A 55,680-nucleotide genomic window follows, 5' to 3' on the forward strand; every position below is an offset into this window, starting at 1 on the left:
CCGGCGCGTCGTTGACGCCGTCGCCCGTCATCGCCACGACATTCCCTCCGGCCTGCAGCGCCTTGACGACGCGGATCTTATGTTCCGGGGCGACCCGGGCAAGCACGCCATATCCGGAGACCCGGCGGGTGAGCTGTGCGTCATCGAGCCGGTCCAGATCAGTCCCGGCCGCCGCCTCGCCGCGGATGCCCAGGCCAGCGGCGATAGCCGAGGCCGTGACCAGGTGATCCCCGGTGATCATGTGGACCTCGATCCCGGCCTCCCGTGCCGTGGCGATTGCCGCGGCGGCCTCGGGACGCGGCGGGTCGACAATCCCAACCACGGCGTATACCGTCAACCGGTCCGCCGTGAGCCGGAGCTCATCGGGGTCCTGCGGCAGGTCCGAATCGAGCCGGCGCCCGGCGATTACCAGCGTGCGAAGACCTTCCCCTGCCAGTGCCTGGACCTCCTCATGGATCCGCTGGCGCTCAGCGTCGTCCAGCGGGCGGATCCCCGTGTCAGTCAGGACAGAATCGGCACGTTCCATCAGTACGCCGGGTGCTCCTTTAGCGAAGCAGCGGAAGCGGGCGGGAGTGGTGTCTCCGGCGGTGAAGTTCTGCCGGTGGAAGGTGGCCATGAACTTGTAGTCCGAATCAAACGGGATTTCCGCCACACGGGGGTGCTCCTTTCGGGCACCCTCGACGTCAATCCCGCCCTTCTCGGCGAGTACAACGAGTGCGCCTTCTGTAGGATCTCCCACGAGTTCGCCGTCCTTCACGGAGGCATCGTTGCACAACGCCATGGACAGGAAGGTATCCGTCATCGCCGGGGGCGGGGCGCCATCGCTGCTCAGGATTTTGCCGTCTGTCGAATAGCCGTTGCCGGTGATCCGGAAGCTGCGTCCGGCAACGAGCAACTGCCGAACGGTCATTTCGTTGAGCGTCAGCGTCCCAGTCTTGTCCGTTGCTATGTGGGTGGTGCTGCCGAGTGTTTCGACCGCGGACAGCTGCTTGATGATGGCGCCGCGCCGGGCGAGCCGGGAAGCGCCCATGCTCAGAGTGAAAGCGACAACGGCGGTCAGACCTTCCGGGATGGTGGCTACCGAGAGGGAGACGGCGGTGATCAGCAGATCGGACCAGGTCTGGCCCCGGGACAATCCGAGTATGAAGACGATGGCAACGACAACGAGTGCGACGATCGTCAGCATCCCGGCAAGCTGATCGATCCGCCGCTGCAGCAGGGTCTTCTCAGTTCCCGCACCACCGAGCAATGAGGCGATGCCGCCGATCTCGGTGTCCATTCCGGTAGCCGTCGCCACCATCACGGCGCGCCCACGGCTGACGTCGGTGCTCGTGAAAAGCATGTTCGTCCTGTCCGCCAGCACAAGATCCGCGTCGGTCAGCATCTGGGTGGTCTTGTCCACGGGCTGGGACTCACCGGTCAGCGCGGCTTCGGCAACCTGCAGCCTCACAGCCTCGATCAGTCGGCCGTCCGCAGGGACCGAATCCCCGGCGTCCAGCAGCACAATGTCTCCTGGCACCAGTTCGGAGTTGGAAATTTCCTGCTCGCCCCCGTCCCGGCGCACCCGAGACGTGTCCACAGTCATCTTCCGCAGCGCCGCAAGACTGCTGTCAGCCCGTCTCTCCTGAACGTAGTTCAGAACCGTGTTGAGGATGATGACAGCCAGAATCACGACGGGCGTTTCCCATTCCCGGGAGACCGAGGCGCTCACTGCGGCGGCAACGACCAGCAGGATAGTCATCTTCCCCGCCAGGAGCCGCAGTACTTTTTTCCATGCAGGTTTCTTTTGTGCCTCAGCCAGCACATTGGGCCCGTGCTCCAGCTGCCGTGATTCCGCGGCAGCTGTGGTCAGCCCAACCGAAGGGTCTGTCCGGAGGGCCGCTGCGGTGTCGACCGCCGACAGCGTATGCCACGACGGCCCGGCGGACCCGGACGCTGGGGAGGTCCCCGCTCGTGAAGTGCGGGAATCGTTGGAAACCATGGAAAAACTCCTCGCAACGAACTGGCCCGCGGGACATACATCCTGCGAGGCCCAGCGTATAGGAAAGAAACGTTGCAGCCTTTTGCCCATGGGCTGCAAACCGGGGGCCATCTCGGCCGGGCCAGGCGCACACGCCGACGCCGCGGCGAAAGCACGATTCACTTCAGACCTGCGCGTGGACAGGCGTGCTCGCCATCAATGCGTATTCCCTACTGGCGGGTTCCGGCACCGCCGCGGCGCGCACGGTTCCGTTCTCGTACTGACGCTGATCGCCCTGTGGGTGTTAGTCGTTCTCTCGCGGCCGCTGAACAGCTGGCGGGTAGCGATCATTTGGTGCCGTGTACGCCGCCCTGGTCCTCCTGCTGACCGTGCCTCCACTGCGGGATTTCTTTGATTTAACAGTGCTTCGGCAAGAACACCTGACGGTTATCTGTGCTGGTCTGCCTCATTGGCGCCCTCGCCGTCGAAGTCCTGTTCCGGTTCCACCGTCGCGGCCTCAACGCTGACCCGGCCCTCCCTCATTCAAGAACCCGCTGATGCATGGCAGCCGCAGATACAGCCGACAGTGCACCCGGCCCACTGGGGCGACCCCCTCGACCGAAGATGTTATCCAACTTCGAGTACTCCTGGCCTGGTCCTGACTACGAGCACGGGACAGGCGGCATGGTGGAGTACCTGCGTGGACACGGACCCGAGCAGCAGCCCGGTGAATCCTCCGTGGCCGCGGGAACCAACGACCAGCAGGTCGGCGTCCTTGGAAGCATTTATAAGGACGGTGACTGTAGGCCCTTGGACGACGTCACCAGTGACGTCGACACCTTCGGCAATCTCGGTTAGCGCTCTCCGGGCGGCCGGCTCGGGCGCGTGCTCTCGCCCGCGAGCGTGGAGGACCTCTTGTTGGTGCCCGGCAACCGGGCGGATGTCCTGGTAACAGCGGCCCTCGGCGAGTCCACCTTAAAGACCCTGTACTACCATCGCGGAAACATGGCCGGCATGATGGGACAGGAACAGGTTAGGAACAACGGCCAGGGCCAGGACGGAATCGCGCTGGCCACTCTTTCGGTGTCCGGTGAGCACGCAGCCCCTCCCTCGGTTGTGCCCGCCCAGCAGGCACCGGCAGATTTGAGGGCCTCTTCCGTGGCTCCCCATCGGCAGCTCACCTTCGCCACCGGCGGCATGGGTATGGGGATACGGATGATCAGTTTAACGATCAACGGACGCGAGTTCGACGAGACCCGGACGGACTCGACGGTGGCCGCCCGGACCGTCGAGGAGTGGACCCTGACAAATTCCAGCCCGTGTACCACTGCCACATCCTGGACCACGAGGACAGTGGAATGATGGGAGTCATCGACGTCCGATAGGTAGTCCCTGCCGTAGGAGCGCTGTGCACGATCAAAACCCCCCGAAAGTGGCATGGGTGACTCTTGTAGCCGTAGGTGCATTGACCGTCCTGATGGGGTCTGCCTTCGTGTTGCTGAGGCCTGTCGTCGTGCTTTTACCGGAAGACCAGCGATACACCGGGATGACGCCAGAGGAGCTGCGCAGCCTTCACCCAGCACTGTTCCATTGGATGGGACTGGTCTTCACGTCCTGGGGTGCCTTCGCCATCGGACTCGGAATTGCCATTGCCGGTCTGGCAGGCTTCTCGTACCGAAGAGGCGACATTTGGGCGGAGCGGATACTCTTCGTCACCGGAGTTTTCACCTTCGGCATATTTCTTTCCGTGAATCTCTTGCTGGGATCTGATTTTGGTCTATTCATCGCTATCCTCCTCATCGCTTATATGGCCGCATTAGCGCGCGGTCGCTTGTCAAGAGCGCGAAGGCGGGATCCGGGGCCAAGTTCGACCAGTAATACCTGACTGCCTGTTATCACCCGTTCTCTGGCGGAATTGAATTTTTCATCCAGTGATCCGTGGTGTGGTCCAGACCGGGTACCGCCCCACGGCTTAGGTCGCCTTCGGTGCCATGATCGTCGCCAGAGCCGATCACAAATGCGGACACAGAGAACATCGCCGGCGAAGACCGGCAGCCCCATCGCCGGCGCGACCCATCGTTGAGCCGGTTCGTTCCCCGGTTTCAGCGAAAGCTTGTTTTGCCATGGATGGGGCCCGGCACCACATTGCCGGCCGGCACGGCACCTGTCGCACGGTCGGTTGGCACTGCACTGTTCGGCGCGCTGGGACTACTTGCTTCCATTCCGCTGCTCCTGCCCCATCGCCGGTGCTTTGGGACATGGCGGTCCCTCGAAGATGTCATCCCTCTTCGAGGACTCCTGGCCAGGTCCTGACTACGAGCACGGCGCAGGCGGCGTGGTGGAGTACCTGCGTGGACACGGATCCGAGCAGCAGCCCGGTGAATCCTCCGTGGCCGCGGGAACCAACGACCAGCAGGTCGGCGTCCTTGGAGGCATTTATAAGGACGGTGACTGTAGGCCCTTGGACGACATCACCAGTGACGTCGACACCTTCGGTGTCCGCCCCCTTCAAGATGTCCGTCTGCATTCCCCGGGCTGTCGGCTCGAGAATGTTGCTATCCCAGATCATCGCTTCCATCCCGGCGGTCTCGGGAGGATACTCCCAGGCGGTTACTGCCCGTACCTGTCCGTGGCGGAGACGGGCCTCCGTGACGGCCCATTCGAGAGCGAACCGTGATTCCGCCGAGCCATCTACCCCGACCGCGATCCTGAATCCGTCTCCGTCGCCCATGATCTCCGCCGTCCGTTGGGGTCCTGCCTGGCTGGTTGCCATCAGTCTCCCATACAGGTTTCAGCGGCAAGGTGCCTGATGGAGATTGCAATTAAGGAGGATGCTACGCCGCAGGCCAGCCTGCCGGTGACGGGTGATGTGAGGGGTTTCCCAGTCAGGGCAGCCTCTTCCGTGCCGCGGCCTGAGGCAGGACCAGCGGTTTTCGGCGAGTGATTCGTCGTCCCTGTCATGGCTCCGTTGCCCCGGTGCTCATCGGGCCCCAAAGCATGCCTCTGAGCATGTCAAGTATCGCGCTTGTGCCGGCTCCCAGCGTCGCGGGTTGGCGTTCCGCCGAGGTTTCTTCGTCCGGTGCAGGATCCTGTCGCTGCTGCCCTGTCTTTGTCCTCTGGTACAACGGAATTGTGGTGATGTGGCTGACCTCGGCTATGTTGGCCGTGCCGGTGAAGATGGGCCCCTCAGACCATGCGATGACGGGCGTCAGAATGTAGCCACTTTCGGGAAGCGCGATTGCGGGGAGAATGCCCAGAATGTGCACGCTGCCCGGGTCCAATGCGGTTTCCTCACGGGCCTCGCGCAGCGCCGTAGCGGCCGGACCGTGGTCGCCGGCTTCTGCAGCGCCGCCGGGAAAAACCAGCTGCCCTGGGTAGTTGGTTAGATCGGATGCCCGTTCAGTGAGGAGCACGGACGGGCCCTGTGGGCTGTCCGTGAGCAGCACAAGCACCGCCGCCTGGTTAAGTGTGACCAGGGTCGGCCGGCGGTTCGGTTCTGGACGGTCAGGTCCGGTCAGCCGGGCCAACGTGTCGGCCCACGGCGGACGCACGGACGTTCCGCGGGTCAGCGTAGTCCGGCCAGCCTCGGAGTCCAGCCATTGAAGTTGGCCGGTTTGTACACGCAGCAGCCCCACTCCGGGAGCGGAATTGGCAGGCTGCACCAGCCGGGTCAACTGCCCAAAGCCAGGATGGCCGAACAACGCACGGGCAGGACGGTGGACCGTCAGGTCAGTCGCCTCTGAGAAATCAGCCGGGTTGTTTGCTACCGCCACGAAGGCCTGGCCGGATCCTACGAGGTTCGCCACCGGGCCGCCAAAGGCAACGAGGGTCTCGCTCATCGCCGGTACCAGCAGGAGGTTGACGCCAGACTCGGCCAGAGCATGCACCGCGTGGGGATTGAGCAGGTCCCGGCAGATTGCCAGTACCAGATGCCATCCGTCGTCACTGACATGGACCCGCAGCTGGGGCCAACCCTGAGGCTGGATACCTTCTTTGACCGGCCGATCGGCTGGCGAGTGCTTGTCCTGGGTCAACGGGGCAGGGGTGCCGCGCAAATACGCGACTGCCGTGTTACGCCGCCGCGGCGACCCAAGATGCTCGTCGTCGTGGTGGTAGCTTCCGGCAACGAGCATCTTGGGCCCGCCTGTCCGGCATGTCCAGCTCTGCAGGCGGGCGGCGAGGGACTCGGTGACGCAGAGCTCGGGCAGGACAACAATGCTCGCGCCGTTTGCGACCGCCGCGCTGATCAGCCGGTCGATCTCCTGGTGCTGTTTGTCTTCATCCTTCGGGCCGACAGGGAATGTCCGCCCGCTGGCGTCGGCCGGAAAGTGGAAATCAGCCAGGGTGCGGTTGGGATGGCAGGTTGCCACGACGGTGTTGCGATCTATGATCCCGGTGAGCTCGCGGGCAAGGCTGTAGTCGAAGATGACCTGGAACTGTGTGGCCCATTCCCCGGCGAGCCGGACGTGACGGGTCTCGTCGAGGCGGTTGGCCAGCCGCCACGGCGGGGAGGTCGCGGTCAGCGCGGTCACATGCCGGAGGTCTGGACTGTCCAGGGGGATAGGATCACCAACGCCTGGCTGGTAAGGGCTCCGGCGGCGAAAGGACTCGCGGAAGCTATGGCAGTACTGTTCATCCAAAAGTTCGGCCAGTAGCCGTGCGACAGCGACGGCGGGAAGGCCGTCGTCTGCGGTCAGTGCCGCCGCCAGTGCAGCGGCAACCTGAGGGCCCAGTTCGGGTCCGGTCGATGTGGTGGGCAGTAGGGACCTGATGCCGGCTGTGACCTGCTCCGCCTTAGCGCGGCAGCCGGCATCCTGGATCCGCTCCTGCAGTATGGGGTGCTCGTCCCGGCACAGCTGCAGCAGATGCGTGAGGGCGACCAGTGGTTCTCTCTCGGCGGCGATGGCTGTCTGGATGGACGCGACCCGCTGTGGCAGCGGTGATGGCCGGGCAACGCAGGGGGCACAGTCCGTCATGGATGCAGACGTGGTACCCCCTTGGACGTTGGCCGCCCCGGGATCGCCGTCCGGGGCAAAGGCGGCCCTTCCGGTGTCTTTCGAGTCCGCACCGCAGCCTGGATCCTTCACAATGCATCCTTCGCTGTTGCAATTTCATCTCGCTGAGCCTGACCGTGCCGGGTTGGCGGCGGAAACAGTCGGGCCGAGCCCGCCGGGAGTAAGGGGGTGCAGGATCCGGTTCGGCGTGCGGAATCTTGACTCCTCATCGATGTGATCCCCCTGCGCGCCGTGAAGTCCAGACCAGATAAGCGCCAAGCGCACCGCCCGCGCCCAGCCCGGCGCGCATTAATGGTTTCTCCCAACTTCCCCAGCGTTCCTTGTCCCCCGACGTCAGAGCCCCAACACCTCCGATCAGCGCCGCAGCAATCATGCCAGCTACCAGACGGTTGCCGATGCGTTCCACCCGCCCGACCAGGGGTTCGAGCTCCGCGGCCCGTAAATGGACTTCCAACCCCGTGTCGAGGGTATCCACGACTCGACGCAGTAACTCCGGCAGGTCCCCGGCCAATTCCGCTGCGTCAGCACTGACTGCGGCCATGCGGCTGGCAAGTGCCTGCGGCGCAAAGCGGCCCAACATCAGCTTCCTGGCATAGGGGGCAAGCATCACGCCCAAATTAAAGCCGGGGTCCAGTTCAACTCCGATGCCTTCAGCCATGATCATCATCTTCAAGAGCTTCGCCAGTTCCTGCGGCATCTGCAGGTGGTAAGTGCGCATCAGCGCGACCGCTTGGGTGATCAGCGGCCCGATTTCGATCTGATTTAGTGGGCGGCCTTCGTAGAGGGCAATAAACCGGGTGACGTCCGCGCGCAGCCGGCTGCTGTCCACAGGCTGCCGGGTTACGGAAAGGTCCAGCAAAGCGGAGCCGACACGGCCCGGGTCGCTGCGGGCCAATGCAGTCAGCAGGACGCCGAGTTGGCCCCGGAGCTTCTCGTTCACCTCGCCGACCATGCCGAAGTCGATGAGACCTATGCGGCCGCCGGATTCGATGAACAGGTTGCCCGGATGCGGATCGGCGTGGAAGAACCCGTCTTCAAAGACCATTTTGAGGGCTGTGCCGGCGGACCGGACAGCCAGCGCAGCCCGGTCGATCCCTGCACCGTCCAAGGCCGCGAGATCATTGACTTTCATCCCCACAATCCGCTCCAGCGTCAGCACCCGGGACGTGGTCGTCTCCCAAAAGACGCGGGGAATGTGGACGCCGGGGTCGGAGGCAAAGTTCTCGGCGAATCGCTCCGCGTTCCGCCCTTCCTGCAGATAGTCGAGTTCTGCCCGTAAAGTCTGTGCAAACTCCGCGGCTATGCCGGGGAGGTTGTAGTCGCCCGCTGCCTCCCACCGGTTGCTGATCTGGACCGCGAGGTTCTGCAGAATATCCAGGTCTGCCTCGATCGTGGGTATGACGTCGGGCCGGCGGACTTTTACCACGACGGGTGTTCCGTCGTGGAGAGTTGCTGCATGGGCCTGGCCGATAGAGGCACTCGCGAGGGGTTCGAGGGTGAAGTCCGCAAACACCTCGTCCGGTCCGGACCCGAGTTCTTCGCGGATTACCTGTCGGATCGTTGCGCCTGGCACCGGCGGGGCAGCGTCCTGGAGTTTAGCCAACTGGGTCTGGTATTGGAGCGGCAAGAGGTCAGGCCGGGTGGAGAGGAGTTGGCCGAGCTTGATGAACGTCGGTCCCAGTTCTTCGAGGGCCAACCGCAAGTGGTCCGGATTCGTGTACGGCTCGGCCCTTCGTTCGTGACCCATGAGCCCCTGGTGGAACGGGACCCAGCGCTCAAGTCCGGTGATGCCCACGAGGAAGCCCAGCCCGTGCCGGGCCAGAACCTCGCCGATTTCCTGATAGCGGTGTACACGTATGTTCGTTGTCATTGTCCGTTCTGATTTCCGTGTGATGTGGGGGTCTTCGAAGTGGAAGGGCGTGCCTCACGTTCCTGCACGTCTTGCCTTTCCATGCGGCGGGGCGCGGTCTATTGTCCATGGGAGTTTTCAGGTCTTTGCAGGGTGGGCTGTCTTCGCGGCAGCACAAGGACGACCATGGACACCAGAACCAGGCCCATGCCGGCCAAGCTCCAACTGCTCTGACGTTCGCCCAAGACAACCATGGACAACAGGATGCCGAACACCGGAACCAGGAAGGTCCATGCCGTGACCGCGTCCAGGCGGCACTGTTGGACTTCTGTGAACCAGCCGAGAAAGGCCGCAGCGGTGCCGACGAGGGAGACATACAGGAGAATGCCGATGAAGCGCACACCCCAGTTGATGGCCGGTGCCCCTTCGGTGAGCCCGGCGATGACGGCAAGAATTGCGCCACCGATCAGGAAATGCCAGGCGATCACCTGCAGGACATCGGCCTTTATCTGCCTCGAAATCAAAGTCCCGGCAGTGACCGCGAGAGCCGCGGTGATGGACAGCCACGCACCGGTGCCAGTTCCGCTGGGCAGGGCGACTGCCAATAGCCCTGCGAAGCCTGTCCCCATCGCTGCCAGCGTTCGCGCGGACACGCGCTCCTTGTATATCCACCAGGCCGGAAGCACTATGAGCAGGGGCTGGGCATTGGCCAGGACGGAGGCGGCCCCTGTTGAGAGGCCGGCCAGACCGCCGAACATGGCACTGAATGCCAGTGTGACATTGACAATTCCCATCACTGCTATCAGAGTCCAGGTCCGTGCCCCGCGCGGCGTCGGTTCCCGCCGGAATCCCGCAACTGCGAGAAGCGCCCCGCCGGCAATGAGCGCGCGCAACGCGGCAAACCACAGCAGCGGGGCATCCGCCAGACCGATACTGATCGCCAGAAAGCACGAGCCCCAGGCGAAAGTGATCCACAGCATCCGCACCGGCTTGGGCCGGCGCAGGTCTCCGACCTGTCCGGCACCAATTACTGCTTGGGGTATGCGCACAGCAGCTCCTTTGACAGCAGAATCCCGGAAAGGCTTCCGGCCGGCACTTCGCACGGCTTGGTCGGCGGTGCCCCGCAAGCCGAAGCATGGCTACTGAGGATGGTCAGTGCCGCCGTGAACGCGCGGTACCCCTTTGTTCTTGCCGAACCGGGGGATGAAGCCTGGAACGTTGCGGGCATAGGCGAGGTAGTCCTCTCCGAATTCGGCGGCCATGTTTTTCTCTTCGTGTCTGGCGAGGCGGTGGTAGACGACAACGAGGATCGGGAACATGATCAGAGTCAGGAGGGTGGGCCACTGCAGCAGGAAACCGAACATGATGGTCAAGAACCCCAGGTACTGCGGGTGGCGGAGCCGGGCGTAGATATTAGTGACCGCCAACCGGTGCTCCGTCTGTGCCGCATACAAAACGCGCCATGCCTGATAGAGCAGGATGAAGCCGGCAGCTATGAGTACGTTGCTCAGCAGGTGCAGGGGGTTCAGATGCGGATCTCCTTGCCAGCCCATGAGGTCCTGCCACAAATGCCCTGAATTATGGGTCAAGAGGTTGAGATTCGGGAACTGGCTGCCCAGCCAGCCGGAGAGGAAGTAGATGGTCAGCGGAAAACCGTACATCTCCGTGAACAACGCGACGATGAACGCGGCGAACCCGCCGAAGGCCCGCCAGTCGAGTTTCGTTTTGGGTTTGACGAAGCTGAACGCGAAAACAATGAATATGGCGGAGTTCAGAATCACCAGGAACCACAGGTTGTACCCGGAGTCATCACTTGTCATGATTTAGCACCCCCGCCTCCATGGCCTCCATGACCGAACAGATGCATGCCAAGCATCCCCACCACGAAAATGTAGGGCAGTGCGTCCAGCACGTGCAGCCAGTGGTTAGTCAGCAGGTAGAACACGGCGATGATGATCAGGACGGTCAGCCCGCCACGCAGATACAGGGCCCTGCGGTCCTGAACGGGCTGCACGGGAGGCGGCGTCCCGGGCTGGCTGCCGCCCGAATGCTGGTGGTCGTGGTTCATGGCTGGCCTCCCGGCAGGACGGGCAGATGCTCGGCGAGGAAGTCCTGCCTCATGCCCAGCGTCGAGTCGGTCATCGTCATCGATGTCACCGCGTCCGGGGCGGACCCGGTCAGGGCGCGGATGGCGTCGATGGTTTCGGGTACGACGATGGCCTCGTTGTAGACCTGATAGGTCAGGTAGGCCTCGTCTCCTTCGACGGTGACAAGTTCCTCCCAGATTGCGACTTCCCACATGTCCCCGCGGGGCCGGCCAAGATCCTTCATCAGTTCGATGGTCGAGTTCAGGGCGACGAGCCCGTCAGCCATCCGTATGAACGCTATCCGCGGTGCGGCCCGCAGGGCCGCGAGGACCTCCTCCCTGCTGGCAGTGCGGGTGAGCTGGAGGGTCCAGTAATGGTTATGGGATTGGGTGTGGGCGCCCTTGGCCGCGATCGTGACGACGTCCAGATCGGGCAGGACGGTCCGGGCATCAGGGCCCTGGTGGGACGGTATTTTCGGTTCCGGGACCATGGTGTTCATGATCCCTCCGAGGTGTGATTCCCAGGGGTCGGTGGCACGGCGGATGAGGACTCCGCGGGCCTTGGCCAGCAGGCCCGCTTCCTGCAGGGCACCGAGTACCCTGACGATGCTGGTCGTGTTGCATGAGACGACGCGCGTCATGTCCCGGCCCAGGGCGCTGTCATAGTTGGCCTGCGCCACGAATGAATGCCCTGTGGTGTCATGGGATTCACCGCCCTGCAGGACGACTTTCACACCTGCCGCCCGGTAACGGGGCAGATTGCCGGCCGCCACATGTTTGGGTGTCGCATCGACGACAACGTCCGCCTGGGCCAGCAGGTCATCCAGGCCTCCGGAGATGGTCAGGCCTGCCTGACTCATGGCGTCCCGCGCGTCGTCGGTGGATGCGAACAGCGGAAAACGTCCCGCAGCGGAGCGGATCCGCCAGTCGGTGATGATATCGGCGACGCCGACCAGTTCCATGTCCGGCTGCAACAGGACCGCGTCCGCTACCCGCTTGCCGATGACTCCGTATCCATTGACGGCCACTCTGGTCTTACTCATTGGTATGCCTTCCCACTTGCGGTTGCGTTTCGTCGATGGCGGTTCTTAGCCCCGCCGGTTTTTGCGGCCTTCGGCACCAGGGGGAAGTTCATCTCTTCCCCGCCGGCGAGCTGCTCTTAGAGTCCTTCGACACCTATCCGCACAGCGGGTGCGCTGCAGGGCTGCAGCCGGATCCGGAGGTTTTCCGCGCTCAGGGACACCTCGATGCGGTGGCCCCGGTACCGCACCTGAAAGCCGGCCTTTCCCAGCCGGGCGGGGAGCCGGGGAGCAAAGGTCAGCGCGTCGGCCTCCGTCTGCAGGCCAGCGAAAGCCCGGACGACGACATCGACCGTCCCGGACATGGCGCCCAGATGAATACCTTCCCGGGTGGTGCCGCCCTGGGTATCGTCCAGGTCGGCGACCAGGGCCTCACGGAAGACCTGCCAGGCCCGGGATTCATCAATCCGGGCTAGGACCGAGGCATGCACCACCCGGCTAAGCGTCGATCCGTTGGCGGTCCGGGCCAGGTAGTACTCCACGGTGCGCACCAGATCGGGCTCCGCGAACGGATAGCCGAGCCGGTGCAGCTGCCTGATCACCCCTGCGGGACCCAGCAGGTAGATCAGCATCAGGACGTCAGCCTGCTTCGCGAGTTTGTACCGGTTGGTGGCGTCGTTTTCGGCTTCAAGGATCAGATCGAGCCGTCCGATGTTGCCGTACGTTGCCCGGTAACGCGGCCAGTCCAGCTCTGCCAGGTCTTCGTAACCGTCGAACTGGCTGAGGACTCCGTCGGCGTGGAACGACACAGCGAGCCTGCGGCTGATCCGGGACCAGTGGCTGATCTCCTCGGCGGTGACGTGCAGCCGATCCGTGAGGTCATCGCCGGGATGGCCCGTGAGTTCTGCCAGCACATCGGCGGAGCGTTCGCACAGCCAGGAGAGAAGGACGTTGGTGTACGCGTTGTCGCGCAGGCCGGTCCCGGGCGTGTCCGGGTACCCGTCGTGGTATTCGTCGGGCCCCATCACCCCGGAAAGGTGGAACCTGTCCTCCGCAGGATCATAGTCGGCCAGCGAGGCGAACATCCTGGTTACTTCGATGATCAGTTCCCCACCGCGGGCCGTCAACCAGTCCCGGTCCCCGGTGGCCTGGAAGTGCTGCCAGGCGTTGTAGGCGACGGCGAGTCCGACGTGCCGCTGACGGCTGGAGTTGTCCGGCATCCAGCGGGCGGACCGGGCGTTGTAGAGCTGGCTGGGCGTTTCCTCCCGTCCGTCGCTGCCGCTCTGCCACGGGAACAGCGCCCCCTGGAGGCCCTGCGCGTGTGCGGCGTCACGGGCAGCATCCAGCCGGCGCCAGCGGTACTCCAGCAGGGACCGGCTGACGTCAGGGAGCCGGAGTCCGATCACGGGGAAGACGAACAGTTCGTCCCAGAAGACGTGACCCCGGTATCCTTCCCCGTGCAGGCCACGGGCCGGCACGCCGGCATCCAGGGCTGCGGTATGCACGGAGATTGTCTGCAGCAGGTGGAACACGTGCAGGTTGAGGACCAGCTGGGACTGCCGGTCGCCGTCGAGGCTGATCCCGAACCGCTCCCAGAGGCGCCGCCAGGCCGCCTCGTGGTTTTTCAGGAGTGCGGTGAAGCCGATGTCAACGCGGGAAAGTCCGGCCAGGGCCGCGGTCTCGGGCGAGGAGATGGCGCCGTCGCGGGAGGTTGCCAGCGACGCGGTCCTGGTGATGGTGACCGGTTGACCGTCGGTCAGCCGGAGGTCGAACTGCCGCTGGTACCGTCCGCCGTCGCTCTCGGCCTCGCGGGGTGTTGCCGCTGGGGCGCCGTCGAACACCGTCCGGACGGCCAGTGCGATGCGTATCCTGCTCTGGCTGGTCTGGACGGCGCACAGGAGAACGCCTGCATCCACGTCCGTGAATTCAGGATCGGTCAGGTGATGCTGCCCGGTGCCGGCATAGTCGCGGACGTTGGTGTTGGCCACCCGGGCATCGATGCCTTCCCGGATACTCACGGTCCCGTTGAAGGCGTGGGCCGTCAGGGTCGTCTCCAGCGCGGCCAGGTGCGGGTTGTGCATGGAGACCAGCCGCCGCTGCACGACTGTGAGTTGTTCCCCGTGCGGGCCGGCGAGGGTTGCGCGGCGTGTCAACAGGCCCCGGCGCAGATCGAGCTCGCTTCGTTCCCCGGCGACAGGTATGTCTCCCGTGGACCACCACGGGCCGGCGCCGATGCGCACATCCACGGGCAGCCAGTTGGGGACGTTGACCAGATGCTCTTCTTCCAGGTCGCGGCCGTGAATGGTGCTGGTTGTCCGGTTGTAGACTCCGGACAGGTAGGTGCCGGGATAGTGGACGCCGTCGTCACGGTGTTCTGGCTGGGTGCCGCGTGTTGCCATGTATCCGTTGCCCAGGGCGGTCAGGACCTCGCGGTGGCCTTCGTGTGCAGGATCGAACCCGTCGTAGACCAGCGTCCACGGATCGGTGCGTGAGACCCCCAGGTCCAGCTCAGAGACGTCGCCGAGGACAATGTCGGCGCCGGCCAGTTCCAGCTGTTCCCGATGCCCGGCGCGGTCGATGCCGACGACCAGACCGAAGCCGCCGCGGCGTCCTGCCTGCACCCCGGCGGCGGCGTCCTCGATAACCGCGGCGTGCCCGGGTGCCACGCCGAGGCGGCGGGCTGCTTCGAGGAACATGGCCGGGTCGGGCTTGCCCGGCAGGCTCTGTTCGGCGGCGGTCTGTCCGTCGATGATGACGTCGAATCCGGTGTCAAGGCCGGCGGCGGTCAGCAGGGCCCGGGCGTTTCGGCTTGCGGTGACCAGGCCCACGGGGATGCCTGCGGCATGCAGGCGGGCCAGCAGGGCGGTGGTCCCGGGGTAGGCCCGGATGCCATTGCGTGTCACGGCCTGCAGGAACAGGTCGTTTTTGCGGGCGCCGAGTCCGTGGACGGACCAGACGTCCGGCCCGTCTTCAGGGCGTCCGGCGGGAAGTCGGGCTCCGCGGGAGGCCAGGAAGGCGGTGACTCCGTCCTCGCGCTGCCGGCCGTCGACGTACCGCCGGTAGTCCGCGTCGTCGTCGAACGGATCCCTCCTTGGGCGCCCGGCGAGCCGGGGGTCCTGAAGGACCGAGTCGAAGAGTTGCTTCCAGGCTGCCGCGTGCACGGCGGCGGTCTGGGTGACAACCCCGTCCATATCGAAAAGCACCGCCTGATAAGGCAGTGTTGCGCCATGCCGGGAATCACTGGAGGGGCGGCTGCCGCCCGCATGGACGTCCGTCATGCTACTCCGGTTCCGCTACGTCATCAGCCGGGTTGTTGGCGGGGCCCGGTGCGGACGTCCACTCCCAGTTCCGGATTTCCGGCATGTCTTCGCCATGGGCGCGGATGTACCGCCGGTGCTCGATGAGCTTGTTCTTGAGCTCCTCGCGCACATGCGCCGAAACGTCCTTCAGCCTGGGTACCCGGTCGATGACGTCGATGGCCAGGTTGAACCGGTCGAGCTGGTTGAGCACGCACATATCGAACGGGGTTGTGGTGGTGCCTTCCTCCTTGTAGCCGCGGACATGGATGTTGCCGTGGTTCGTCCGGCGGTATGTGAGCCGGTGGATCAGCCACGGGTAGCCGTGGTACGCGAAGATCACCGGTTTGTCGGTTGTGAACAGGGCATCGAAGTCCCGCCCGGACAGGCCATGGGGATGTTCCGTGTCATCCTGCAGGCGCATGAGGTCAACAACGTTGACGACCCGTATCTTCAGATCCGGGAACCGCCCGCGGAGGATGTCGACGGCGGCGAGGGTCTCCATTGTCGGCACATCACCGGCGCAGCCCATGACGACGTCGGGTTCCCCGTCCGCATCTGAACTGGCCCAGTCCCAGATGCCGATGCCTTTGGTGCAGTGCACGATCGCCTGCTCCATGTCCAGGTACTGCAGTTGCGGCTGCTTGCCGGCGACGATGACGTTGACGTATTGGCGGCTGCGCAGGCAGTGGTCGGCCACGGACAGGAGCGTGTTGGCGTCCGGTGGCAGGTAGACGCGGATGACATCGGTCTTCTTGTTGATCACATGGTCGATGAACCCGGGGTCCTGGTGCGAGAACCCGTTGTTGTCCTGCCGCCACACATGGGAGGTCAACAGGTAGTTCAGAGAAGCAACCGGCCGGCGCCACGGGATGTCGTTGGTCGTGGTCAGCCACTTGGCGTGCTGGTTGAACATCGAGTCGACAATGTGGATGAACGCCTCGTAGCAGGAAAAGAAGCCATGCCGGCCCGAGAGCAGGTAGCCTTCCAGCCAGCCCTGGCAGGTGTGTTCGGAGAGGATTTCCATGACCCGCCCGTCGCGGGCGAGATGGTCATCCTCTGGAACGGTCCGGGCATTCCAGGCCCGGTCGGTCGCGTCGAATATGGCCCCCAGCCGGTTGGAGTTGTTTTCGTCCGGAGCGAAGACCCGGAAATTCTCCATGTTCGCCGCCATGATGTCCCGCAGGAACGTGCCCAGGACCCGGGTGGATTCCACGGCCCCGGTGCCGGGATCCACCACGGGCACGGCATAGCCGGCGAAGTCGGGCAGGCGCAGGTCGCGCAGCAACAGCCCTCCGTTCGCGTGAGGGTTCGCGCTCATGCGCCGCCCCCCGGCCGGATGCAACCCGCCGACCGCCGCCACCGGAGCCCCCGCGTCGTCGAAGAGTTCCTCGGGGCGGTAGCTGCGCAGCCACTGCTCCAGAACGGCGCGGTGGCTGTCGTTTTCGCGGGCCTGGGTGAAGGGCACCTGGTGTGAACGCCAGCTTCCCTCCACCTTCAGCCCGTCCACTTCGGCCGGTCCTGTCCAGCCCTTGGGAGAGCGCAGGACGATCATGGGCCAGCGGGGCCGTTCGGTTCGGCCGTCCTCGCGGGCGCCACGCTTGATTTCAAGGATCTCGTTCAGGCAGGCGTCCAGGGTCCGGGCGAAGTCCTGGTGCATCTGTTCCGGGTCGGAGCCTTCCACGTAATAGGGTGTGTGGCCGTACCCGCGCAGCAGTGAGTCCAGCTCTTCATGGCTGATCCGGTCCAGGACCGTGGGGTTGGCGATTTTGTAGCCGTTCAGGTGCAGGATCGGCAGGACGGCGCCGTCCCGGCCGGGGTCCACGAACTTGTTGGAGTGCCAGCTCGCGGCCAGCGGGCCCGTCTCCGCTTCGCCGTCACCTATGACTGCCGCCACGATGAGGTCCGGGTTATCGAACGCCGCCCCGTAAGCGTGGGAGAGCGCGTATCCGAGCTCCCCGCCCTCGTGGATGGACCCCGGTGTCTCCGGTGCCACATGGCTGGGGATGCCGCCGGGGAAGGAGAACTGGCGGAACAGCCGCTTCATCCCTGCGGTGTCCAGGGAAATATCCGGGTACGTTTCGCTGTAGGTACCTTCCAGCCAGGCCGACGCCACCGGGCCGGGCCCGCCGTGCCCGGGGCCCATGATGTAGATCATGTCCAGGTCCCGGTCCATGATGGCCCGGTTCAGGTGGGCGTAAATGAAATTCAGGCCCGGGGTGGTCCCCCAGTGCCCCAGCAGCCGGGGCTTGATGTGCTCCGGGCGCAGCGGCTCGCGCAGCAGCGGGTTGGCCATGAGGTAGATCTGTCCCACGGACAGATAGTTCGCCGCCCGCCACCAGGCATGAATGCGGTCCAGCTGGTCCGGGCTGAGAACGGGTACCCGGGTTTGCAGCTGCTGATGGTCTGTCATGGCAGGTCCTGTCTGTCTGTGGAGTAACGGGGGACGGGCTGCAGGGGCGGCGTCTATCGGACGCCGCTTGGCTCCGGGGCAGGTTCGGTCTTGATCGTGCTGCCGGTGGCCTCTCCCTGCTCCGGCAGGCGCAGGCGTTTGAGTAGCAAGGCGTTCACGGCGACAATGACGCTGGAGCCGGACATCGAGATCGCGGCGATCTCCGGGCTGAGCCTGATGCCCAGGGAGTTGAAGAAGACGCCGGCAGCGATGGGCAGGGCAATGACGTTATAGCCGATGGCCCACCCCAGGTTCTGCCGCATCTTGCGCAGCGTTCCCTTGCCGATGCGCAGGGCGATGGGAACATCCAGCGGGTCCGAGCGCATCAGGACCACGTCGGCGGTTTCGATGGCCACATCTGTTCCAGCGCCGATCGCGATGCCCAGGTCAGCCTGTGCCAGGGCCGGGGCGTCGTTGACGCCGTCCCCGACCATGGCGACGCGCTTGCCCGCGGCCTGCAGTTCTGCGATCTTTGCTGTCTTGTCCCCGGGCAGCACTTCGGCGATGACGGTGTCGATGTTCAGTTGCGAGGCGATCCTCTGGGCGGTGGCCTCATTGTCCCCGGTGAGCATGATGACTTCGATGCCGGCTTCGTGCATCGCCGCGACAGCCGCAGCTGCCGTCGCTCGGACTGCGTCAGCAAGGGCGATGACTCCTGCCGCCCGGCCGTCCACCGCGACGAGGACGGCCGTTCGCCCCGTTGACGCCAGTTCCTGGCGTTGGTCGGCCACAGGGCCGATGTCAATGCCTTGGGCGGCCATGAGCTTGCGGTTGCCCACGAATACTTGGTGTCCCCGGACCGTCGCTCCGGCGCCGTGGCCGGGAACATTGCGGAACTCCGTGGCATCAAGTGTGGGCACGCCCCTGCCCTTCGCATAGTTGACGACGGCGCCGGCGAGCGGGTGCTCGGATTCCCGCTCCACGGCGGCCACGAGAGCCAGCAGTTCATCCTCATCGATGCCGACGGCGATGAAGTCCGTGACTTCCGGCTTGCCCTGGGTCAGGGTCCCGGTCTTGTCCATGACAGCGGCTTCGATACGGGCCGCTGTTTCCAGTGCGGTGGCGTTCTTGAACAGAATGCCCCGCTTAGCCCCCAGACCGGTGCCGACCATGATCGCCGTGGGAGTGGCCAGGCCCAGCGCGTCGGGGCAGGTGATGACGACAACGGTGATGCCAAAGAGCAGCGCGGTCTGGAGGCTTGCGCCGGTCAGCAGCCACACGGCGAAGGTGGCACTGCCGCCGATGAGTGCGACAAGGACGAGCCAGAACGCTGCCCGGTCCGCGAGCCGCTGCCCAGGGGCTTTGGAGTTCTGGGCTTCCTGGACCAGCGCGACGATCTGTGCCAGGGCCGTGTCCGCACCAACTTTGGTGGCGCGGACCCGTAGTGTTCCGGTGGTGTTGACGGTGGCGCCGATGACTGTGGAGCCAACCGTTTTGGCCACCGGCAGGCTTTCTCCGGTGACCATGGATTCATCAATATCGGATTCGCCGTCTTCAACGGTCCCGTCCGTGGGAATCTTTGACCCCGGGCGTACCAGCAGGAGGTCCCCGGGCACGACATCGGAGGTGGGAACTTCCACCGGTTCCCCGTTCCGGATGACCAGCGCCTTCGCCGGCGCTAGTTCCAGCAGCGTCCGGATGGCGTCGTTGGCCCCGCCCCGCGCCCGCATTTCAAACCAGTGCCCCAGCAGGACGAAGCTGGCCAGAACGGTGGCGGCCTCGTAGAAGACGTCCCCGCCGCCGGTCACGGTGATGACCAGGCTGTAAACCCAGCCGGCCCCGACACCGACGGCGACGAGGACCATCATGTCCAGTGTCCGGGCACGCAACGCCCGGTAGGCGCCGTCGAAGAAGATCCAGCCCGCGTAGAAGATGACCGGCAAGGACAGAACCAAGGCAAAGACGTCGTCCCGCAACCCGAAGGGGGCCGGTGCCGTGAACCCGAAGACGTCCCTGCCGATCGGTGACCAGAGAGTGATCGGCACCGAGAGTGTAGCTGCCACAACGAACCGGTTGCGCATGTCACGCACCATCGAGGCCATGGACATGCCGCCGTGGCCGCCGCCATGACCCATGACCTCCTGCGGATTCCTGGTGACCGGCCCTGCGTGCCCGGCGTGGGCCTGGGGTTCCTTGGCGGCTATCGTGCCGTGCCCGGGATGACCGGCATGGGACATGGCGGTGTGGTCATCGTGAGTATGGCCCTGATCCTTCGACGGGGCCGGGCTGACGCCGGCCATTGGATCGCAGATGTGGTCCGGGACGGAGAGCCCGGGGCAGTGGTAGCCGCATTTCCGTACCCAGCTGGCCAGCTCGGCGATGGAGGTCTTGTCTGGGTCGAACGTGACGTTCGCGGTCTGCGAGACCGGATTCGCTTCCACGCTGAGCACGCCCGGTCGGCGGGAGAGCGTGGCTTCGGCGACGCTCTTGGACGAGGCCCAATGAACACCTGGCACCTCCATGACCGCGGTTTGTGTCCTATTACTCATGACAGAAATTCCTCTCAGAGCTCGATAAGGCGGTTGAAAAAGTGTCCAGCCGTCGATCTCGTGGCGCGCAGGCCGGGTATTAGAGCGGTGGTGACAGGCCTGGAAATGAGGTCTCCTGATCTGACGGCCTGGTTAGTTCCGGAGTAAGTCCGCTCCAGATGCGTGGACACAGCGGCGGGACGTCGATGCCCTCGATGAAAAGTCAGGAGGGCAGAGGTCTCCTATACGCGGCTGATGGACAGCCGGATGAGCGATACAGGGTGCAGGGGTGCCCCGGGAACCTCGGGCAGCGCCCCGGTTGGCCGTGCTGCCGTATCGGCAGCCGGCGTGCTGCCAGGAGATCCCGGAACTGATGCGGCAAGGACGGCAGGCGACAGCACATCCGGGCAGGCCACCGACAAGCCCAGGTTCATGGGGCAGTGTCCAGTACGGGACGGAACTGGTTGGTTCCCCGGACCGTTATCCGCAGCGACAACTGTGTCACGGGAAGGGGTGTAGCGGAGGCTCACGACTTCAGCGGCTTCCGTGCGGACCGACGCGATGGTGTGCGAGCCAGTGCCAGGTCCGGTTGATGGCGAAGACGTCATCGGCAGGTCAAGAATGCCCGTTACGGCGAGGAGGAACGACAGGACCGCGGTGATTGTGGCCACGTTGGAAAAGGTCTGGTGCTGTCGCATCGAATGACGCACTTCTGCCCACCCCGTGTTCATCGCGAAAAAGAACTAGTAGGTTTCGCCCTATGCAGCGATCCTACCCGGCCGGTTGCGCGGAACCTCAAATCCTTGTCACGCAGGGCGGTCAGCCAGACGCCGACGACAATACCTGCCAGTGTAGCGAGGGCGTAGAAACGTATGGTCAGCGGACCGAACTGGAAGGCGCTGACGGTCGGGGAGGGAAAGAACAGGTCTGTCACGACAGGAGTGTTCATGGCCTTATTTGATGTAGGAGAAAACGCCCATCATGCCGCGTTCGGCATGGTAGGCGTTGTGGCAGTGGGTAAGCCACTGGCCCGGGTTGTCGGCGTCGAAGATCACCGTCACCGTCTGTTTGGGCCGGACGATGACGGTGTCTTTGCGGGCCCCGCCGCCGGATACCTGGAAGGTGTGTCCGTGCAGGTGCATGGGATGCCACATGTCAGTGTCGTTGACGAAATTCACCTGCACCCTTTCGCCGGCCTTGACGTCGAAGGCGTTCTCCAATGGCTTGGTCAGGTCGAAGCGTTTGCCGTTGATGCCCCAGTCGTATTTTTCCATTCCGCCGGTGAGACGAACTTCGTGGGTCCGGTCCGGGGTTTTGTCGGTCAGAGTGACGGTGGGGTCGGCCTTGAGTTGGCCACCATCAACGACGGTGCCTTCCAGTTTGTTCGGCAGCACTGCCGGCAGCGGTTGCTTGCCGGTGCCGGTGCTGATGAAGCCCAGGGCCTGGCCGATTTTACCTTCGGCCAGCGCCATCACGGGGGTGAAGCCTTCTGCCACGGTGAGCAGGGCATCGATGCGTTCGCCCATGCCGAGAACGACGGCGGTGACATCCTGGTGTTGGACCGGGAATCCGTCCGTGTGGGTCACGGTGAGTTTTTGGCCGGGGATTCCGACCCGGTAGGCGGTGTCCCCGGCGGCGTTGATGATCCTCAACCGGATGACCTGCCCCGTCGTGGCGCTCAGGATCTCTGCCTGGTCAGGTGCTTTGGAGTTGAAGAGGTGGAAGGGATAGCTGACGTCTCCGGCGTCGCCGCCAAGGAAGTCGCTGCGGGAGCCCATCAGCATGTGTTTCATGCCTGTTGATCCGCCCGAGGGGGAGGGCGTGGAACTCATGGATCCATGGTCCATGCCGGGCATGGAACCGGACATGGACATGCCGCCGGAGAGTTCTTTCACGACGTCCTCGGGGGTGCCGGTGATGCCGTCCATCCAGTCGTCGAGAACGATGACCCAATCCCTGTCGTACACGAGCTTTTCGGCCGGATCTTCGATGATCAGCGCTCCGTAGAGGGCGCGTTCGCGCTGCATTTCAACATGGGAGTGGTACCAGTAGGTGCCGGGGTGGGCGAGCCGGAAATCGTAGGTGAATTCGGTCCCTGCGGCCACCGGGTCCTGGGTGAGGCCCGGGACGCCGTCCTGGTCATTGCGCAGGGCAAGTCCGTGCCAGTGGATGCTGGTTGCGTCCTTCAAGTCGTTGACCAGATTTATGTTCAGCTGATCACCGGCCTTGGCTCGGATGGTGGGTGCGGTGAGGCTGCCGTTATAGCCCCAGGTAGTTACCGGCTTGCCAGCCACCGCTGCAGTGAAAGCCGCGGCGTTAAGAGACTGGGCCACGGCGTTCCCTGAGGAGGGCCGCTCGGTTTCATGTTCGGCGACCACACGGTCGGTGGGCATGACCCGTTCGGACGCCGCGGTTGTCGGTTCGGGGGTTTGGGTGCAGGCTACCAGCGCCGCGGCGGCGGCGGTGGCCACTGATAAGCCCAGGAAGTGACGTCTGTTTAGGTTGGTGTACATAAGCACTCCTTCAATCGGCGGAGCATGCGGCTTCGCGGGTGTCAGATGGGGGTGAGGAAGGTTCCGGAGAGGTTTTGGAGTTCGTAGATCCAGCGGCCCCGGACTCCGGTGACCATGAGGAGGCCCAGGATGATGAGCATAGCGGCTCCTGCGATATTCACGATCCGGATGTGGCGGCGGACGAGGGTCAGGGCCGAACTGACCCACCCCGGGCCCATTGCGTCAACGCGAACGGGATGCCCAGGCCGAGGCAGTAGGCGAAGGCCAGAAGTGTGCTGCGTCCGGCGCTGCCGGTCGTGACGCTTATAGACAGCACAGCACTCAGCACCGGGCCCATGCAGGGAGTCCAGACGAGCCCAAAAACGATGCCCAGCAGCGGGGCGCCGCCCAGGCCGGTCCGCCGGCCCAGGGTAAGTTTTCGGGTCTGCTGCAGCCAAAGCACCGGACACGGCGCCGGTTGCGCGGCTGGCCCGGGTCAGTGAGCCCGGACACGTACCCATTGTTCGAAGTGTGCCAGGCACTTACCGCGACGACGATCCCGCGCAGGGTTCTGTTTCGACCGCAAAGCGGGGGCCAATGATCAGGGTCGGGATCTTCGGCCCTTGCGGTGAGAATCATGTGGGGGACACACTGAGGGCAACGTTGTGAAGAACCTGGTGGAAGGCGGTGCTCGTGGGCGGCGACGGAGTGTTCAGGATCGTGGTGGGGGTGGACGGTTCGGCCCCCTCGCGCCTCGCGCTGGAATGGGCAGTCAATGAGGCGCGGCTGCGCCACGGAGAAGTAAAGGCCGTGACTGCTTGGCAGTTCCCGCCCGTGACGGTCGGGATGGAAGGCCTGGTCCATGATCCGGAGATCTTTCCCCAGGCCGCCCGCCGTCTCCAGGACGAGGCGCTGAGGCGGGTGGACAGCGGGGGAATGAAAGTAACTGGTGATGTTGTCCAAGGCAACACGGCCGGCGTGCTCCTGAAGGCGGCCGAGAACGCCGACCTGGTGGTGGTCGGTTCCCGCGGCCTCGGAGGATTCACCGGATTGCTGCTCGGCTCGATATCCACCCAACTGGTTCATCATTCGCCCTCCCCGGTGCTCGTAGTCCGGTCCCGCTCCGGTGGTGAGGAATGAGCAATCCGGCGACCAGCCGGACGCCACACCGCCGGGAGCAAAGACCGTGACAGCTGACCATTCCTCCCACCTGCATCCGGCCGCCGGCACCAGCCACGGAGGGGCGGTTCCGGCAGTGCGTACCTTTAGGGGCAGGCTCCACACACTGTGGCACACGTTGGTCGGCGCGGTCGGCCTGATCATGGGGCTCCTGCCGCACGTCCTGCATCACATAGGGCTGCTCGCCGGGACCGCGCTGGTCGCGGGATCCGGCGGGACCGCACTGTTCGGCGCGCTGGGGCTCCTTGCCTCCATTCCCATGCTGGTCCGCCTCTATAAGCGGTTCGGCAGCTGGGTTGCCCCGGTGCTGGGCCTGTTGGTCTTCGCCGCCATGTTTTCCGTGTCGGCGTTCGTCATCGGCCCGGCCATCAGCGGCACCGGAGGGGACGTCATCCCCGGCCCGGTACCCACCGTGGACCACACCAGCGAGCACACCGCGGGCCACTGACAACCAACAGGTAAGCCAGTAGAAGGGAGGCCCGGGAAAGCCGGGCCTCCCTTTGTCAGCCGACCATTGGATGGCTACTTCGCGCCGGCCAGTGCGTAGCCGGAGGACCGGACTGCCTCTGCCAGGGCCTCCGGGTCGGGGGCGCCGGTGACGTTCAGCCGGGACGTGCCGCCCGGGACGAGATCGACGGTTGCGGTCTGGACCCCTGATACGCCGGACACAGCCTTCTCAACGGTCTGGACGCAGTGTCCGCAGGTCAACCCGTCCACGCCGTACTGCGCATCGGAGACGTGGAGCTCCGCTTTGACTGTCGCCGAAGCCCCGGCCCGGGTGTCTGCGGCAGGGGAGCAGCAGCTGCAGCCGTGCTGTGCAGCGGAGGCCAGGGAGAGCTGGGTTCGTGATTCGGTGGTTCCACACATGTCAGTTTTCCTTCGAGAGGGTGGATGCAAAGGGGGGGGCTGTTGGGGATGAACGGCTGTAACGGCCCGGGGGGCCTGGACAAACCACGTCACTGACAACACCCATAGAATACCCCCTAGGGGTATACAATGCAAGAGTCACGCAGTATCTGGTCGACCTTCTGCCGCGGGTGGTGCGGGGGCCATTGGGCCCTATGCCGAGAGGGGCTGATGGGTCGAGAGTCAGGGTATGAGCAGTCTTCCTGATCCGCGTCTTCCTGAAGCACAGGGGCCCTCCCACGGCCCATATCAGCCCTGGACACAGACGCTGCTGATAGTCCTTATCGCCGCAGCGGCGGTCTACCTCGTCACCAACCACTGGCTCCATGCCCTGGACGCACTGCCCTATCTGGGTGTGGTGCTGGTGATGAGCTTTTGTATGTTCGGGCATGGAAGCCACGGCGGCCATGGTGTCTCTCATCAGGGGCACGGCGGGCTGGACAACGGGGACGCACCCGGACGCCCCGGGCCCGGGGGAGGGGCCGGCCATGTCCACTGATTACGGGTATGACCTGTGGTGGCTGGTGATCATCAATTCGGCGGTGTTCATCATTTTCGCGTTCAGTTTTGTCCGGCCCAGGACGAAGCTGGACTGGCGGGCCCTGGGCGGGTTTTCGGCGTTCATCGTGGCGCTGTTCACCGAGATGTATGGTTTCCCGCTAACCATCTATCTGCTCTCGGGCTGGTTGGGTGACCGGCTGCCGGGCGGGGATCTGCTGAGCCACAACACGGGTCATTTGTGGCAGGACCTCGCCGGGTGGCAGGGGGATCCGCACCTGAGCCCGCTGCATCTTCTGAGCAACGTGCTGATCGCGGCAGGGTTCATCCTGCTGTACCTGTCCTGGCAGGTTCTGTTCGCGGCCCAGCGGGACCACCGCCTGGCGGTCACGGGCCCGTATGCCAGGATCCGGCATCCCCAGTATGTGGGGTTTCTGGTCATCATGGCCGGCTTCCTGCTGCAGTGGCCCACCCTGCTGACCCTGCTGATGTTCCCGGTCCTGGTCATCGTGTACCTGCGCCTGGCCCGCCGGGAAGAACGTGTGATGGACGCCGAGTTCGGTGAAGCCTACGCGGCGTACCGTCGGCAGGTCCCCGGATTCGTCCCCCGCTTGGGGCACCGGTCACCGGACGTGGGGCAGACGCTGCAGAAGGGGCCGTGATGGGCCGGCGCCCTGGCAGGAACGCGGACACCGGTCCGGCGCCATTCTGTTCCTGGCGGTAAAGAACCTGGTTGGACAGGTCCCGAGGAAGGTTCCTTAGCCGGTGCCCGAGCTGGTCATGAAAATGACGGATGACGAACTGCGCGCAGTCCTGGCCGATCCGGCCGAGGACCCGGCCCGGATGGGACGGATCGCGGCCGAAATCGACGCCGGTTTCCGGCTGCTCTCGGGCCGGCTCGGCAAAGCAGTTACCGTCTTCGGGTCCGCACGCCCGGGCCCGGACGATCCCCGCTACCAAGCCGCGCAGACCCTGGGCTCACGCCTGGCCGGCGCCGGCTTCGCGGTCATCACCGGCGGAGGCCCCGGTCTGATGGAGGCGGCCAACCGCGGCGCCTTCGAAGCCGGAGGAACCTCTGTTGGCCTGGGCATCGAACTTCCGCGTGAACAGTCACTGAACCCCTACCTGGGTCTGTCCATGACCTTCCGGTACTTCTTCGCCCGGAAACTCATGTTCATCCGCTACGCCTCGGCATTCATCGTCCTGCCCGGCGGATTCGGCACCCTGGATGAACTTTTTGAAGCCCTCACCCTCGTCCAGACCGGAAAAATCCACGAATTCCCCGTGGTCCTGCTCGGCACCGGCCACTGGTCAGGACTCACGGACTGGATCCGCGACCACGTCCAGGATCAGGGTTTCGTCTCCGCCGATGACATCCGGCTCCTGCGCGTCACCGACGACATCGAGGAAGCCATCGAACTGATCCAGCACTGTCACCTGCGCCAGCTCGTCCTCTGAACCGGATGGCGGATGGATGAGCCCACGTGCGCAGGCGCCAGGCGCTCCGCCTGCTGCAACAATGCTCTGGATTACCGGCGTGTGGGGTTTGTGCTTTGTGGCCATCCGGCTGGGCCTGGAGGACGCGCCGGTGCTATGGTTCGCGGCCCTGCGGGCACTGATCGCAGCCGGTGCACTGCTGCTGCTCTGCCTGGTTCAGCGCAGGGGAATCCCGCGGGGACGGCGGACCTGGGCTCTGATAACGCTGTTGGGGATTGTGAATGTCACCGTTGCCTTCGCCGCGATGTTCGCCGGGACCGCGGGGATGGCCATCGGGGCCGCAGCGGTCCTGGCCAACGCCCAGCCCCTGCTGATCATCCTGCCGGCCTGGTGGATCTACGGCGAGGCCGTGTCAGTACGGATTGTGCTCGGCATCATAGCCGGGTTCGCCGGACTCCTGGTGGTCGGGGTGGCCAGCGGAGGCGGGACAGGGGCCTGGCTGTCCCTGCTTGCGGCCGCAGCCGTCACGGCAGGGACCCTGCTCTCGCGCGCCCTGCACGGGTCGGATCTGGTTGCGGCCAGCGCCTGGCATTTCCTGATCGGCGGACTGCTGCTGGCCGGGATGGCCCTCCTCAGCGAACCGGCCGCGGCGATCAACTGGTCCCCGCAATTCCTGGTGGTCCTGCTGTTCCTGTCCCTGGTGGGGACGGCTGCGGCGTTCCTGGCTTGGTTCAGGGAGGCGGGTCGGTCCCGCCTGAATCTGCTGACGGCATGGACCCTGCTTGTGCCCGTCATTGGCGTGGCAGTGTCCCTGTTCCTCCCCGGGGAACGTCCGCCCCCGTGGGCGGCGGCCGGTACCGGCCTGGTCCTGGTCCTGGTCTCGCTTTGGCTTGTCCTTCACCGCCCGGACGGCAGGACGGGCCAGGGCAGGGTGACTAAAGACTCTGCCGGCCGGAGCCGGAAAGGACGAAAGTGATCCCTAGGGAACCGGTGGGTCCGGGAATGGAGAGGGAGACAGCGATGATGTATTGGGATGGGAACATGGGCGTCTGGGGGTACATCCTGATGGGGCTGAGCTTCGTCCTGTTTTGGGGCGCCGTCATCACCGCCATCGTCCTTTTCTCCCGCTCCGTGGGAGCTGGAAACCGCCGGTACGAGGCAGGCGGCGCCGGTGCTGGCATCGCCGAACACCTGCTGGCGGAACGGTTTGCCCGCGGTGAGATCGATGAGAGCGAGTACACTGCTCGGCTCACTGTGCTGCGCCGCGGTCGCGGAACATGAGTGTATGGGCCCACACCTGCCCGGACCACGGGCCCTCCCGTGGGTATACGTTGGGTGTAACCGGAAAAGACGTCCCGGGCGAGAGCCCGTACGCAGTGAAGATCCAGGCACCTGATGGCCCCGCCGTTGCCCACTCTCGGACATTTCTGCGAAAGGACGCACTATGATCTGCTCACATCACACCGGGTCACAGGACCGGCACAGGCAGGATCAATCCCCGGCAGCCCCTGCTGCCCGCCCTGCAGGAGCAAAGCGGACGGAGGAGAGGCAATGACAACAAACCTCAAGAGCACCGTGGTCGAAGTCCAGGGCCTGCATTGGGCCACCTCCAAGGCGGTCGTGGAACATGTGCTGCGTCAGCGCCCCGGGGTGGTGGCCGTCGATGCGAACGCGGTCGCCCAAACCGCCACGGTGAGCTTTGACCCGTCGGTAACCTCCGTGGGGCAGATCTCCGGATGGGTACGGGACTGCGGGTACCACTGCCGGGGCGAATCGGTCCCGGACCACGTCTGCTACCCCATGGACGAAACCTCGGGCGACGCCGGGATGAAACACGGCACCGCGGTGAAACCCGGCGCCGGCCACCAGGCCGCCGGCCATGTCCATCCGGCCACCGCACACCCTGATACCGCCCATCCAATGGGTCATGCACACCCGGCGAAGGATGACCACGCCGGAATGCACGCAGGCCATGCCCCGGAAACGGCGGAACCGCATACCGGGCACTACCCCCCTGTTGTCGGCCACGACGGGCACGGCCAGCACGGTGGGGCGCCCCGGACCCCGCAGGACATGATGGGCCACGGCGGTCACCATGCCGGGATGTCGATGGATGACATGGTCAGGGACATGCGCAACCGGTTCCTGGTCGCCGCGGTCCTGTCCATCGGCGTGACCTTGTGGTCCCCGATGGGTCGGGACATGTTCGGCTTCACCGCCCGGACCCCGTTCGGGCTCCGCGACGACGTCATGGCCCTGATCCTGTCCCTGCCGGTCATCTTCTATTCCGCGTGGATCTTCTTCGATGGTGCCTATCGGGCCTTGAAGGCCCGCACCCTGGACATGATGGTCCTGGTGGCAATCGCCGTGGGCACCGGCTGGCTGTACAGCGTCTGGGTCACCTTCAGCGGCGGCGGTGAGGTTTTCTACGAAGCGGCAACGGTCCTGGCCTCCTTCGTGCTGCTCGGCCACTGGTTCGAGATGCGCGCCCGGGGCGGGGCGAACGAGGCCATCCGCACGCTCCTCGAACTCGCTCCGCCGGTGGCGCTGGTCATCCGCGATGGTGAGACGGTGGAGATCCCCACCTCCGAAGTCCAGACCGGGGACCTCCTGCTGATCAGGCCCGGCTCCAAGATCCCGGTGGACGGGGAAGTGGGAGACGGCCAATCGGAGGTTGACGAGTCCATGGTCACCGGCGAAAGCCTGCCGGTGACCAAGACCACCGGCTCGGAAGTGATCGGGGCGTCCATCAACACCACCGGCACGATGCGGGTCCGGGCCACCAAGGTCGGGGCCGACACCGCCCTCGCCCAGATCGTGGCACTGGTGCAGGAGGCGCAGAACTCCAAGGCCCCGGGCCAGCGGCTGGCTGACCGGGCAGCGTTTTGGCTTGTATTGGTCGCCCTGATCGGCGGAACGGTCACGTTCGCGGCGTGGCTCGCCCTCGGGGCGGGGATCCAGGCGGCCATGCTGTTCGCCATCACCGTTGTGGTGATCACCTGCCCCGACGCGCTGGGCCTGGCCACCCCGACCGCCATCATGGTGGGCACCGGGCTCGGCGCCAAACGGGGGGTCCTGTTCAAGAACGCCACCGCCCTGGAGGTCTCCGCCCGGATCGACACCGTCGTGATGGACAAGACCGGCACCCTGACCAAGGGCGAACCGGAAGTGACCGACGTCGTCGTTCACGGAATAAGCGAAAACGAACTCCTGACGCTGGCCGCAGCGGTGGAGCAGGAATCCGAACACCCGCTCGCCGCGGCCGTGGTCCGGCACGCCCAGGAGCACGGCGCACCTGCCCTGGCTGCCTCGGATTTCCTGAACGTTCCCGGTCACGGGGCCGGCGCTACCGTGGAAGGGCGCCGGGTGCTTGTCGGTAACCGTAAACTCATGGCCGACGAAGGAATCGATCTGGGCCCTCTGGCCGCGGTCCGCGATGAGCTCGCCGCGACCGGCCGGACCGCGGTGCTCGTCGCAGTAAACGGCCGGGCCGCGGCGGTGATCGCTTTGGCGGACGCCGCTAGGGAAACCGCTGCTCCTGCCGTGGCTGCCCTGCACGAGGCGGGAATCAAGGTCGTCATGCTCACCGGGGACAACGAAGCCACCGGCCGGCGGATCGCCGGGCAGCTGGGTATCGACACCGTCATCGCCGAAGTGCTCCCCGGAGACAAGGCTGCGAAGATCGCCGAGCTGCAGAAGCATGGGAGGGTCGCCATGGTCGGTGACGGCGTCAACGACGCCCCTGCCCTGGCCCAGGCTGACCTGGGCATCGCCATCGGCGCCGGTACGGACGTGGCCATCGAAACGGCGGACGTGGTCCTGATGCGCTCGGATCCGTTGGATGTGCCGATCGCGCTGCGGATCGGTAAAGGAACGTTGCGGAAAATGCGGCAGAACCTGGGCTGGGCCGTGGGCTACAACGCGATAGCGCTGCCCATCGCAGCAGGTGTCTTCGCCTTCGCCGGGATCACGCTCAGTCCCGAGATTGCGGCCCTGTCGATGTCCGGGTCCAGCTTCCTGGTCGCCGTTAACGCCCTGCTGCTCAAGCGGCTCCGGCTGCCCCGCCCGGAGACCCCCGAGGCCACCACGGCGCGGGCTTCCCGGCCGCTCGCCCCTGCCGGGACCCGGTAGGGCACGGGCGTGGATCTGGCCCTCATCGCCCGGGTGCTGTTCCTGCGGGCTGCCTGGCGGAGGCGGGACCGCTGGGACCCGGCCCGCATCGCCACCCATCAGGACCACGCCCTCCGCGAGCTTCGCCGCGCAGCCTATGCAGGATCGGAGTTCTACCGCCGCCACCACGTGGGCCTGCATGATGCTCCCTTGGATCAGCTGCCGCCCGTGACCAAAGCCGAACTGATGGAGCACTTCGACGAGGCCGTCACCGCCCCGGGCCTGAGCCTGGCTGAGCTCGAGGCACATCTGCGATCCTTGACCGAGGGTGGGGGAGACCCGGGATTGCCATGGAAGGGCCGGTGGTGGGCGGCAGCGACAGCCGGAACGACCGGCCGGCGCGGAACCTTCGTGTGGGACCGCACCGAATGGGCGACCGTTCTGGCCAGCTACGCCCGGGCGAACGACTGGGCCGGGATCTCGGCCGGGCTGACGCGGCCACTGAAGATGGCCTTGGTCAGTTCCCGCGTCCCCACCCATCAGTCAGCCGTCGTCGGCGCATCGCTGCGCTCCAGGCTCGTCCCGACTCTCCGTCTGGACGTCACGGACCCGATGCAGGAGACTGTCGCCGCGCTGAACAGGTTTCAGCCCAGGATCCTCGTCGGTTACGCCTCAGCGCTCAAACCCTTGGCAGCCGAGCAACGCGCCGGACGGCTGAACATCGCTCCGGAGGGGGTCATGTCCGCCTCCGAAGTGCTCAGCCCCCACACCGCGTCCGAACTGGAAGCGGCCTGGGGAAGTGCCCCTTTCGACGTCTACGCCGCCACAGAAACGGCCGGGATCGCCTCCCCCTGCATTTACCGGAACCGCCACGTTTATGAGGACCTCCTGATCATCGAACCCGTTGACCAGGCCGGCAACCCCGTACCCGCCGGGACAACCGGGGCAAAACTCCTCGTCACAGTCTTGTTCTCCCGGACCCTCCCGCTGATCCGCTACGAAATGTCCGACACCGTGAGGCTGGGCGGGCGGGGCTGCCCCTGCGGACGCTCCTTCACCGTGCTGGAGGACATCGAAGGCCGCATCGAAGACATCCTTCACCTGCCAGGCAGGCAAGGACCGGTCAGCATCCACCCCATCGTCTTCCACCACCTACTCGATGAAGCCGGAAGCGCGGGGTGGCAGGTCATCCAGGAGCCCCCCGGACTGCGGGTCCTCCTGGCGGGCCTCGCACCAGGAGCATCCATCGAGGGAGTTCGCGCCGCTGTCATCGGCGCGCTCAATGAGGCCGGCGTTGTGGAAACCCGGGTGGATGTGCAGTTGACCGATCACCTCGAACGGACAGCCCTGGGCAAGGCACCGTTCGTACGAGGGATCGCCCCACCGCACTAGCGTTCCTTGGACAGCTAGGACTGTTGTGGCCGGTTCAGCTGAGCCATGAGTGCACGGTTGACGGCGTGAGCGGCATCCAGGCCGGTGGATAGTGCTTCGAGCTGTTGTTGTGTCTGGTGGAGCCGCTGGATGGCTTCGCCGGTCTGCCGCAACAGGGCAGTGCTATGGTCCGTGAGTTCTTGGATGCGGACGCTTTGGGAGTGGGCGTCTGTGCCGTCGATTTGGTCATCGAGCAGTTCTGAAGTGCGTTTTCGGTGCCGGTCTATTTCGTGGCGGAGCAGCTGATTCTCTTGGCGAAGGAGATCGCGTTCGACTCGGAGCGATCCGGTGGTTGAATCTCTGGACCTCTGGACATGTTCACTGGAGAGTCTGGCCTGTGCGCTCCTGACTGCCTCCATGAGTGGCTCCTGCCGGACGAGCCATGGGCTGGCGCCGGCTCGGCGGGCAACCTCAGCCGCAGTGATGGGCGTCTGAGTGCGCTCCATCGCGTCGACGGTGGCCAAAACCGCCTGTCGTTAGGCTTTACTGTCCTGCTTTCATTGCCGCACCATGGCTGCCGTCTTCTGCGCGGGGTCGTTCACTGGGTGTCCTTAGGGCTGTCTGGTCTGAATCTGAGACTTCCGACCGGAATGAAGGGTTTCGTAACTGCGGTGGGGACATCGGCGCCGAGTCGTCGCAACACGGCGGAGGCCTCCTGCAGGGCGTCCCGTTCGGCAGTGGGAAGATCGGCCAGCCGTGACTCCTGGGCATGGATGAGGGAGGTGAAGGCTTCCATTTCATTCCTGGTATCGGTGATCAGTGAGGGGCGGAGGTTTTGGGCGATCTGCCAGGCGAGGTCTTCTTTCATCCGTTCGAGGTGTGCCTTGAGGTCCGGGAGGTGGGAGGGGTCTGATCTGAAGAAGGTGCAGCCGCCGCATTGGAAGCGTGCGGGGCACGCTTTGCCGCCTGCTTTGATGTTGGTCGGTTCGGTGCAGTTCCCGAATGGGACGGCGACGGCCACGGAGTAGAGCTCTTCGGTGACGGGTGCGTGTGCGCCGTGGGTGTCGAAGGAGAGCCTTTTGACGGATTCGATGGCTTTGCGTTTCCGGGCGTGGGTGACCGTGTAGTACTTGGCGGTGGTGTCAGCGGATCTGTGGTCCATGAGGCGGCGGAGGGTTTCCTGTGCGATTCCTGCGTCGGCCAGCCGTTGGCAGATGGGGTATTTGGAAACAACGACAGCGACATCTTGCGGGGACACCTACCAGAAGTGGAGCATGTGACGTTGGAGGGTGTCCGCTTCAGCGTGATGCACGAAACGGGTCCGGCGAAGGGCCGCGAGGCCCGTTGCGACCAGGCTGTTTCCCAATTCCGATGCACTGGTCTTGGAGCACAGCCACATCCCATGGGACACTGCAGCTTCGGGAGGACTCAGGCTGCTGAACCCGGGATTCCCCCACGGATCGCTCCGTGTCGTAGTGGAAAGGGCAGGCGCTCGCGTACCAGCCGACCCTTCGGTCCCATCCAAGGTGACAACCCGCCACTGAGGGCCCAGCGTGGCCAGCAGGCGTTTCCGGGCACTGGGGTTTCGACGGGCTTCCTGCACGCCGACAATATCAAACCTCGTGATCACCCAGGCCAGACAGGCATCCCCCTTGCCAGTCCCTCTTGGGTGGAGAGGACCAAACGGGTGCAGCCCTCCCGCGCCTGGGAGACGGTAGGCCCGCCAGCAGCGAGGTCAGCAGGTGTGCTCCGGGCTCCAACCGTGGAAGCCCTGGTGCATGCCGGGGTTGTGCTCCCCGTCGAAGCCCATCGTCTGGGTGCAGGTCCGCACGTGCTGACCGAAGTTGTTATCGGCTGCTGCGGGTGCGGCGAGGCCTCCGGCCAGGATCGCGACACCGGCGGTGAGTACAGCGGCATGGATCATCAGCTTGTGGATCATGATGACTTCCCTTCATTGTTTGGTGTCGCCTGGTCCGTTCCGGCGCGCCCGAGGGCGTCGCCGGCATAGCAAGGCAATCTGGCGCACGGCCAGAATCATTCTGGCGCGCGGCCAGCCTGCCCTGTAGGGCCATTGGTCCTGATCCCGATTCCCGCCGAAGGCTGCGAGTCTGGCGGAGGCTGCGGCGGCAGTCCACCAGGGGCCGATTTGGGTCCAATGACACTGTCTCCCCTTTTCGCTTCGGACCGGCGCGCTCCGGTCCGCGGCGGCGGTGGGTCCATAACGTTAGCGGGTTGTTCTCCGGCGTATGTATAGCAAGCGGGTCGATGCCGAGGAACTGGGCGGTTGCGGGGCAGTCCGTAGTAGCGTGCTCTGAGTTAGTGGAGGCCGGTGTCGGCGTCCACTGCCTGGTTGTTCCAACGGGGTTCATCGAAGCGTTCGGCGGACGTGTCATCTCCGAGGATGGTTCGGGTCTGTTGTTGAGTGGCCCGGCCGTCCACGATGGACGAGTTCGCCGACCTTCGCTAGTGCAGATCCGTTGGTTTCCGTGCGGGAGTGTTGTCGGGCAGCAACAGCATTGGATAAGGCGATGGGCGAAGCCGTACTGGAGGCGGTCGCGGCCGGGCACACCTGGTCCGAGGTCGGCCGTGCGTTGGCACTGCCTCCGGCTGAATCTGCCGTGGAAGTTCTTGAAGCGTATGTGTCTGCCCGCAAGTCGTCGACGCGCAGGTTTTGGAGCCTCCTCGATGATGTGGAATTTGGTGCGAAGCATCCATCGGCTGAAATACTGGAGAAAGCATGGAGTACGAACTGCGGATCATCTCCGAATGCCCCAACAGCGCCCCGGCCCTGGACCTGTACCGCCAGGTCTTGGCAGCGGAAAACGATGCTGGAGACCTCCGCGTTGTTCAAGTGGACAGTGAGGAACAGGCTCAGGCGCTGCATTTCCACGGCTCACCGTCTTTCATCGTCGATGGCCATGACCTGTTCCCCTCAACAGCATCACCGGCTTTGACATGCAGGGTTTACCTAGGCGCTGACGGCCTGGTCGGACTGCCGTCGCGGGAGGACCTCCAGGGTGCAGTGCGCTCAAGAGTTAGCGACCGGAAGTAAAAGGACGGCAGTGACGCGGTGAGGGGAGCCGCACCAAACATTGTCATTCCGGCTGGGCATGCTCGACGCCATCCTGCTCGCTAGGATGTGCACGTTGGGCAGTATCCGTGCCGTACCGGACACACCCGGTGCGGCGATGACGAGGAGGACATGCGCATGGCAGGCAAATTTGAAGTGTATAAGGACGGTTCCGGCGGCTTCCGATTCCGCCTCAAGGCCGGCAACGGCGAGGTCATTGCCACAGGAGAGTCCTACAGCAGCAAAGCAGCTGCGATAAAAGGCATCGAATCCGTGAAAAACAACGCAGGATCAGACATCACGGACCTGACCGAGTCGTAGATCCGATCCGTGGTTAGACCCCCGTCAGTCGTCGGTAATACTGAAGAGCTGCCGTGCTGGCGGGGGTCTCGTCGTAGGTGGAAGGTTCGAAACGGAGCCGGGTTGGTTCTGGTGCCGTTGCCATCACGTCCTTCAATCAAGAATGACGCCCCGAAGGAAGAGCACGAGCGGTCACTGAAGGACCTCACCTCGGCACCGAGGAAACCGGTGAATAGTAACGAAAGATATGGAGTTATAACAAAAATGGAAGAGGGCCCGACACTGGGACTGTCCCATAGAACCTAGGACCTGGAACAGCGGTCATTCCATACTTCTCCCGTAACAGGCCCGTCCTAATGGTTCCTCATGAGGGCGCTGGCCTTCGTATATCGCGCTCCTCGGGCGGGGCCGTAGCGGTGTCTGTGTTCCGGGCACGGTTATGTCCTTTGGAAGCGGCAGGCTGGACAGGGCCCTTTGTGCCGGTTGCCTTGACGACCAGCACGGCGAGGGCGGTGGTGACAGGGATAGCAAGTACAAGTCCGACTGAGCCGACCAGGGTCCGAACCACCTCCTCGGACATTTCGGCACTGGTCAGCGCCTCCCCGAGGGGCCGGTCGTAGAGCATCACAAGGATCATGATGGGTAAGGCGGCCCCCGCGTAGGCGAACGCGATCGTGTAGACCGTGGAGGCGATGTGATCGCGGCCGATACGCATGGCAGAGGTGAAGAGGTTGCGGGCGGACGTTTCCGGAGCGAGTTCGTATAGTTCCCACACGGAAGAGGATTGCGCAATGGTGACATCGTTCAGTACCCCGAGTCCGGAGATGATGAGCCCGCACAGGATGATGCCGGAGATGGAGATGTTGCCCGAAATGTTGGACAGGACCGAGGCTTCGGAGCTCCCTGCGCCCCAAAGATTCGCGGCATCCGTTGACCAGGCTGCCAGCACCGCCGTGATGCCCAGCCCGAACATGGTGCCCAGCAGAGCGGTGGACGTGCGGGCCGAAAACCCGTGTGCGAAGTACAGCATGCCGATCATGATCACTGTGGATCCCACGAGTGCCAGTAGCAGCGGGGGTTTGCCTTCCACCAAACCCGGAAGCATGAATCCGGCCAGCACGGCAAAGGCGCCTACGAGTCCGATGAGTGCCCGCAGTCCACGCCAGCGGGCGACGGCGATCACCACCACGGAGTACAGGATGGCCAGCAGTAAGATCGGCACTGTACGGACGAAGTCCACGAAGATGTATTGGGGTGTTGCTTGGTTGGCTGCCGCGCCCGGGGATGAAGTCAGATCCAGATAACTGATGTTGTCTCCGGCTTTTATCCCATGGGACTTCGCGACGTCCGGGTTGATGATCACCTTGACCTGGCTGCCGCCTTTGTCCGGTTCGGTGAACGCATACGTGCAGTCGGAGCCACTCTGACCCTGGGCGTCCTGGCTTGCTCCCTGCGTACAGCTTGCCTGAATTACGCGTTGGATCTTTCCGCTCTCAAAGGTCGCGCCGGGCGCACCGGAGGTTGGGTTGGTAAGGGTGATACCGTCCCTGCTGCCCGAGGGCCACATCAGGATCATGGCGGCCAACGTCAGCAGAGTCAGAGGCACCAGGACCGCCAACAGCAACCGGTTTGCTCGCCGCCGCAGGGCCGTCGCCTGAGGCGACGGCGCCGGCTCGGCAGGGGAGTGGCTTTGTCCGTGGCCCATCAGCAGTTCAACCTCACCCGTTGAACTCTACGGTGCGCGGCTCCCTGGCATTGACCCAACGACTGTTCCAGGCACGCAAACGGGCGACAATGTCCGACCCTGCCTGTTTCTTTTTGGTGATGCCTGCGGGAACGCCTGTTCAGGGCACAGTCTGCCGGCGCCGCTCCAGTTGTTTTCGCCGTCCGTACCGGGTCATGCCATGGGGCTTGTAAATTGCCAGGATCGTCGTCAGTAGCAAGACGACCAGGCCACCGCCGGTGTGCAGCAAGGCAGAGGGAAGGTCCATTCCGGACATTGCGGGATCTCTCACCATCCCCGCCACCGTCTGGATCGTCTGCGTGTACACCACCAGGACGACCGTGGCCACGAGGGTCAGCACGAGCTTAAAGAGCACCCAGTAGTGCCGGAACAGCCCCCAGACCGTGCCCAAAGCGAGAAGAACGCCGGTCAGCAGGGACGAGAAGGCCAAGGGGACAAGCAGGGACCAGGCCGCCGCCTGCAGGGCCAGCCACAGGAGGCGTCCGAGCTGGGGGTCAGTGCTCGTCAGGGCGGCAATATCGAGCACGACGAAAACAGCTACGGCTCCGGCCCAACCGAGTGAAGACATGAGATGCAGGGTCAGCAGGAATTTCCGCAGCGCAGATGTCAGGACCATCCTGGGTTCACACCTGCCCGCTGGCGGAGCTTTGCAACGCAGCGGGAGATGAGGCGGGCGCGTCCAGCCCGAATCCGTGCCGTGCCGGCCCGTGCTGACCGCCGCTGAGCAGCATCACGGCAACAACGACCAGGAGCAGGATGCCGGCGGCGATCGCGGAGACCTTCACCCAGCGGGGCGGACCTGTCAGAGTGTCCTGGGCGGGATCGCTGTGCTCCGGCTGGTTTGGCTCGCGGGTCATGTCCCATCTCCTTTGGTCATTCTCTGCGGGCGTGTTTACAAGACAGTATGTCTTCTCGCGATCACCCTGTCCAACGTAGGACGGAGCGTATACTTCAGGAATGCCGAAGCTCTGGAACGAGACCATCGAATCGCACCGCAGCGCCGTCCGTTCGGCGATCCTGGACACCACGGCGGCCTTGGTGGCCAGTCAGGGGCTGTCATCGGTGACGATGTCACAGATCGCCCAGACCGCGGGGATCGGCCGGGCCACCCTGTATAAGTACTTTCCGGACGTGGACGAGATCCTGACGGCTTGGCACGAACGCCAGGTCCAAGCCCATTTGGAACATCTGGCTCGGGTCCGTGACCGCGCGGCGGGCCCGAATCAAAAGCTTGAAGCCGTCCTCAAGGCTTACGCGCTGATCGCCCACTCTCACGACGGTCGTGCTGAGGCCGCACGACTGCACCAGGGATCACACGTCGGTCGCGCGCACCAGCATCTCCATGAATTCCTGGCGGAGATTTTGAGTGATGGTGCCGGCGCCGGGGTGTTCCGCTCCGATGTTGCCCCGGATGAGCTCGCCGGATATTGCCTTCATGCCTTGGAAGCGGCCAGTGGATTGGTGTCCCGTGAGGCTGTCTTTCGTCTCGTCAAAGTCACGATGGCCGGGCTGCAGCCTCCCGCGGCGCCTACGCCTGAAACCGGCACGCCTTCAACGCACCAGGATTAACGCCGGCGCGGGCACGCGGGCGAGTAGCGGCCGGGTCGTCCTGGTAGGAGGGAAGCGTTCAGGTGGGATTCAATGGCAACGCCTTTGACGTCCAGTCTCCGTCCCTGCATAGGTTTCTACGTCTCTCCAGGCAGATGTGAGGTCTCCGGTGGATTCAAGAATCAGTGTCGGAGAAGGGGAATTCGAAGGCCTCCGGTTCCCGCCGGCATTTCGGCGCGTTCGTATCGGCCGTTTAGTCGAGTGACGCGAGGAGTTCGTTGCACGCATTTTCGCAACGGCGGCAAGCTTCTGCGCAGATCCGGCAGTGGCTGTGCATTTCGGCGTGCCGTTCGCATTCGTCAGCACAGGTTTTGCACAGGGTGGCGCAGGCCTGCAAGACGGAGCGGGTGACGTTGGCGTCGTAGCCGGTGTGACGGGAGAGGACATTTCCTGTGGCTGTGCAGATGTCGGCACAGTCAAGGTCCGTGCGGATGCACTTGGTCAGCTCGGTGACCATGTCTTCGCTCAGGCACGCATCTGCGCAGGCCGTGCAGGCCTGTGCGCAGTCAAAAGACGCGGCGATACCTTCGGCGAGCTTGTGCTGGTCGATGCTGCCAAGATCCTTCGGGTAGGCATCAAGCATTTTGTGGGCGCTGGCGTGTGTCATCGTTTTCTCTCTTCCATGGTGTTGAGCGGCTGGAAATAGATACGGTGGGCCGGCTTGCGTGTTCTGCTAACCGGCTCCGCTGTGGTGCTTGTGTCGTACCCCCTTTTGGTTGATGATTCTGGCCCTGCCCAGGCGAGGACGGCTTCTCACCGAGCACTGTCAGGCACAGCGTAACTTTCCCCGGACAGGCCAGCTACCCCCGACGTCTGGTTACTGGGATCGAAACGCCTTACTCAAGATTTGGTAACGAATTTGTAACTTCCGCGTGTCGTTGGTTAGAGTCGAGGGATTACATGCCCGTAGCGGGTATGGGTGTGACCGCTTCGCCAAACCCCGCCGGCGGTCCACGTACTTCATTCTCAAGGCGGGGGCGGAGAACCCACAAACGGTGCCATGTGCACCTTGGGGTGAAGCCGACCTGCAAAAGTTCCTGAGGGTGCCAGGCAGGGCGGCCGGACAGTCCACTCGTCCGAATCCGACAGCTAACTTCGCCGGCGTCGAGAGGACTTCCATCTTGTCTGCCCACCCCAAACATGCCCGTCGGCGTGCCCTTCCGGCGTTTACTTCATCCCGTTTCCGTAGCGTTTTCCATGAACCGGCCGTGAGGATCCGCGGCCAGCAGCTGGGGGTGGCTGCCGCGGTTACCACAATGTTTGCCCTGACCGCCCTGTCTGCGGCGAATGCAGATCCCGGCATCCAGAAGGCTGCCACCGACAGCCCCGCCTCCGCAACGGCGGTTTCCGTCCCGGCAGTGATAGCTGATGCAGGTGCTGCTCTGGTCTTTGAGAGCCCCGGCGTGAGCTCTCAGCCGGCCCCGGCCCCGGCACCGGAGCCGGCGGTTCAGGCAGCGGGAGCGGTCCAGAGCCCTGCTGCTCCTGCTGCCCCTGCAGTGGAATCGAAGGGCCTGCGGGCGCCGCTGGCTTCGATGAACGTCAGTTCCACGTTCGGCTACAGGGTAAGCCCGATCACCGGGGCTGCCGCTGAAATGCACACCGGGATTGATCTGACGGGAGCTTGCTCGACAGCTGTTTTCGCCGCGGGCGCCGGTACGGTCACCGAGGCGGGTTGGAGCCAGTATGGCGGCGGGAACCGAATCGTCGTCGATCACGGCAACGGCCTGAAGACGACCTACAACCACTTGGCCAGCATCGGCGTTTCCGTCGGGCAGGTCCTGGCGCAGGGACAGCAGATCGCCGGGGTCGGCACGACCGGAAATTCGACCGGATGCCACCTTCACTTCGAAGTCATGGTCAACGGCCAGACGGTCGATCCGTCCGCGTTCATCTGAGCAGATCACCTTCGGGGCCCGACTCTGGTTGCCCTGTGCCTTCCGCGCAGGCTTGGATCTCGTTGTCCCCGAATGAGGCTTGCCGGTGGACTTCCAGGGCCCGGTCCCGGGCCTGGCGGGAGGAGCGAGCGGCTTCTACCCGTCCGGCAGCGCCAAAGAGGCTGGCAGCCCAGTCGAATTCCGCTGCGGCGTCGCGGTACAGCCCTTCATCAAAGAGGCGCCTGCCGATCTGGTGCCGGACGTTCGCCTCCCTGGTTCTTGTCCGCGACAAGCGGAGGGCCTGTTCCTGGAGCTTGGCAGCGTCGTGCCAGCGGTACATGCGTTGATAGGCGTTCGCGAGGACGAGCAGCGCCTGGAAGCGGTCCTTGGAGGCGGCCAGCAGCGCCTGGCCCTCGATGACCGCTTCTTCATGGCGTCCCAGAAGGGAAAGGACCCACACGCGTTCCAGCTCGGTGCAGCCGCCGAGGCGGGCCTCCATCGCGTTCGGGTCCAGCACCACGTCGCGTAGCGTCGCAGCGTCCGTACGCCAGATACTTTCGTCAGCCTCCATGGATTAGGGTCCGGCTTCTGGGTTGTCGATGCAAAAGGAATCTGCCCATGCCGTCAGCTCAGGCGGCGTCCGAGGGCCTGAAAGTGGCTCCGCCGTCGGTGGAGACGACCAGGCCGTCGACCGTGGCTGCCCAGATCCAAGGTTTCCCATCCGAGCCTTCCACGGCCGCTATCGCATGGACCTGCCCCTCGATCCGGCCTGTCCGGGACCATGTTTGCCCGCCGTCGGCCGAAGAGTGGACGGAACCGTTGGGTTCCACGCCGATGGCTTCGGAGGCGCTGGCGAAAGTCACGAACTGGATCACCGGAGCGGCCGGGTTCAGGGCCCAGGTGTCGCCGCCGTCGGTTGAGCGCTGCACACCCTCGCGGGTGGTGGCGAGGACAGTGTCACTGTCGGGATGCGCGGCCAGGGCAGCCGGAACGAATCTGGCGGCGACAACGGACCAGGTCTTCCCGTCCGGGGTTCGGCGCAGTGTCCCGTCGAACGCGACGATGCCGGACTTGGCCGACGTGAGGGCGTGGAAATCGGATTCGCCCTGGCGCGAGAGCTGTTCCCAGGTCTTGCCGCCGTCGGTTGACCTGATCAGGCCCATGGGGTTGGGCAGGTCCGAGGCTGCCCCGGGGTGGCCCGAGGCGTAAAACAGGTCCTGGTCCGCCCCGGCCGTGAAGCCCATCAGGTCATTGGTGTCACCGATTTTGGCCGCGGGCTCCCTGGTGACATCGAACAGGCCCTCGTGGGTAGCCATCAGCACCTGGTCTGTCTCGCGGTTCACGCTCAGGCCGTGAACGTGGCTGCTGGGAAGGGCATTGGAATTGCTTGGGCTGCTCGGCATCGGTCTGGCAGGCGCGGATTCGGGGACGCAGGCCGTGAGGGTGAGGACAAGCCCTGCCGTGGCCGCTGTGAACACTGCGGCCCGGATATGGGAGGAGGAAGGGAAGGACATTGGAGACTCCAGTATTGAAGGATGAAAAAGAGGTGCAGGCAGGTGCCGACCCAGTTCAGGGCCGGCGCCTGGTAACTGGCTAGAGAGTGGCCAGCAGGTCCTTCATTTCCTGGATTTCGGCTTCCTGTGAGGTCACAATGTCCTTGCTGAGCTGGATCGCGTCAGTGTTTTTGCCGTCGGTTGTTTCGGTCTTGGCCATCGCGACCGCGCCCTCGTGGTGGGCGATCATCTGGGTCAGGAACAGTCGGGCTGCCTCGGTGCCCTGTGCGGCCTCGAGCTTGCTCATATCATCTTCGCCCATCATGCCGGACATGCTGTGGCCGGGGGCCATGCCAGTGGGCGCCTCGGTCGGTTGGCCCCAGCTTTGGAGCCATCCGGTCATCTTCTCGATCTCGGGTCCCTGGGCTGCTTTGATCTTGGTGGCCAGGTCAGTCACTTCAGCCGGGATGCCTTCCTTCTTGAGCATGATGTCACTCATTTCCACGGCTTGGGCGTGGTGCGGGATCATCATCTGCGCGAACATCGTGTCAGCGTCGTTGAACTCCGCGGAAGCTGCGGGAGCCGAGCTGGATGACATCCCGGAACTGCCGTGGTTCATGCCGGGCATGCTGCCCCCGTCAGAACTGCCGGGGCTCGCATCGGGGGAGGAGCATCCGGTCAGGGCGATGGCTGCGGCGATGACGGCAGCGGAAATGGTCAGGGTTTTTTTCATGAAAATCAGTCCTCAAAATTGAATCGGCGTCTTGCGCGGTTGCTGAGGGCGTGGGCGGACGGTGGCGGAAATGGCCGGCCCGGCGGCACGCCTGAGTGGCTGGTCGATGCGCCGGGCAGTACACAGCGCAAGGGGAAGCTTTACGTCCGGCTGATGCAGAGTTCGCAGGGTGAGGGGCTGCCCGGCAGGTATGAATAGCCGGTGCTGGCCGCGGCCGCATCGACGAGGTCACAGGCCGGGAAAGGGGCCGTGCCCGGCGGCGGTGCGGACAGAGGAGTGTTTCCGGGAGACAGGACGCAGACTGCGTCCATCGATGACATGGCGGGGCACGTGTGAGGATCGGCACACTGGGAGGCTCCGGCCACAACAGCTGTTTCCTCCGAAGAGAAATTGGCTGGCCCATGTCCGGGGTGGTGGGCGGGGGAGCTGTGCATCTGCGCAGCCATTGCCGTCCCTGTCTCTGCTGCGTCAGCGGGCATGCTGTGGGCCCCGGTCATGATGTGCATGCCAAAGATCCCGGCCAGGATGGCCAGTGTCGCCGTGAGGAGCCCTGCCCGGAGGAGGAGGGTGGTGAGTAGGCCGGGTCGGGGTGCAGACACGACATTTCCTCCTTCCGTGCGGGACTTCTTGATTCAAGGGTACCGGTCGGGGTTTACCCTGCCGCTTTGATCAACGTGCCTGGGACGGATTGAGTTTCATCCGCCGCAGCAGTTGGGCGTTCAAGGCGACCACGATGGTGGACACGGACATCAGGACGGCGGCTGCTGCGGGGGAGAGCGCCACTCCGGCGAACGCCAGGACACCGGCGGCCAGCGGGATGGCGAGGATGTTGTAACCGGTGGCCCAGATGAGGTTCTGCCACATTTTGCCGTAGCTGGCCCGGGACAGATCCACCATCGAGAGCACAGCCCGTGGATCGTTCCCGGCCAGGACAACTCCGGCGGATTCCATGGCAACGTCAGTGCCTGCTCCGATGGCGATGCCCACTTCTGCCCTGGCCAGGGGCCGGGGAGTCGTTGACGCCGTCGCCGACCATGGCCACCTTCATGCCGCGGGCTTGGAGTTCGGCTACTTTCTTGTCCTTGTCCGCCGGGAGCACTTCGGCGAAAACTTCGTCGATGTGCAGGCGGCATACCCCAGGGGGTATATCAAGCAAGAGAAAGGCAGGTTACTTACTAGCCCCCGTTATGCAAATGTGACAATCCTTGGCGTATCAAGTACGGTCGACAGCGTGCCGGTTTCTCCGAATGCGGCACTCCCGAGCAGATTGCCTAACTCTGCCGCCGCCCGGGATCCGTTCGCAAAATTCGTCTGGCAGAGACGGGGAACCCAACGACGGCCCGCTTCCGGCAGGCCTTGGGGTGAAGCCGTGCCTGGTGCATCCGTGCACTACCACGGCCGGGTGTCTCCCATCCGAATCCGACAGCTAACCTCGCAGGCAGTGGGAGAGGTCCTTTCATGTCCATTCGCAAAGCTCACGGCCGCCGCCGCGCGGTCCCCGTCCAGACCAGCGCCCTTGCAGTGCTGTCCAAATCCGTTGCTGATAACGCCGGCGGTGTGGGTCGCCAGGCGGCCGTCATCGCAGCAGCCTCGGGCCTCGTTTTGACCAGTGGCGTTGCCGCCCAGGCAGCAGACACCCCGGCCCAGCGTGATGCGGAGCCGACCTCGACCATGGAGCTCGTGGGTCAGGTACAGGCTCCGCTCAGCGCAGACGCCACAGTCCAGATCTCCTACGAGCGTCCTGCCGTTGTTACGACACCGGCGCCTGTAGTGGAAGCACCCAAGCCTGTTGCCGTTGAGACCCCTAAGGCAACTGTGGCTGCAGCGCCGGCCAAGGCCCAGATCACCGTCGCCCCGGCAGCTGCCCCCGCAGCCGCTCCGGCAGCAGGTGGAGTCAATGCCACGATGGTCTCCTCCGCCTACGCCCAGATCGGCATGATCCAGGACTGCACACGACTGGTGGAAAACGCCCTCAATGCTGCCGGCATCCCCGTTGGGGACCTCGGTCCGATGCAATTCATGAACTACGGCACTGTCGTTACCGATCCCCAGCCCGGTGACATGGTGATGCAGCCTGGACACGTCGGTATCTACGTTGGCAACGGCCAGGTGCTTAGCTCCGGCCTGAACGGCAAAAACGAAACAGCAGTCCACCCTCTGACGTGGATGACAGCGAAGGGTGCTGTCACCTTCGTCCGTGCAGGCTAAGTCAGACCACTGAAGGCCGGTGATTCCATGCCTTGGGGGCATTGAATCACCGGCCTTTAGCGTGCCCCCGCCGAACCTTGCACCACGCCTCTACAAATTTGAAGAGGTGTGGGATGAAGGCTCTGCCCCTAGTTGTCAGGGGTCCGGGGAGTGGGACGTAAAGAAGGTCCGCCGATACTTTGGGGGAAACCGACGGACCTTCCACATGGCACGTTACTTGTGTGGGATTTTGACTTCGAGTGGATGAATGCGAAGTCGAAAGGACCTCACTCCGGGTCGATCCATTGGTCGCATCCAGGAAGGGTTCGTAGCGAAGCTGCCTTCGCCTCACTGGCAGGGGTGAATCCCTTGCCAGCCTCAAGCGGTAACACTGTTCGGCACAGGCTCAACCGGGGTGGTGATAGGCGCCTCAACCGAGCCTTGCACACCATCACCATGACCCGGATGACTCATGACCCCGGAACAAGGGACTACGTCGCCAAACGCAACCAAGAAGGCCGTAGCTACCGCGAAATCCGCAGATCCCTCAAGCGCTACATCGCCCGAATCCTCTACCGCCAACTCAACTCCCTTTACGCCACCGGCGGAACCGGCCCCATCCCACATTGCCGGGACAGACCCCTACCCGGAATAGGAGCGCACGATGTGCGGTTGAGCATGCCGGGCTTCGGGTTAGTGGCTGTGCGACGTGTGGGTGTCGGGTGCGGGCGCTGCGGGGGCGTCCGTCGGCTTGGCGAGGGTGGGGTCTTCCGCGGGTGCCTGCGACGGTGCCGGCGTGGAGTCGTGGCTGTGACTCTCGGAGTCGACGGTGGTTGCGAGGGCGGACATGCCGAACCACGTCAGCGCGGCGACCAACACGACACCTGCGGCAAACGGGCTGACCAGGTGGCGCAGGCCGCCCTTGGCGTCCTTGGCGATGAACGCGACATACGACATCAGCAGGCCGATCGGAGTCATCCAGGCGCTGCGCTCGGGGAACTGTTCGAAGTGCTGGATGCCGCCGCCGACCAGGCCGACGCCGAAGGAGAGCAGGAGCGAGAACGCTACGAGCGAGATGGCCCGGCTCAGCCGCGGGCGCTCATCGACGAGCACGAACTCGTTGACGATGGTGCCGAGGAGGAACACGAACGCACCGACGACGCAGATGATCGTGTACAGGCCCGGGTTGACCGGATAGTGCACGACGGCGCCGGCGATAAGGGCCGCGCCCATGAAGTAGAGCATCGCGCCGATATAGCGCGAGTAGAGCGAGGGAGTCCGTTTCGCGAGCTCTGCCTCATAGGAGGCAACGTCTTCGCGGCTGAGGTCGTTCTGAACGGTCATGTCTGGTGAGTCTTTCGTTTTCGGGCAGCAGGCAGCCGTGGCGCCGATACCGGAGGTTGGTGCGGCGTGGCGCTGCGCGTGCTGCTCAGCAGGGCAGAATTGAGCGTCATGTCTCATTTCCTTGGAAGTGGGGCTCGGCCGGACACTCTAAGACCTGCCAGAAGCAGGCCAATAATGGGTTCCCCGTCTCTGCCGGACGAAAAGCGAACGGATCCCGGGCAGCGGCAGAGTTAGGCAATCTGTTCGGGAGTGCCGCCTCAAGGAGAAACCGGCACGACTTAGACCGTACTTCAGACCAGCAATGTTTGTCACATTCCGGTAACGACGTGTCCGCCGTGGCACGGGATGCGCGCACTTGCTCTTTATGCCCGGCCGGGGTCTAGGATGCGTTTTCTTGGGTTGTCAGTGACATGGAAGTCCGGGCTGGTGTGGCCGTACCCGCTTGCACGGCCGTTCACCCCCAGCACACCCTCGATTCTTCCTCAAAAAGATAGAGCCGGGCTTCCCCTTGTTTCTTCCGCTGCCGGGTGCAGCTGCTGCTCAAACGGAGCTTCTTCGGCACCGGCAGTGGTATCCAGTGGCAGCACAGTCGAGTTTGCTGTTGAAGGGCTGACGTGCGGGCATTGCGTCCAGACCGTTAAAAGGGCTGTATCGGCCGTTGAGGGTGTCGAGTCCGCCTTTGTGGATCTCGTGTCCGGCGGTCGTTCCCGGGTTTTAGCGAGGCCTGGTAGATAGCCGGATAACGTACTCTCATCCCATAAGAGGCGGTGGAAGGACAAGCGATGAAAAGATGGCAAATGCCCAACGGGCTTTTAGGAAACACCGCAGTCCCTCAGCCCGGTCTCCTGGTCTATCTTCCGTTCGGTCCGTCGAACATCCTTTTTGCGCCGCGATCTGGTTCGCTCAGTGGTCTGCCGCCCCGGTATTCGTAGGTGGAATCACCAGGCCGAAGGGCTACGTGGTGAACCTTTTCGGGGCTGGGCGGTGCGGGCCACACCAGAAGCAGGTGCTCCTCCGTCGACTCCGGGGAAATAGTGTTGAATTCGGACAGTCGTCCGCGTGCCATACAGCGGACCCTGTACCAGCCGGGGCCGGCGGTACTGAGTTCTGGCAGGGATGGGGTGTCGTTGAACCCGCCCACGGCCAGCTGCCCTTTAGGGGCGTGAATCGAGACATCGACGGCCTCCTCCCAACCATCGAGGGCGAACTCGGGTTCGGAGTCCAGCAATGACACGCCGACGGTGGCGAAACCGGTGTCGGTGCCGGTGAGGACGATCGCCCCGGCATCCAGCGGGCACACGAGACCGTTGCAGTCTTTCAGCTGCTGCGGGGAGGGAATCGCAGGAATGTTGTCATCGATCAGCGAGTAAAGGCTATAGCTGATGTCTATTCTGTCTGTGGTCACCGTCATCCGGGCCGCGCCTACGTTAATTGATGATGGAGACAAAGAACGGGCCGCCGGCCGGGATCGGCTGGTGCTAGTAGGTGATCGCCGAGAAGTGCTTTTGAAGGCATGAAGGGCTCGTTCACCAGCCTCAGCGCTGATAATGTCCGCTGGGGGCGGGGAATCTTGGGTTATCAGTTGTGGTCCTGCGTGGGCCGTGGCGGTGGGCGGTCCCTGGCCCTGCCACATTTTGATGAAACCGGGCAGGCTTTTGCCTCGCTCTGATTCGGAGGACAGGACGGACACCGGTGAAGGCGGTTCCTTCCAGAACTGGACCAGGTGCCGCTCGACGGGCGATTCCACGACCATGTCAAAGGCTGTGTCCCGGCCGGTGGCGTGAAGCCGGGCACGGTAGCTGCCCCTTGCATTGCCCGTGATGATGCCGATGTCTTTCATCTCCCAGCCTGTGGGCTCACTGAAGAAGGTCCGTCCCCCGGGGAGCATCAGGGACACCTCGTGGATGTCTTCCCATCCTGACGCGATGACCTCCGGCCTCGCATCGAGGACCTCCACCGTCAAGTCGACCGGCCCTGACTATGTCAACCCTGGTTGGCCCCGGCAGGACGGGTATTCTTGGCCCCGGTCGGCAGGTTCGCATACAGGACTTTCGATGACGGAAACGAGTGTCAGTCGTGGTTCCAGACTTTGATGGAGGACAGAAGCAGGAGCAGGACGAGCAGGGGAATGAGGACCAGGCTGGGAACAACGCCCAGCAGGAGTCCGCCGATCACGGTGCCCGTGATGGAGCCCAGCGTCATGGCGACGAGAAAGGGCTTGTTTTGTCCCAGCACGGAGAAGCCCTTGTCTCTGCTGAAGCGGGCGAATGCCACAAGCATGGTGGGAAGTGAGACGGCCAGGGAGAGGCTTCCGGCGATCTTGATGTCGGTGCCGTAGAGCAGGACGATCGTGGGGATGAGCAGCTCCCCGCCGGCGACTCCCATCAGGGCGGCCACGACGCCGATGATGACGCCGGCCGCGATTCCGAGCACGGTCCGTGGGCCAGCGGGAACGTTGAGGGGCTCAACCGCAAAGAAGTGGGTGACGAACAGCAGCACCGCGATGAGAACGAGCAGCACGGCGATGACGCGGTAAAGCGTTTTTGACTTGAGCCGGGTAGCCCAGTGCGCCCCGATCCAGGCGCCGATGAGGCTCCCTGCCAGGAGGTTCAGGACGATGAGCCAGTAGGGCGAGAGCTCTCCGAGGGGAACTCCGACGAGGCGGGCCGGCAGGGCCGTGATGACCACAATAAGGCTCATGGCCTTGTTCATGATGATGGCTTGCAGTGCGGCGAAGCCGAAGACCCCGATGAGCAGGGGCAGCCGGAACTCGGCACCGCCCAGACCGATCATGCCGCCCAGGACACCGATGATGGCGCCGGCAAGGAAGACCAGAGCCAGGGATTGCTGGCGTGCCGGTTGTGTCGACAACAGCGGCAGAACGGGGCTTTTCATACCTGAAAATTATCAGCATCACGCCTAGGGGCATGACGGGCCGATGATAGATGACTGCTACTCCGGCAACTGCCGTTTAACGGGCAAGCCGGCGACTGACCGCACACGCCCGCCCTCCGGCGCGCCCCTTCGGTTTCTGCGCACTCTGGTGATCGCCGCAGCGGTCCTTGGCCTGGCAGCAGCCGCCCACACCGCGCCGGGGGCGGCCCTGCCACCGGCGCCGGTGATGGCCCCAAAACCTCACGGTGGGAAATCTTCTGCCCATGACTGGCCGAACTACTGAAGGTCGATTGAGATGCGGCGGAGGTGATTCTCAGAGGTAGCTGCAGATTCGCTCGGGATCGCAGCCTGCGGGGGTCCCGGCTGCGACGGTGGCGTGGAGTCCGGCGACGGCGGAACGGAGCGCCATCAGCTCGGCGATCTGGTTATCAAGGTAGGCCAGTTGCCCGGCGAGCATGTCGTGGACGTGGGCGCACGGAGCCTCTCCGGTTTCGCGGATGGCCAGAATCTCCCGTATCTGCGCCAAGGCCAGCCCTGCTGTGCGCCCGCGGCGGATGAATTCAAGCCTTGTCACGGATGCATGGTCGTAGTCCCGGTATCTGTTGCTGGAGCGCTTTGCCGCAGGCAGCAGCCCGCTTTCTTCATAGAAACGCAGAGTCTTCGTCGTCATGCCGGACGCTGCCGCTGCCTCACCTATACGCATCATGAACCTTTGTCCGTGGACCCGCGAACCTGCCTGCCTTGACATTCCAGTGTAGGGGAAGGTTGAGAATGAGAGTCAGGCATCTGCCCTCGGCTGAGGGTGGGGACGAAAAGTAGCCGGGGACAGTCCCGGGCATCGCGCGGGCTGCCGGCGTCAGGACAACTGGAGGTTTCATGACCGGGGCAACGGTTTTTGATTATGATCTGGCCATCATCGGCTCCGGAAGTGGGGCGTTCGCCGCGGCGATACGGGGAACGAACCTGGGCAAGCGGGTGTTGATGGTCGAACGCGGCACCGTGGGCGGGACGTGTGTGAACACGGGCTGCATTCCGTCCAAGACTCTGCTGGCCGCAGCGGAGGCCCGACACGTGGCCTCTGACGCGTCCGGGCGTTTCGCAGGCATCAGCACCTCCGCCGCACCGGTGGAGATGGCCGAACTAATCGAGGCCAAGCAGTCCCTGGTCGAGAACATGCGGGCGGAAAAGTACGTGGGTCTTGCCGCCGACTACGGCTGGGAAGTCCGGCACGGCACGGCCGTGTTCGCCGGCACCCCGTCCGAACCTGTCCTGGAGATCACCGGACACGATGGTGCCGGCACGCGGGTGAGTGCCGAACACTATCTGGTAGCCACCGGCTCAGCCCCCTGGATCCCGCCGGTCCAGGGGTTGGCGGACGTGGAATACCTGACCTCCACCACTGCCATGGAACTGGACGAGGTGCCCCCCTCCATGCTGATTCTCGGCGGCGGGTACGTGGCGCTGGAACAGGCCCAGCTTTTCGCCCGGCTGGGAACAAAAGTGACCATGCTGGTCCGTTCCAGGCTGGCCTCGGCCGAGGAACCCGAAGCCGCCCACGCCCTGATGGGCGTTTTCGCGGATGAGGGAATCCGGGTCGTCCGCCGGGCAACCGTGTCCTCCGTCCGCACCGATCCGGCCAGCGGGGACGTGGTCGCGACCGCTGCCGTGTCCGGAGGTCAGGAGGAATTCCGGGCCGCCCGGGTGCTCATCGCGACTGGGCGGCGCCCGGTCACCCAGGCACTGAACCTGGACGCCGTCGGTGTCCGGACCGGGGACCGCGGCGAGATTATGGTTCAGGCCACGCTTAGCAGCACCAACCCCAGGATCTGGGCCGCCGGGGACGTGACCGGCCACCGTGAGTTCGTATACGTCGCCGCCGCGCACGGAACCCTGATGGTGGAGAACGCGTTCAACCATGCCGGCCGTGACATGGACTACCGGCATCTGCCCCGGGTCACCTTCACCAGCCCGGCCCTGGCCGCGGTGGGCATGACCGACCGGGAAGCGAACGAAGCAGGTATCCGGTGTGAATGCCGGGTCCTGCCCCTGGAGTACGTTCCCCGGGCCCTCGTGAACAGGGACACCCGCGGCTTTATCAAAATCGTTGCCGACACCGCCACCGGGCGCATCGTCGGGATCACCGCCGTCGCAAAGGACGCCGGGGACCTGGCCGCCGCCGGGGTCTACATCCTGGAGACCGGGATGACCGTGGACCAGGTCGCTAACCTGCGGAGCCCGTACCTGACCATGGCCGAAGGCATCAAGATCGCGGCCCAGTCATACACCACGGATGTCTCCAAGCTCTCCTGCTGCGCCTCCTGACCACTATCCCTATCATCACGGAACGAACACCCGCCATGACCGATGATTTCATCAAACTCACCGACCGCCTGGCCTCACCGGCCACCGACATCGCACCCGCACTCTGGCTGCCACTGCTGCACCTGCTGGCACAGGGTGATCCCGTGGAGATCGAGCGCCTGGCCGCCGTCACCGGGCACACCGTGCCGGAGATCCACGCCGCGCTGGCCGCAGTGCCGGACACCGAGTACGACGGGGACGGACGCATCATCGGACAGGGCCTGACCCAGCGCCCCACCCCGCACCGCCTGGAACTCGCCGGCGACCAGCTTTACACCTGGTGCGCCCTGGACACGCTGATCTTCCCGGCCCTGCTCGGCACAACCGCACGGATCGAATCAAGCTGCCACGCCACCGGAGTCCCGATACGCCTCAGCGTCGGCGCGTCCGGCGTGACCGACGTCGAGCCGAACACGGCCGTGGTCTCCCTGATCAACCCCGAGGACATGAGCTCGATCCGGTCAGCGTTCTGCAACCAGGTCCACTTCTTCGCCTCCGACGAGGCCGCACAACCCTGGCTCGCCGCCCACCCGGACGGCTCCGTCGTTCCCGTCGCCGAAGCCCACCGGATCGGCACGGCCATGGCCGGGTCCCTGCTCGATGAAATCCTGCCCGCACAGCCTGCCGCGCCCGAAAAGGGCGCACACGGATGCGCCTGCTGAGGACCCGACCGGCCTCTGCCCCGGACTGGACACCTCAGGTGCCCGGATGTCGGCACGGAGATGCCCCCGGCCCGAAACCACCAGAGCTTGAGGAACAGCACCCGACCCGGGCCGGCACAACAGATGACGGCCGGATCCACGGCCCCACAGCGAACAGGTCTCTGCGCAATTGCTGGCGTGCTGCCGCGAGGACAGGCAGTGCAGACGACTTCGAAAAATGACGCTGAGGCGGCGTTAGGGCACTCGTCGATGTGGAGCAGTTCTATCCTCACAAATTCATTGCCCACCGGCTTAGGGCCGGGCGGGGAGCCAGCGACAGTCGTATACTTTTTAATCGAAGACATGTTCACATGTGGACAGGCCTGTGAAGAACATAGGTTCGATAATCCCCAGGAGATAGTGGACCGATGAGTGCTGTCGTTGTCGCCGCTCTCGACGTGTTCGTGTCGGACCTGTCGGGGCCCCTGTACTGTGCCGTTGCTGTGCCGGCTGGCTTTCCGAGCCCTGCTCAGGGACTATTTTCAAGGCAGAATCGACCTGAACAAACACCTCATCAATCACCAGCACGTTCCTGGTCAGGGTCTCCGGGCGCTCGATGGACGGCGCCGGCATATACGACGGCGACGAGCTGGTCGTGGACAGATCACTCACACCTGCCGCTATGTGGCTGTCCCGATATTGAGGTAGGCGACACGCTCAAAGTGTTACCTTCTTGGACTTTTCTAAAGTGGCCCTGTAGGTTTCAGGTAGAAAACTATAGGAGGTTGCTTTGAAAAACGAGGTCGACGTTGAATGGTCGTTTCGTCGCTTTAGTGCCCACGGAAAAAGCCTTCCTGAGATTATCTTGACCACTCTCACGGACTGCCACAATGAGCATGCTGATGGGCAGGCTTTGGTCCGGTCGAAGCATAAGCGGTCCTACGGTCAGGTGAGCTACACCGTGCAGGAGAGGCTCGAAGAGGCGTTGGCAGGACTTGAGGGAGTTGAATTCAAGCGCCCAGGCCGGGGCAAGCCCAAGGTTCTCGTAGTGAACGGCACAGCTCTCGTTCCATGGCGGTACTCCAGGTTGGCGACGGCAGAGCTGCAGCAACAGAAGTATGGAACTTCGGATGCTCGGATTGGCAATTTCTCAATGCCGTGGGGGCCGTCACAGGGCATGCTTGACCTCGGGGACGGTGCCCGCGCCTCCCTGACCCGCGAGGAAATCGAACTTGTTGACGCGCTGCAGGAGTTGGACGATTCTGAATCGCTTAAGCATCACCGGGTAGTAGTCATTGCGTATGCCAGCAACCACAATGCACTGCATCATGCGGTGTGGGCCGACGCGCAGTTGGGCGAGGACGGCACACTTATCTTGCAGAACACCCAGGAGCTGTTCCATGCGGATTCAGCGGATGCACCAGCAAAGGCGGAGCCGAAGGGCTTCGACTCCCAGCCCCGCCGTGATTTCAACTTGATGCCTAAGGAAGCATCCGGATCATGACCAAGCAGCTCACTCTGTTTTCAACCGAAGAACTTATGTCGACTCAGGCTGTCAGAGATTCCTTTGACCCGGCCAGGCTGACGCAGGCGCGACGGCTGGCGGGAATTACCAAGCAAGCGCTCGGGGACGCAGTCGGTGTCTCGGGAGCAGCAATAGGCCAATATGAGGCCGGTGTATCACCACGTCCCGAAATACTCGGCCTGCTGGCCAGGGAACTGGGACAACCCGTTGCGTTCTTCGCGATGGGCCGGCCGATTGGAAAGCTGGACGTTTCTCAAGCCCACTTTCGCAGCCTTCGTTCAACGCGCGCGTCGGAGAGGCTCAAGGCCACTTCCTTCGTCGAACAGGTGTGGGAGGTAACTTTCGCGCTTGAAAAGCGGGTTGCCTTCCCGGATGTGAATGTCCCGTTCAATGAAGCGGATAGCAGCATGTCCCCCGTAGAAGCAGCCAGAGCCCTCAGATCCTACTGGGAGATGCCAAACGGCCCGGTTCCCAATCTGGTGGAGCTCATGGAGCGAAATGGCATCGTCGTTTCACTCCTGGCCCTTCGTGGTGAGCAGGACGAAACCGCGCGTGTGGACGCGTTCTCTACGACAGCCCTCAACCGCCCGATCGTAGTTGTGACCCCGGAAAGGGCTCGTTCTGTCTACCGGCATAGGTTTACATGTGCCCACGAACTCGGCCACCTCATCCTGCATCGCGAACTCGCTGTGGGGGACCCGCGACAGGAACGCGAAGCTGACGCCTTTGCTGCCGAGTTTCTTATGCCCCGGTCTGAAATAGAGCCGGTTCTCCCCGCTACTATGAACCTTCCAAGGCTTGGCCAGATCAGCCAGAAGTGGGGCGTGTCGCCGGAAGCACTCGTATTTCGCATGCAGGAACTCAAGGGTGCCTCAGACGTTTCAGTTCGACGTGCCTACCAAAAGCTTAGGTCCGGCAATCGTCAGGAGGCTTCTGTGGCAGACTACCCGGGAGAAGTCCCGATGCTGCTGACAGAAGCCATGAAAGTTGCTGACAAATTTGGGTTTTCCATAGCAGACCTGGCAAATGAACTTAGATGGGCTCCGGAGCGTGTTCGACAAGTGCTGGGGTTCGTCGATGAGCGGCCCCGGCTTACGCTGGTTCGCTGACAGGAAACCCCTGCCCCTACACGGTTTTGTGGGCCAATGAGATTGGTCATCACTGGGTGATCAGAAAGACGTGATCAGTGCGCTACGAGACCGGCATTTGGGGAGAAGCTCGCCCCGAACAAGGGCCTGAAGGGCTCAATGTGGTGGCCACGTCTGCCGCGGCCATGGTCCATTCCGCCCGCCAGTTGGCTCATATGCAGGGCGCTGAGAAGCTGAAAGTGCGATCCGGGGAACACATAGCGGCGATCCTGCTAACGGCCCTACACTCCCTGCCAGTGGCGGTGGATGAAGATGGCGGAGTAGATCTCGTGTTCGAGCGCTCCGGCACCCAGGGGGCCTGGCCGTTCGGCGACTCGGTACGGGCAGCTGTGGAAGTCAAGTCGCTCCCTGGAAAATGGCGCAAGCATGAATACAACATGCGATTGGGCGATACCTACCAAATCGAAATCCAGAACGCCGTCGAGATTCTTAAATTGGCCTCGAAGAAGATTATGGAGGCAGCGGATGCTCTTCAGCACAAGGTCGGGTCCTCCGCCACGTCCAAGAATGTCTTCATGATCATTCATCCCATGGATGGGCTGGCGTTGGAGCTTATCAGCGGAGGTCCAGTCATCGGTCATCTGCTGCCCGCCCTGAGCGAGCGGGTAGCTCTCGACTG

At 64.1% G+C, this 55,680-nt stretch carries 54 protein-coding genes, 5 pseudogenes and 2 riboswitches (2 of these 61 running past the window's edge); of the genes and pseudogenes, 25 read left to right on the top strand and 34 right to left on the bottom strand.

From position 1 onward, the window contains the following. A protein-coding gene (locus CXR02_RS10920; RefSeq protein ID WP_104062017.1) for a cation-translocating P-type ATPase crosses the window boundary here: on the bottom strand, positions 1-1,981 show its 5' portion. The gene continues 824 nt to the left of window position 1, outside the view; only the first 1,981 of its 2,805 coding nucleotides appear in the window; its start codon is at positions 1,979-1,981; the stop codon falls past the left edge of the window. Positions 1,982-2,587: 606 nt separating this feature from the next. Further along, positions 2,588-2,902 carry a universal stress protein gene (locus CXR02_RS10925; RefSeq protein WP_104062018.1) on the bottom strand — a complete coding sequence of 105 codons (315 nt, stop codon included), beginning with the start codon at positions 2,900-2,902 and terminating at the stop codon, positions 2,588-2,590. 377 nt (positions 2,903-3,279) lie between these two features. Between CXR02_RS10925 and CXR02_RS22905 the strand changes: the two genes are divergently transcribed. Next, complete coding sequence (locus CXR02_RS22905; protein ID WP_258060916.1) at positions 3,280-3,345, top strand: multicopper oxidase domain-containing protein; 66 nt, start codon at positions 3,280-3,282, stop codon at positions 3,343-3,345. A 56-nt stretch (positions 3,346-3,401) separates the two neighbouring features. After that, positions 3,402-3,845, top strand: a complete 444-nt coding sequence (locus tag CXR02_RS10935) for a hypothetical protein (protein ID WP_146072510.1) — start codon at positions 3,402-3,404, stop codon at positions 3,843-3,845. A gap of 393 nt (positions 3,846-4,238) precedes the next feature. Here the strand turns inward: CXR02_RS10935 and CXR02_RS10940 are convergent, their stop codons facing one another. From CXR02_RS10940 to CXR02_RS23190, 15 genes and pseudogenes are all read right to left on the bottom strand, one after another. Further along, entirely contained in the window at positions 4,239-4,733 is a 495-nt protein-coding gene (locus CXR02_RS10940; protein WP_258060909.1) for a universal stress protein, read from the bottom strand. 184 nt (positions 4,734-4,917) lie between these two features. Then, the gene (locus tag CXR02_RS10945; RefSeq protein ID WP_219816413.1) at positions 4,918-7,047 is read right to left on the bottom strand and encodes an NUDIX domain-containing protein; all 2,130 of its coding nucleotides are present in this window, start codon (positions 7,045-7,047) and stop codon (positions 4,918-4,920) included. Between the two features lie 133 nt (positions 7,048-7,180). Continuing rightward, positions 7,181-8,845: an AarF/ABC1/UbiB kinase family protein gene (locus CXR02_RS10950; RefSeq protein ID WP_104062021.1), complete on the bottom strand. Its 1,665-nt coding sequence runs from the start codon at positions 8,843-8,845 to the stop codon at positions 7,181-7,183. A 98-nt stretch (positions 8,846-8,943) separates the two neighbouring features. Next, positions 8,944-9,873: a DMT family transporter gene (locus tag CXR02_RS10955; protein WP_219816414.1), complete on the bottom strand. Its 930-nt coding sequence runs from the start codon at positions 9,871-9,873 to the stop codon at positions 8,944-8,946. 90 nt (positions 9,874-9,963) lie between these two features. Further along, entirely contained in the window at positions 9,964-10,644 is a 681-nt protein-coding gene (locus CXR02_RS10960; protein ID WP_104062023.1) for an isoprenylcysteine carboxylmethyltransferase family protein, read from the bottom strand. Next, positions 10,641-10,892: a DUF2933 domain-containing protein gene (locus CXR02_RS10965; protein ID WP_104062024.1), complete on the bottom strand. Its 252-nt coding sequence runs from the start codon at positions 10,890-10,892 to the stop codon at positions 10,641-10,643. The genes CXR02_RS10960 and CXR02_RS10965 overlap by 4 nt, the downstream gene beginning before the upstream one ends. Beyond that, positions 10,889-11,953 (bottom strand): type II glyceraldehyde-3-phosphate dehydrogenase, encoded by a 1,065-nt coding sequence (locus CXR02_RS10970; RefSeq protein WP_104062025.1) that lies wholly within the window; start codon positions 11,951-11,953, stop codon positions 10,889-10,891. The genes CXR02_RS10965 and CXR02_RS10970 overlap by 4 nt, the downstream gene beginning before the upstream one ends. Positions 11,954-12,069: 116 nt before the next feature. Further along, the gene (locus tag CXR02_RS10975; RefSeq protein WP_104062026.1) at positions 12,070-15,207 is read right to left on the bottom strand and encodes a beta-phosphoglucomutase family hydrolase; all 3,138 of its coding nucleotides are present in this window, start codon (positions 15,205-15,207) and stop codon (positions 12,070-12,072) included. A 1-nt stretch (position 15,208) separates the two neighbouring features. Continuing rightward, on the bottom strand, positions 15,209-17,638 hold the full coding sequence (locus CXR02_RS10980) for a phosphoketolase (protein ID WP_104062027.1): 2,430 nt from the start codon (positions 17,636-17,638) through the stop codon (positions 15,209-15,211). A gap of 53 nt (positions 17,639-17,691) precedes the next feature. Continuing rightward, positions 17,692-20,166: a cation-translocating P-type ATPase gene (locus CXR02_RS10985; protein ID WP_104062028.1), complete on the bottom strand. Its 2,475-nt coding sequence runs from the start codon at positions 20,164-20,166 to the stop codon at positions 17,692-17,694. Between the two features lie 221 nt (positions 20,167-20,387). Continuing rightward, a complete protein-coding gene (locus CXR02_RS10990; RefSeq protein WP_146072511.1) occupies positions 20,388-20,816 on the bottom strand; it encodes a hypothetical protein in 429 nt (142 codons plus the stop codon). Positions 20,817-20,962: 146 nt separating this feature from the next. Then, positions 20,963-21,094: pseudogene (locus CXR02_RS10995) on the bottom strand (prolipoprotein diacylglyceryl transferase); the annotation flags it as partial. A gap of 4 nt (positions 21,095-21,098) precedes the next feature. Then, on the bottom strand, positions 21,099-22,658 hold the full coding sequence (locus CXR02_RS11000) for a multicopper oxidase family protein (protein ID WP_104062030.1): 1,560 nt from the start codon (positions 22,656-22,658) through the stop codon (positions 21,099-21,101). A gap of 41 nt (positions 22,659-22,699) precedes the next feature. Further along, a complete protein-coding gene (locus tag CXR02_RS23185) occupies positions 22,700-22,876 on the bottom strand; it encodes a hypothetical protein (RefSeq protein ID WP_308470679.1) in 177 nt (58 codons plus the stop codon). Beyond that, complete coding sequence (locus CXR02_RS23190) at positions 22,846-22,995, bottom strand: cytochrome c biogenesis protein CcdA (protein ID WP_308470678.1); 150 nt, start codon at positions 22,993-22,995, stop codon at positions 22,846-22,848. Before CXR02_RS23190 ends, CXR02_RS23185 begins: the two co-directional genes overlap by 31 nt. A gap of 335 nt (positions 22,996-23,330) precedes the next feature. Between CXR02_RS23190 and CXR02_RS11010 the strand changes: the two genes are divergently transcribed. Both CXR02_RS11010 and CXR02_RS11015 read left to right on the top strand, forming a co-directional pair. Beyond that, positions 23,331-23,777: a universal stress protein gene (locus CXR02_RS11010; RefSeq protein WP_104062085.1), complete on the top strand. Its 447-nt coding sequence runs from the start codon at positions 23,331-23,333 to the stop codon at positions 23,775-23,777. A 46-nt stretch (positions 23,778-23,823) separates the two neighbouring features. Beyond that, the gene (locus CXR02_RS11015; RefSeq protein ID WP_104062031.1) at positions 23,824-24,264 is read left to right on the top strand and encodes a hypothetical protein; all 441 of its coding nucleotides are present in this window, start codon (positions 23,824-23,826) and stop codon (positions 24,262-24,264) included. Between the two features lie 74 nt (positions 24,265-24,338). On the opposite strand, the gene CXR02_RS11020 is transcribed toward CXR02_RS11015, so the two are convergent. After that, a complete protein-coding gene (locus tag CXR02_RS11020) occupies positions 24,339-24,683 on the bottom strand; it encodes a heavy-metal-associated domain-containing protein (protein ID WP_104062032.1) in 345 nt (114 codons plus the stop codon). Between the two features lie 229 nt (positions 24,684-24,912). On the opposite strand from CXR02_RS11020, the gene CXR02_RS11025 reads away from it, so the two are divergent. The 7 genes from CXR02_RS11025 to CXR02_RS11055 all read left to right on the top strand — a co-directional run bounded on the left by CXR02_RS11025 (position 24,913) and on the right by CXR02_RS11055 (position 32,159). Continuing rightward, positions 24,913-25,221: a DUF2933 domain-containing protein gene (locus CXR02_RS11025; RefSeq protein WP_104062033.1), complete on the top strand. Its 309-nt coding sequence runs from the start codon at positions 24,913-24,915 to the stop codon at positions 25,219-25,221. Continuing rightward, positions 25,211-25,882: an isoprenylcysteine carboxylmethyltransferase family protein gene (locus CXR02_RS11030; RefSeq protein ID WP_104062034.1), complete on the top strand. Its 672-nt coding sequence runs from the start codon at positions 25,211-25,213 to the stop codon at positions 25,880-25,882. Before CXR02_RS11025 ends, CXR02_RS11030 begins: the two co-directional genes overlap by 11 nt. A gap of 103 nt (positions 25,883-25,985) precedes the next feature. Then, positions 25,986-26,678, top strand: a complete 693-nt coding sequence (locus tag CXR02_RS11035; RefSeq protein WP_258060910.1) for a TIGR00730 family Rossman fold protein — start codon at positions 25,986-25,988, stop codon at positions 26,676-26,678. Positions 26,679-26,739: 61 nt separating this feature from the next. Next, positions 26,740-27,633, top strand: coding sequence for a DMT family transporter (locus CXR02_RS11040; protein ID WP_219816415.1), 894 nt, complete (start codon positions 26,740-26,742; stop codon positions 27,631-27,633). A gap of 44 nt (positions 27,634-27,677) precedes the next feature. Continuing rightward, positions 27,678-27,938 carry an SHOCT domain-containing protein gene (locus tag CXR02_RS11045; RefSeq protein WP_181037192.1) on the top strand — a complete coding sequence of 87 codons (261 nt, stop codon included), beginning with the start codon at positions 27,678-27,680 and terminating at the stop codon, positions 27,936-27,938. 270 nt (positions 27,939-28,208) lie between these two features. Then, positions 28,209-30,788, top strand: a complete 2,580-nt coding sequence (locus tag CXR02_RS11050; protein WP_104062036.1) for a copper-translocating P-type ATPase — start codon at positions 28,209-28,211, stop codon at positions 30,786-30,788. A 9-nt stretch (positions 30,789-30,797) separates the two neighbouring features. Beyond that, positions 30,798-32,159, top strand: a complete 1,362-nt coding sequence (locus tag CXR02_RS11055) for a phenylacetate--CoA ligase family protein (RefSeq protein WP_104062037.1) — start codon at positions 30,798-30,800, stop codon at positions 32,157-32,159. A 14-nt stretch (positions 32,160-32,173) separates the two neighbouring features. Here CXR02_RS11055 and CXR02_RS11060 read toward each other — a convergent pair whose 3' ends face one another. Both CXR02_RS11060 and CXR02_RS11065 read right to left on the bottom strand, forming a co-directional pair. Then, entirely contained in the window at positions 32,174-32,557 is a 384-nt protein-coding gene (locus CXR02_RS11060) for a hypothetical protein (protein ID WP_146072512.1), read from the bottom strand. A 179-nt stretch (positions 32,558-32,736) separates the two neighbouring features. Next, positions 32,737-33,396: a hypothetical protein gene (locus CXR02_RS11065; RefSeq protein ID WP_181037193.1), complete on the bottom strand. Its 660-nt coding sequence runs from the start codon at positions 33,394-33,396 to the stop codon at positions 32,737-32,739. On the opposite strand from CXR02_RS11065, the pseudogene CXR02_RS22910 reads away from it, so the two are divergent. Further along, positions 33,355-33,592, top strand: a pseudogene (locus CXR02_RS22910) (metallophosphoesterase); the annotation flags it as partial. The gene CXR02_RS11065 and the pseudogene CXR02_RS22910 sit on opposite strands and share 42 nt — an antisense overlap. Positions 33,593-33,873: 281 nt before the next feature. Here the strand turns inward: CXR02_RS22910 and CXR02_RS11075 are convergent. After that, entirely contained in the window at positions 33,874-34,077 is a 204-nt protein-coding gene (locus CXR02_RS11075; RefSeq protein WP_258060911.1) for a hypothetical protein, read from the bottom strand. 798 nt (positions 34,078-34,875) lie between these two features. On the opposite strand from CXR02_RS11075, the gene CXR02_RS11080 reads away from it, so the two are divergent. Both CXR02_RS11080 and CXR02_RS11085 read left to right on the top strand, forming a co-directional pair. After that, positions 34,876-35,190, top strand: coding sequence for a hypothetical protein (locus CXR02_RS11080; RefSeq protein WP_104062040.1), 315 nt, complete (start codon positions 34,876-34,878; stop codon positions 35,188-35,190). 156 nt (positions 35,191-35,346) lie between these two features. Continuing rightward, positions 35,347-35,529 carry a DUF1508 domain-containing protein gene (locus tag CXR02_RS11085; protein WP_104062089.1) on the top strand — a complete coding sequence of 61 codons (183 nt, stop codon included), beginning with the start codon at positions 35,347-35,349 and terminating at the stop codon, positions 35,527-35,529. A gap of 343 nt (positions 35,530-35,872) precedes the next feature. On the opposite strand, the gene CXR02_RS11090 is transcribed toward CXR02_RS11085, so the two are convergent. From CXR02_RS11090 to CXR02_RS11100, 3 genes are all read right to left on the bottom strand, one after another. Beyond that, complete coding sequence (locus CXR02_RS11090; RefSeq protein ID WP_104062041.1) at positions 35,873-37,213, bottom strand: YibE/F family protein; 1,341 nt, start codon at positions 37,211-37,213, stop codon at positions 35,873-35,875. A gap of 139 nt (positions 37,214-37,352) precedes the next feature. Continuing rightward, the gene (locus CXR02_RS11095; protein ID WP_258060912.1) at positions 37,353-37,820 is read right to left on the bottom strand and encodes a DUF2269 domain-containing protein; all 468 of its coding nucleotides are present in this window, start codon (positions 37,818-37,820) and stop codon (positions 37,353-37,355) included. Positions 37,821-37,875: 55 nt separating this feature from the next. Further along, a complete protein-coding gene (locus CXR02_RS11100) occupies positions 37,876-38,109 on the bottom strand; it encodes a hypothetical protein (protein ID WP_104062043.1) in 234 nt (77 codons plus the stop codon). A 100-nt stretch (positions 38,110-38,209) separates the two neighbouring features. On the opposite strand from CXR02_RS11100, the gene CXR02_RS11105 reads away from it, so the two are divergent. Continuing rightward, complete coding sequence (locus CXR02_RS11105; protein ID WP_104062044.1) at positions 38,210-38,821, top strand: TetR/AcrR family transcriptional regulator; 612 nt, start codon at positions 38,210-38,212, stop codon at positions 38,819-38,821. A 232-nt stretch (positions 38,822-39,053) separates the two neighbouring features. Here the strand turns inward: CXR02_RS11105 and CXR02_RS11110 are convergent, their stop codons facing one another. Continuing rightward, the gene (locus CXR02_RS11110) at positions 39,054-39,467 is read right to left on the bottom strand and encodes a four-helix bundle copper-binding protein (protein ID WP_104062045.1); all 414 of its coding nucleotides are present in this window, start codon (positions 39,465-39,467) and stop codon (positions 39,054-39,056) included. 314 nt (positions 39,468-39,781) lie between these two features. Continuing rightward, a riboswitch (cyclic di-AMP (ydaO/yuaA leader) is annotated at positions 39,782-39,976 on the top strand. Between the two features lie 92 nt (positions 39,977-40,068). Between CXR02_RS11110 and CXR02_RS11115 the strand changes: the two genes are divergently transcribed. Beyond that, entirely contained in the window at positions 40,069-40,755 is a 687-nt protein-coding gene (locus CXR02_RS11115; RefSeq protein WP_258060913.1) for a M23 family metallopeptidase, read from the top strand. Here CXR02_RS11115 and CXR02_RS11120 read toward each other — a convergent pair. From CXR02_RS11120 to CXR02_RS11140, 5 genes and pseudogenes are all read right to left on the bottom strand, one after another. After that, a complete protein-coding gene (locus CXR02_RS11120) occupies positions 40,748-41,305 on the bottom strand; it encodes a hypothetical protein (RefSeq protein WP_181037194.1) in 558 nt (185 codons plus the stop codon). The genes CXR02_RS11115 and CXR02_RS11120 overlap by 8 nt on opposite strands. 58 nt (positions 41,306-41,363) lie before the next feature. Then, positions 41,364-42,248 (bottom strand): F510_1955 family glycosylhydrolase, encoded by an 885-nt coding sequence (locus CXR02_RS11125; protein WP_104062046.1) that lies wholly within the window; start codon positions 42,246-42,248, stop codon positions 41,364-41,366. Positions 42,249-42,327: 79 nt separating this feature from the next. Continuing rightward, the gene (locus CXR02_RS11130) at positions 42,328-42,960 is read right to left on the bottom strand and encodes a DUF305 domain-containing protein (RefSeq protein WP_104062047.1); all 633 of its coding nucleotides are present in this window, start codon (positions 42,958-42,960) and stop codon (positions 42,328-42,330) included. Between the two features lie 140 nt (positions 42,961-43,100). After that, entirely contained in the window at positions 43,101-43,559 is a 459-nt protein-coding gene (locus CXR02_RS11135) for a hypothetical protein (RefSeq protein ID WP_104062048.1), read from the bottom strand. A 70-nt stretch (positions 43,560-43,629) separates the two neighbouring features. Continuing rightward, positions 43,630-44,086: pseudogene (locus CXR02_RS11140) on the bottom strand (HAD-IC family P-type ATPase); the annotation flags it as partial. A gap of 135 nt (positions 44,087-44,221) precedes the next feature. Beyond that, positions 44,222-44,415: riboswitch (cyclic di-AMP (ydaO/yuaA leader) on the top strand. A gap of 3 nt (positions 44,416-44,418) precedes the next feature. On the opposite strand from CXR02_RS11140, the gene CXR02_RS11145 reads away from it, so the two are divergent. Together CXR02_RS11145 and CXR02_RS11150 are read left to right on the top strand one after the other, a co-directional pair. Then, the gene (locus CXR02_RS11145; protein ID WP_104062049.1) at positions 44,419-45,168 is read left to right on the top strand and encodes an NlpC/P60 family protein; all 750 of its coding nucleotides are present in this window, start codon (positions 44,419-44,421) and stop codon (positions 45,166-45,168) included. A 285-nt stretch (positions 45,169-45,453) separates the two neighbouring features. Next, positions 45,454-45,738, top strand: a pseudogene (locus CXR02_RS11150) (transposase); the annotation flags it as partial. A gap of 102 nt (positions 45,739-45,840) precedes the next feature. Here the strand turns inward: CXR02_RS11150 and CXR02_RS22370 are convergent. Next, complete coding sequence (locus CXR02_RS22370) at positions 45,841-46,491, bottom strand: hypothetical protein (RefSeq protein WP_181037202.1); 651 nt, start codon at positions 46,489-46,491, stop codon at positions 45,841-45,843. A gap of 384 nt (positions 46,492-46,875) precedes the next feature. Between CXR02_RS22370 and CXR02_RS23265 the strand changes: the two genes are divergently transcribed. Beyond that, positions 46,876-47,226, top strand: coding sequence for a heavy-metal-associated domain-containing protein (locus tag CXR02_RS23265; protein WP_368784600.1), 351 nt, complete (start codon positions 46,876-46,878; stop codon positions 47,224-47,226). Between the two features lie 115 nt (positions 47,227-47,341). Here the strand turns inward: CXR02_RS23265 and CXR02_RS22605 are convergent, their stop codons facing one another. The 3 genes from CXR02_RS22605 to CXR02_RS11170 form a co-directional block, all read right to left on the bottom strand. Next, entirely contained in the window at positions 47,342-48,331 is a 990-nt protein-coding gene (locus CXR02_RS22605) for a hypothetical protein (RefSeq protein ID WP_146072513.1), read from the bottom strand. 230 nt (positions 48,332-48,561) lie between these two features. After that, positions 48,562-49,386 (bottom strand): sulfite exporter TauE/SafE family protein, encoded by an 825-nt coding sequence (locus CXR02_RS11165; protein WP_104062052.1) that lies wholly within the window; start codon positions 49,384-49,386, stop codon positions 48,562-48,564. 313 nt (positions 49,387-49,699) lie between these two features. Next, complete coding sequence (locus CXR02_RS11170) at positions 49,700-50,089, bottom strand: heavy metal-responsive transcriptional regulator (protein ID WP_104062091.1); 390 nt, start codon at positions 50,087-50,089, stop codon at positions 49,700-49,702. Positions 50,090-50,262: 173 nt separating this feature from the next. Here CXR02_RS11170 and merA point away from each other — a divergent pair, with 173 nt between their 5' ends. From merA to CXR02_RS11200, 6 genes and pseudogenes are all read left to right on the top strand, one after another. Continuing rightward, the gene (merA, locus tag CXR02_RS11175; protein ID WP_104062053.1) at positions 50,263-51,708 is read left to right on the top strand and encodes a mercury(II) reductase; all 1,446 of its coding nucleotides are present in this window, start codon (positions 50,263-50,265) and stop codon (positions 51,706-51,708) included. Between the two features lie 35 nt (positions 51,709-51,743). Continuing rightward, positions 51,744-52,409, top strand: coding sequence for an organomercurial lyase MerB (gene merB / locus CXR02_RS11180; RefSeq protein WP_104062054.1), 666 nt, complete (start codon positions 51,744-51,746; stop codon positions 52,407-52,409). Between the two features lie 407 nt (positions 52,410-52,816). Further along, positions 52,817-53,064, top strand: a pseudogene (locus CXR02_RS22915) (LexA family protein); the annotation flags it as partial. 114 nt (positions 53,065-53,178) lie between these two features. Continuing rightward, positions 53,179-53,892: a hypothetical protein gene (locus CXR02_RS11190; protein ID WP_104062055.1), complete on the top strand. Its 714-nt coding sequence runs from the start codon at positions 53,179-53,181 to the stop codon at positions 53,890-53,892. Next, entirely contained in the window at positions 53,889-55,022 is a 1,134-nt protein-coding gene (locus CXR02_RS11195; protein WP_104062056.1) for an ImmA/IrrE family metallo-endopeptidase, read from the top strand. Before CXR02_RS11190 ends, CXR02_RS11195 begins: the two co-directional genes overlap by 4 nt. A 77-nt stretch (positions 55,023-55,099) precedes the next feature. Then, a protein-coding gene (locus CXR02_RS11200; RefSeq protein WP_104062057.1) for a hypothetical protein crosses the window boundary here: on the top strand, positions 55,100-55,680 show its 5' portion. 193 nt of this gene lie beyond the right edge of the window; 581 of the gene's 774 nt are visible here — the first part of the coding sequence; the start codon lies at positions 55,100-55,102; the stop codon falls past the right edge of the window.

The organism is Arthrobacter sp. 4R501 (assembly GCF_002929755.1).
GTDB lineage: Bacteria > Actinomycetota > Actinomycetes > Actinomycetales > Micrococcaceae > Arthrobacter.

Bases quoted from the DNA above. Each gene is read 5' to 3' on its own strand.
- CXR02_RS10940 (WP_258060909.1), bottom strand. From the start codon at position 4,733: ATGGCAACCAGCCAGGCAGGACCCCAACGGACGGCGGAGATCATGGGC.
- CXR02_RS11060 (WP_146072512.1), bottom strand. From the start codon at position 32,557: ATGGAGGCAGTCAGGAGCGCACAGGCCAGACTCTCCAGTGAACATGTC.
- merA (WP_104062053.1), top strand. From the start codon at position 50,263: ATGACCGGGGCAACGGTTTTTGATTATGATCTGGCCATCATCGGCTCC.
- CXR02_RS10965 (WP_104062024.1), bottom strand. From the start codon at position 10,892: ATGAACCACGACCACCAGCATTCGGGCGGCAGCCAGCCCGGGACGCCG.
- CXR02_RS11125 (WP_104062046.1), bottom strand. From the start codon at position 42,248: ATGTCCTTCCCTTCCTCCTCCCATATCCGGGCCGCAGTGTTCACAGCG.
- CXR02_RS23185 (WP_308470679.1), bottom strand. From the start codon at position 22,876: ATGGGCCCGGGGTGGGTCAGTTCGGCCCTGACCCTCGTCCGCCGCCAC.
- CXR02_RS10985 (WP_104062028.1), bottom strand. From the start codon at position 20,166: ATGAGTAATAGGACACAAACCGCGGTCATGGAGGTGCCAGGTGTTCAT.
- CXR02_RS11095 (WP_258060912.1), bottom strand. From the start codon at position 37,820: ATGTCTTCACTCGGTTGGGCCGGAGCCGTAGCTGTTTTCGTCGTGCTC.
- CXR02_RS11100 (WP_104062043.1), bottom strand. From the start codon at position 38,109: ATGACCCGCGAGCCAAACCAGCCGGAGCACAGCGATCCCGCCCAGGAC.
- CXR02_RS11085 (WP_104062089.1), top strand. From the start codon at position 35,347: ATGGCAGGCAAATTTGAAGTGTATAAGGACGGTTCCGGCGGCTTCCGA.
- CXR02_RS11075 (WP_258060911.1), bottom strand. From the start codon at position 34,077: ATGATCCACAAGCTGATGATCCATGCCGCTGTACTCACCGCCGGTGTC.
- CXR02_RS11020 (WP_104062032.1), bottom strand. From the start codon at position 24,683: ATGTGTGGAACCACCGAATCACGAACCCAGCTCTCCCTGGCCTCCGCT.
- CXR02_RS10960 (WP_104062023.1), bottom strand. From the start codon at position 10,644: ATGACAAGTGATGACTCCGGGTACAACCTGTGGTTCCTGGTGATTCTG.
- CXR02_RS11195 (WP_104062056.1), top strand. From the start codon at position 53,889: ATGACCAAGCAGCTCACTCTGTTTTCAACCGAAGAACTTATGTCGACT.
- CXR02_RS10970 (WP_104062025.1), bottom strand. From the start codon at position 11,953: ATGAGTAAGACCAGAGTGGCCGTCAATGGATACGGAGTCATCGGCAAG.
- CXR02_RS11170 (WP_104062091.1), bottom strand. From the start codon at position 50,089: ATGCGTATAGGTGAGGCAGCGGCAGCGTCCGGCATGACGACGAAGACT.
- CXR02_RS11000 (WP_104062030.1), bottom strand. From the start codon at position 22,658: ATGTACACCAACCTAAACAGACGTCACTTCCTGGGCTTATCAGTGGCC.
- CXR02_RS22370 (WP_181037202.1), bottom strand. From the start codon at position 46,491: ATGACCGTTCAGAACGACCTCAGCCGCGAAGACGTTGCCTCCTATGAG.
- CXR02_RS11045 (WP_181037192.1), top strand. From the start codon at position 27,678: ATGATGTATTGGGATGGGAACATGGGCGTCTGGGGGTACATCCTGATG.
- CXR02_RS11105 (WP_104062044.1), top strand. From the start codon at position 38,210: ATGCCGAAGCTCTGGAACGAGACCATCGAATCGCACCGCAGCGCCGTC.
- CXR02_RS11110 (WP_104062045.1), bottom strand. From the start codon at position 39,467: ATGACACACGCCAGCGCCCACAAAATGCTTGATGCCTACCCGAAGGAT.
- merB (WP_104062054.1), top strand. From the start codon at position 51,744: ATGACCGATGATTTCATCAAACTCACCGACCGCCTGGCCTCACCGGCC.
- CXR02_RS11030 (WP_104062034.1), top strand. From the start codon at position 25,211: ATGTCCACTGATTACGGGTATGACCTGTGGTGGCTGGTGATCATCAAT.
- CXR02_RS11130 (WP_104062047.1), bottom strand. From the start codon at position 42,960: ATGAAAAAAACCCTGACCATTTCCGCTGCCGTCATCGCCGCAGCCATC.
- CXR02_RS10950 (WP_104062021.1), bottom strand. From the start codon at position 8,845: ATGACAACGAACATACGTGTACACCGCTATCAGGAAATCGGCGAGGTT.
- CXR02_RS11120 (WP_181037194.1), bottom strand. From the start codon at position 41,305: ATGGAGGCTGACGAAAGTATCTGGCGTACGGACGCTGCGACGCTACGC.
- CXR02_RS11080 (WP_104062040.1), top strand. From the start codon at position 34,876: ATGGAGTACGAACTGCGGATCATCTCCGAATGCCCCAACAGCGCCCCG.
- CXR02_RS11145 (WP_104062049.1), top strand. From the start codon at position 44,419: ATGTCCATTCGCAAAGCTCACGGCCGCCGCCGCGCGGTCCCCGTCCAG.
- CXR02_RS10980 (WP_104062027.1), bottom strand. From the start codon at position 17,638: ATGACAGACCATCAGCAGCTGCAAACCCGGGTACCCGTTCTCAGCCCG.
- CXR02_RS11040 (WP_219816415.1), top strand. From the start codon at position 26,740: ATGCTCTGGATTACCGGCGTGTGGGGTTTGTGCTTTGTGGCCATCCGG.
- CXR02_RS23265 (WP_368784600.1), top strand. From the start codon at position 46,876: ATGCGTTTTCTTGGGTTGTCAGTGACATGGAAGTCCGGGCTGGTGTGG.
- CXR02_RS10975 (WP_104062026.1), bottom strand. From the start codon at position 15,207: ATGACGGACGTCCATGCGGGCGGCAGCCGCCCCTCCAGTGATTCCCGG.
- CXR02_RS11165 (WP_104062052.1), bottom strand. From the start codon at position 49,386: ATGAAAAGCCCCGTTCTGCCGCTGTTGTCGACACAACCGGCACGCCAG.
- CXR02_RS22605 (WP_146072513.1), bottom strand. From the start codon at position 48,331: ATGAAAGACATCGGCATCATCACGGGCAATGCAAGGGGCAGCTACCGT.
- CXR02_RS11025 (WP_104062033.1), top strand. From the start codon at position 24,913: ATGAGCAGTCTTCCTGATCCGCGTCTTCCTGAAGCACAGGGGCCCTCC.
- CXR02_RS11090 (WP_104062041.1), bottom strand. From the start codon at position 37,213: ATGGGCCACGGACAAAGCCACTCCCCTGCCGAGCCGGCGCCGTCGCCT.
- CXR02_RS11050 (WP_104062036.1), top strand. From the start codon at position 28,209: ATGACAACAAACCTCAAGAGCACCGTGGTCGAAGTCCAGGGCCTGCAT.
- CXR02_RS23190 (WP_308470678.1), bottom strand. From the start codon at position 22,995: ATGGGCCCGGTGCTGAGTGCTGTGCTGTCTATAAGCGTCACGACCGGC.